Annotated in this window: 42 protein-coding genes (2 of these 42 cut by a window edge); 19 read left to right on the top strand and 23 right to left on the bottom strand. The window is 41.4% G+C overall.

Annotated elements, in window-relative coordinates; genetic code table 11:
- The 4 genes from H8S90_RS04180 to H8S90_RS04165 form a co-directional block, all read right to left on the bottom strand.
- On the bottom strand, positions 1-468 hold the 5' end (the start) of the coding sequence (locus tag H8S90_RS04180) for a hypothetical protein (RefSeq protein WP_187341336.1). The gene continues 522 nt to the left of window position 1, outside the view; the window shows 468 of its 990 coding nt (coding positions 1-468); the start codon lies at positions 466-468; its stop codon lies off the left edge, out of view.
- Positions 468-1,523: a dTDP-glucose 4,6-dehydratase gene (gene rfbB / locus H8S90_RS04175; protein WP_187341335.1), complete on the bottom strand. Its 1,056-nt coding sequence runs from the start codon at positions 1,521-1,523 to the stop codon at positions 468-470. Before rfbB ends, H8S90_RS04180 begins: the two co-directional genes overlap by 1 nt.
- Positions 1,524-1,789: 266 nt before the next feature.
- Positions 1,790-2,821 (bottom strand): UDP-glucose 4-epimerase GalE, encoded by a 1,032-nt coding sequence (galE, locus tag H8S90_RS04170; RefSeq protein WP_187341334.1) that lies wholly within the window; start codon positions 2,819-2,821, stop codon positions 1,790-1,792.
- A 5-nt stretch (positions 2,822-2,826) separates the two neighbouring features.
- Positions 2,827-3,810, bottom strand: a complete 984-nt coding sequence (locus tag H8S90_RS04165) for a UDP-glucuronic acid decarboxylase family protein (protein ID WP_187341333.1) — start codon at positions 3,808-3,810, stop codon at positions 2,827-2,829.
- A gap of 130 nt (positions 3,811-3,940) precedes the next feature.
- Here H8S90_RS04165 and H8S90_RS04160 point away from each other — a divergent pair, with 130 nt between their 5' ends.
- A complete protein-coding gene (locus H8S90_RS04160) occupies positions 3,941-5,170 on the top strand; it encodes a 3-deoxy-D-manno-octulosonic acid transferase (protein WP_187341332.1) in 1,230 nt (409 codons plus the stop codon).
- 94 nt (positions 5,171-5,264) lie between these two features.
- Here the strand turns inward: H8S90_RS04160 and H8S90_RS04155 are convergent, their stop codons facing one another.
- The 4 genes from H8S90_RS04155 to H8S90_RS04140 all read right to left on the bottom strand — a co-directional run bounded on the left by H8S90_RS04155 (position 5,265) and on the right by H8S90_RS04140 (position 9,359).
- Positions 5,265-6,092 (bottom strand): SDR family NAD(P)-dependent oxidoreductase, encoded by an 828-nt coding sequence (locus H8S90_RS04155; protein WP_187341331.1) that lies wholly within the window; start codon positions 6,090-6,092, stop codon positions 5,265-5,267.
- 35 nt (positions 6,093-6,127) lie between these two features.
- On the bottom strand, positions 6,128-7,258 hold the full coding sequence (gene hemW, locus H8S90_RS04150; protein WP_187341330.1) for a radical SAM family heme chaperone HemW: 1,131 nt from the start codon (positions 7,256-7,258) through the stop codon (positions 6,128-6,130).
- Positions 7,259-7,312: 54 nt separating this feature from the next.
- Positions 7,313-7,891, bottom strand: coding sequence for a cyclopropane-fatty-acyl-phospholipid synthase family protein (locus tag H8S90_RS04145; RefSeq protein WP_187341329.1), 579 nt, complete (start codon positions 7,889-7,891; stop codon positions 7,313-7,315).
- An 82-nt stretch (positions 7,892-7,973) separates the two neighbouring features.
- Positions 7,974-9,359, bottom strand: a complete 1,386-nt coding sequence (locus H8S90_RS04140) for an APC family permease (RefSeq protein WP_187341328.1) — start codon at positions 9,357-9,359, stop codon at positions 7,974-7,976.
- Positions 9,360-9,722: 363 nt separating this feature from the next.
- Here H8S90_RS04140 and pyrH point away from each other — a divergent pair, with 363 nt between their 5' ends.
- Positions 9,723-10,430 carry a UMP kinase gene (gene pyrH / locus H8S90_RS04135; protein ID WP_222852235.1) on the top strand — a complete coding sequence of 236 codons (708 nt, stop codon included), beginning with the start codon at positions 9,723-9,725 and terminating at the stop codon, positions 10,428-10,430.
- Between the two features lie 83 nt (positions 10,431-10,513).
- Here pyrH and argH read toward each other — a convergent pair whose 3' ends face one another.
- The 14 genes from argH to H8S90_RS04065 all read right to left on the bottom strand — a co-directional run bounded on the left by argH (position 10,514) and on the right by H8S90_RS04065 (position 27,043).
- Entirely contained in the window at positions 10,514-11,845 is a 1,332-nt protein-coding gene (gene argH / locus H8S90_RS04130) for an argininosuccinate lyase (RefSeq protein ID WP_187341327.1), read from the bottom strand.
- A 57-nt stretch (positions 11,846-11,902) separates the two neighbouring features.
- A complete protein-coding gene (locus tag H8S90_RS04125) occupies positions 11,903-12,961 on the bottom strand; it encodes a M20 family metallo-hydrolase (RefSeq protein WP_187341326.1) in 1,059 nt (352 codons plus the stop codon).
- 3 nt (positions 12,962-12,964) lie between these two features.
- Positions 12,965-13,771, bottom strand: coding sequence for a pyrroline-5-carboxylate reductase (gene proC / locus H8S90_RS04120; protein WP_187341325.1), 807 nt, complete (start codon positions 13,769-13,771; stop codon positions 12,965-12,967).
- A gap of 34 nt (positions 13,772-13,805) precedes the next feature.
- Positions 13,806-14,591: an acetylglutamate kinase gene (gene argB, locus H8S90_RS04115; protein WP_187341324.1), complete on the bottom strand. Its 786-nt coding sequence runs from the start codon at positions 14,589-14,591 to the stop codon at positions 13,806-13,808.
- A gap of 70 nt (positions 14,592-14,661) precedes the next feature.
- Positions 14,662-15,627, bottom strand: coding sequence for an acetylornithine carbamoyltransferase (locus H8S90_RS04110; RefSeq protein ID WP_187341323.1), 966 nt, complete (start codon positions 15,625-15,627; stop codon positions 14,662-14,664).
- Between the two features lie 17 nt (positions 15,628-15,644).
- Positions 15,645-16,781 (bottom strand): aspartate aminotransferase family protein, encoded by a 1,137-nt coding sequence (locus tag H8S90_RS04105; protein ID WP_187341322.1) that lies wholly within the window; start codon positions 16,779-16,781, stop codon positions 15,645-15,647.
- 193 nt (positions 16,782-16,974) lie between these two features.
- Positions 16,975-17,946, bottom strand: coding sequence for an N-acetyl-gamma-glutamyl-phosphate reductase (argC, locus tag H8S90_RS04100; RefSeq protein ID WP_187341321.1), 972 nt, complete (start codon positions 17,944-17,946; stop codon positions 16,975-16,977).
- Positions 17,947-18,066: 120 nt separating this feature from the next.
- On the bottom strand, positions 18,067-19,254 hold the full coding sequence (gene argG, locus H8S90_RS04095; RefSeq protein ID WP_187341320.1) for an argininosuccinate synthase: 1,188 nt from the start codon (positions 19,252-19,254) through the stop codon (positions 18,067-18,069).
- A 58-nt stretch (positions 19,255-19,312) separates the two neighbouring features.
- On the bottom strand, positions 19,313-20,008 hold the full coding sequence (locus H8S90_RS04090) for a GNAT family N-acetyltransferase (protein ID WP_187341319.1): 696 nt from the start codon (positions 20,006-20,008) through the stop codon (positions 19,313-19,315).
- A 424-nt stretch (positions 20,009-20,432) separates the two neighbouring features.
- Entirely contained in the window at positions 20,433-22,130 is a 1,698-nt protein-coding gene (locus tag H8S90_RS04085) for a sodium/solute symporter (RefSeq protein ID WP_187341318.1), read from the bottom strand.
- Between the two features lie 69 nt (positions 22,131-22,199).
- Complete coding sequence (gene araA, locus H8S90_RS04080) at positions 22,200-23,699, bottom strand: L-arabinose isomerase (RefSeq protein ID WP_187341317.1); 1,500 nt, start codon at positions 23,697-23,699, stop codon at positions 22,200-22,202.
- Between the two features lie 80 nt (positions 23,700-23,779).
- The gene (locus tag H8S90_RS04075; protein ID WP_187341316.1) at positions 23,780-24,478 is read right to left on the bottom strand and encodes an L-ribulose-5-phosphate 4-epimerase; all 699 of its coding nucleotides are present in this window, start codon (positions 24,476-24,478) and stop codon (positions 23,780-23,782) included.
- A gap of 12 nt (positions 24,479-24,490) precedes the next feature.
- Positions 24,491-26,200 carry a ribulokinase gene (locus H8S90_RS04070; RefSeq protein ID WP_187341315.1) on the bottom strand — a complete coding sequence of 570 codons (1,710 nt, stop codon included), beginning with the start codon at positions 26,198-26,200 and terminating at the stop codon, positions 24,491-24,493.
- A 150-nt stretch (positions 26,201-26,350) separates the two neighbouring features.
- Positions 26,351-27,043 carry an NUDIX hydrolase gene (locus tag H8S90_RS04065; RefSeq protein ID WP_187341314.1) on the bottom strand — a complete coding sequence of 231 codons (693 nt, stop codon included), beginning with the start codon at positions 27,041-27,043 and terminating at the stop codon, positions 26,351-26,353.
- Between the two features lie 378 nt (positions 27,044-27,421).
- Between H8S90_RS04065 and H8S90_RS25910 the strand changes: the two genes are divergently transcribed.
- The 12 genes from H8S90_RS25910 (at position 27,422) to H8S90_RS04010 (ending at position 47,980) form a co-directional block, all read left to right on the top strand.
- Positions 27,422-28,468 (top strand): TonB-dependent receptor plug domain-containing protein, encoded by a 1,047-nt coding sequence (locus H8S90_RS25910; protein WP_222852234.1) that lies wholly within the window; start codon positions 27,422-27,424, stop codon positions 28,466-28,468.
- Positions 28,452-30,440 (top strand): SusC/RagA family TonB-linked outer membrane protein, encoded by a 1,989-nt coding sequence (locus H8S90_RS04060; protein WP_222852233.1) that lies wholly within the window; start codon positions 28,452-28,454, stop codon positions 30,438-30,440. The genes H8S90_RS25910 and H8S90_RS04060 overlap by 17 nt, the downstream gene beginning before the upstream one ends.
- Positions 30,441-30,473: 33 nt before the next feature.
- Positions 30,474-32,039, top strand: a complete 1,566-nt coding sequence (locus H8S90_RS04055; RefSeq protein WP_187341313.1) for a RagB/SusD family nutrient uptake outer membrane protein — start codon at positions 30,474-30,476, stop codon at positions 32,037-32,039.
- 101 nt (positions 32,040-32,140) lie between these two features.
- Entirely contained in the window at positions 32,141-33,682 is a 1,542-nt protein-coding gene (locus H8S90_RS04050; RefSeq protein WP_187341312.1) for an alpha-N-arabinofuranosidase, read from the top strand.
- A gap of 41 nt (positions 33,683-33,723) precedes the next feature.
- Positions 33,724-35,700, top strand: coding sequence for an alpha-L-arabinofuranosidase C-terminal domain-containing protein (locus H8S90_RS04045; protein WP_187341311.1), 1,977 nt, complete (start codon positions 33,724-33,726; stop codon positions 35,698-35,700).
- Positions 35,701-35,705: 5 nt separating this feature from the next.
- Positions 35,706-36,719 carry an arabinan endo-1,5-alpha-L-arabinosidase gene (locus H8S90_RS04040; RefSeq protein ID WP_187341310.1) on the top strand — a complete coding sequence of 338 codons (1,014 nt, stop codon included), beginning with the start codon at positions 35,706-35,708 and terminating at the stop codon, positions 36,717-36,719.
- Between the two features lie 35 nt (positions 36,720-36,754).
- A complete protein-coding gene (locus H8S90_RS04035) occupies positions 36,755-37,900 on the top strand; it encodes an aldose epimerase family protein (protein ID WP_187341309.1) in 1,146 nt (381 codons plus the stop codon).
- Between the two features lie 20 nt (positions 37,901-37,920).
- Positions 37,921-38,895 (top strand): glycoside hydrolase family 43 protein, encoded by a 975-nt coding sequence (locus H8S90_RS04030; protein WP_187341308.1) that lies wholly within the window; start codon positions 37,921-37,923, stop codon positions 38,893-38,895.
- Between the two features lie 293 nt (positions 38,896-39,188).
- Complete coding sequence (locus H8S90_RS04025; RefSeq protein WP_187341307.1) at positions 39,189-40,979, top strand: DUF885 family protein; 1,791 nt, start codon at positions 39,189-39,191, stop codon at positions 40,977-40,979.
- A gap of 16 nt (positions 40,980-40,995) precedes the next feature.
- On the top strand, positions 40,996-42,441 hold the full coding sequence (locus H8S90_RS04020) for an APC family permease (protein ID WP_222852232.1): 1,446 nt from the start codon (positions 40,996-40,998) through the stop codon (positions 42,439-42,441).
- Positions 42,434-44,689 (top strand): S9 family peptidase, encoded by a 2,256-nt coding sequence (locus tag H8S90_RS04015; protein WP_187341306.1) that lies wholly within the window; start codon positions 42,434-42,436, stop codon positions 44,687-44,689. Before H8S90_RS04020 ends, H8S90_RS04015 begins: the two co-directional genes overlap by 8 nt.
- 117 nt (positions 44,690-44,806) lie before the next feature.
- Positions 44,807-47,980, top strand: a complete 3,174-nt coding sequence (locus tag H8S90_RS04010) for a TonB-dependent receptor (RefSeq protein ID WP_187341305.1) — start codon at positions 44,807-44,809, stop codon at positions 47,978-47,980.
- Between the two features lie 94 nt (positions 47,981-48,074).
- Here the strand turns inward: H8S90_RS04010 and H8S90_RS04005 are convergent, their stop codons facing one another.
- Positions 48,075-48,308, bottom strand: coding sequence for a hypothetical protein (locus tag H8S90_RS04005; RefSeq protein ID WP_187341304.1), 234 nt, complete (start codon positions 48,306-48,308; stop codon positions 48,075-48,077).
- Positions 48,309-48,509: 201 nt separating this feature from the next.
- Here H8S90_RS04005 and H8S90_RS04000 point away from each other — a divergent pair, with 201 nt between their 5' ends.
- The 5 genes from H8S90_RS04000 to H8S90_RS03980 form a co-directional block, all read left to right on the top strand.
- A complete protein-coding gene (locus H8S90_RS04000; RefSeq protein ID WP_187341303.1) occupies positions 48,510-51,227 on the top strand; it encodes a DUF5695 domain-containing protein in 2,718 nt (905 codons plus the stop codon).
- A gap of 211 nt (positions 51,228-51,438) precedes the next feature.
- A complete protein-coding gene (locus H8S90_RS03995; RefSeq protein WP_187341302.1) occupies positions 51,439-51,720 on the top strand; it encodes a hypothetical protein in 282 nt (93 codons plus the stop codon).
- Positions 51,721-51,749: 29 nt separating this feature from the next.
- On the top strand, positions 51,750-54,725 hold the full coding sequence (locus tag H8S90_RS03990; RefSeq protein ID WP_187341301.1) for a SusC/RagA family TonB-linked outer membrane protein: 2,976 nt from the start codon (positions 51,750-51,752) through the stop codon (positions 54,723-54,725).
- 30 nt (positions 54,726-54,755) lie between these two features.
- Positions 54,756-56,360, top strand: a complete 1,605-nt coding sequence (locus H8S90_RS03985; RefSeq protein WP_187341300.1) for a RagB/SusD family nutrient uptake outer membrane protein — start codon at positions 54,756-54,758, stop codon at positions 56,358-56,360.
- 143 nt (positions 56,361-56,503) lie between these two features.
- Positions 56,504-57,671 carry the 5' portion of a peptide MFS transporter gene (locus tag H8S90_RS03980; protein WP_370525683.1) on the top strand. 305 nt of this gene lie beyond the right edge of the window, so 1,168 of the gene's 1,473 nt are visible here — the first part of the coding sequence; its start codon is at positions 56,504-56,506; its stop codon lies off the right edge, out of view.

The following is a 57,671-nucleotide window of genomic DNA, read 5'->3' as shown; positions in this document are numbered from 1 at the left end:
AACGGCGTAAATGAGCGACTGTAACATGTAGTGGAGATTGGTGAACTTTTTGGCTAAAACCTGCGAAAAGTTCATGGATTCTCCACTTATCATCTGCTGGCGAATACCTATTTGTATTTCATTGAATACAATACCGTAAATAAGCTTCCCGATCCATTGAAAGAGTAAGAGCCTATCCAGTTTCTTGACTTCCTCATAACCCACTAGGAATGCCTTTTTTATTTGTTCCTCAAGCCTGTCTATATGCTGTGCAGTATCGATAGCGCAAGGCAGTTGTAGCTTTTTATAGGTGCTTATACTTTCATCCAGCAATTTAAAGGGTTTGTCTTCTAAACCAAAGCTACGCATTAACCAAGTAGGAAAAACTTGAATAGACTCTTCGCTAGATGATAAACGGTTTCCGCTGAGAAAACAGGCTTTGTTGTCGAAAGTAAAGTTCTGGAAAGGGTTATACAGCTTGTAAGACATTATTTTTCGGTTTTTCCATATTGTTTGTAATAATAATCTTGATAAGCACCGGAGGTTACGGTCGTTAACCACTCTTCGTTGGCGAGGTACCAGTCAACGGTTTTTTCAAGTCCTTCTTCAAACTGCAGGCTTGGGACCCATCCTAACTCCTTTTGTAGTTTGCTGGAATCGATCGCATAACGTAAATCATGGCCAGCACGATCTTTGACAAAAGTGATAAGTTTGGCAGAAGAACCTTTCTGACGGTTAAGTTTTCTATCCATAATAGCGCACAAAAGCTTGATCAAGTCTATGTTTTTCCATTCATTGTGCCCACCTATGTTGTAGGTGTCACCAGCTTTGGCCTGGTGGAAGATCATATCAATTGCTCTTGCGTGGTCTTCTACCCATAGCCAGTCGCGTACATTCTCCCCTTTACCATACACTGGTACTGGTTTATTGTTCTGGATATTATGTATAGCTAATGGTATCAACTTTTCAGGGAAGTGATGCGATCCGTAATTGTTCGAACAGTTGGAGATGACCGTGTTCAGTCCGTAGGTGTCATGGTAAGCACGGACAAAATGGTCCGAACCTGCTTTTGACGCTGAATAGGGAGAATGCGGGTCATATTTTGTTTCCTCTGTAAACACTCCCGTCTCTTCCAGTGCACCGTATACTTCGTCTGTACTAACGTGGTAAAAGCGGTTATGCCGCTGCTCTCCCGTCCAATACTTCTTTGCCGCATTCAGCAGATTTACCGTACCCACTATATTGGTCATCACAAACTCCAGCGGACTGCTGATGGAACGGTCAACATGCGATTCGGCGGCAAGATGTATAACAGCATCAGGCCTTTCTTCTGTAAAAAGCGCGTCAATAAAGAGCGCATCAGTAATATCGCCTTTGATAAAGCGGTAGTTAGCTTCGTTTTCTATGTCTTTTAAATTGGCGAGGTTACCGGCATAGGTCAGTTTATCCAGATTGATGATCTGGTACGAGGCATAGTTTCTTACAAAGCGCCGAACAACATGGGAACCTATAAAGCCGGCGCCACCGGTAATAATTATTTTCATCTGTTTATTTTTATTCGTTGTTTTCTGTCGTATCAATGAGCTCGCAAGCTCGGTTCATTAGAAATGAAATTGGTAAGAAGATAAATAAATTGTCATCCTTGAATTTTTAATTTCTCTCATGCCATTAATGTCTAAAAACAGACAGAAAAGTATATATTATACAATTCAAAAATTTAAACGAAAATAAAGCTTGTCTATTGCAATGATTAAGATAAGACTTTACAACCAACCCTAGGTCTCACTCGTGCACGCTAATTTTTGCCACTTTAGATAAAAGGATTCTTTTCTTTGAGATATACCTCCCAAGCCCAAGCGGAGCGCATCATTTCTTCTAGATCTAAGGTTGCTTTCCAGCCAAGTTCACTGGCAGATTTGGAGACATCCCCCCATACTTTCTCTATATCTCCAGCACGACGTGGACCTATCTCATAGTTTAATTTAACTCCCGTAGATGTTTCGAAAGCTTTGATAATTTCCAGTACTGAAAAACCGTTACCTGTTCCGATATTGAATACTTCATAATTGGCTTTGGATTTTTTCTCCTCCATCCTTTTAATCGCTGCCACATGTGCTTTCGCCAAATCTACCACATGTATATAATCTCTAACGGCGGAACCATCGGGCGTATCGTAGTCGTCTCCGAAAACGGTGATTTTTGCTCGCTTTCCAATAGCTGTCTGTGTGATGAATGGAACGAGGTTTTGTGGTACTCCAATGGGGAGTTCGCCTATCATGGCACTTTTGTGTGCGCCTACAGGGTTGAAGTAACGCAATGCAATTATCTGGTAATTTTTAAAAGCGTTGGCGGTATCGCTTAATATCTCTTCTGCTACCTGCTTTGTGTTTCCATATGGCGATTCAGCTTTCTGCACGGGAGCACTTTCCGTTACCGGCAGTTTAGTAGGCTGACCATAAACGGTGCAGCTGGAAGAAAATACAAAATTAATGTTCCTATTCTTAAATGCATTTAATAGGTTGATCAACGAGAAAAAATTATTTCTATAATATTTTAACGGCTCTTCTACCGATTCGCCCACAGCTTTACTGGCTGCAAAATGTATTAGACCGGTAATATCCGGATTGTTTTCGACAAAAGAAACTACTTTTTGTTCATCGCAAAGGTCAAATTCATAAAACTCAGGTATGGTGCCGGTAATTGCTTCAATCTGTGTAAGTACTCCTTTGTTTGAATTGGAAAGATCATCGATAATTACTGGTGTATAACCTGCCTCCTGAAGTTCAACTACAGTGTGGGACCCAATATATCCCGTACCTCCTGTAACAAGTATTTTGCTCATCTTATTTAATGCTTATTGTAATATTTAAAGTCTTTGTGTTTTATTTCTTGCTCCGGTAGTGATTTGAAGTATTCGTAAGTTATTTTAAGGCCTTCAACCCGGTCTACCTGAGGTTGCCAGCCCAGTATTTCCCTGGCTCTGGTGATGTCTGGTCTGCGTTGCTTAGGGTCATCTACTGGAAGCGCCTTATAAACAAGTTTCTGTCTTGTTCCTGTCAGTTTTATAATCTCTTCACCAAATTGTTTAATGGTAATTTCGTCTGGATTTCCTATGTTTACAGGCTGCGTATAGTCACTCATCAATAAACGATAAATACCTTCTACTTGATCATCTACATAGCAGAATGAACGTGTCTGACTACCATCGCCAAAAACAGTTAAGTCTTCCCCTCTTAAAGCTTGACCTATAAACGCAGGAAGTACTCTCCCATCATTTAATCGCATTCTAGGGCCATAAGTATTAAAAATACGTACAATCCTTGTATCCAATCCATGAAAGGTGTGATAGGCCATGGTAATAGCTTCCTGAAAGCGTTTTGCTTCATCATAAACACCTCTAGGGCCAACAGGGTTTACATTTCCCCAATATTCCTCGGATTGCGGACTAACAGAAGGATCGCCGTAGACTTCCGATGTGGAAGCAACTAAGATGCGAGATTTTTTAGCCCTTGCTAACCCTAATAGATTGTGTGTTCCCAATGAACCGACCTTTAAGGTTTGAATCGGAATTCTTAAGTAATCAATTGGACTTGCGGGAGAAGCAAAATGTAAGATGAAATCCAGTTCTCCCGGCACGTGAACGAACGTTGAAACGTCATGGTTATAAAATTCGAAATTTTTAAGTTTAAAGAGATGTTCTATATTTCGCAAATCCCCTGTGATGAGATTATCCATGCCAATAACGTGGAAATCTTCTCTAATAAACCTATCAGACAGATGTGAACCTAAGAAACCTGCTGCACCGGTAATGAGTATACGCTTTCTAGACATAGGCGCTATGTAAATTGTTTAGAATTATCTTTGGCGAAGATAAACAAATTGAATATAATTGCCGTTTCTAATCATAAACAATTACTTCACAAAGAAGTAATACTTTTGCAAACATTATTAATCCTACCTTATGTGGATCCTTTATAATCTTGGAATTTTTTTAGGGCAAATTTTTGTTATCGCTGTTGCCCCCTTTAATCGTAGAATACGCAAATGGAGGAAAGGCCGCAAAGGACTTTTGCAGCTGATTGAACAACAAGTTGATCGCTCGAAACCACATACTTGGTTTCATTTTGCTTCTTTGGGCGAATTTGAGCAGGGACGTACGGTTTTGGAAGCCTATAGGGTACGATATCCGAAGAAGTTAATTTTGGTCACTTTTTTTTCACCTTCTGGTTATGAGGTCAGGGCTAACTATGCGAAGGCAGATCATGTTTTTTATCTGCCCAATGATACGCCGGGAAACGCCAAAAAGTTCATTGATCTGATTAACCCTGAGATGGTTTTTTTTGTTAAATATGAATTTTGGCATAATTATTTCAAGGTGCTGCATAAACGTCATATCCCTTTGTATCTAGTCTCAGGAATTTTTAGAAAAAATCAGGTGTTCTTTAGATGGTATGGTGGTTTCTTTAGGTCTACCTTAAAATTTGTAACGCATTTTTTTGTGCAAAATCAGGAAAGCGCCTCTTTGTTACAAAGTATAGGAATTAGATCGATTTCACTTTCTGGAGATACACGTTTTGATAGGGTGTCTAACCTCTCTAAACAAAATAGAAATATCGAGGTAGTGTCTAAATTTGTGGGAGATCATCGTGTGCTCGTGGCAGGAAGCACCTGGCTTCCTGATGAAGAGTTAATTATGTCCCTTAGACAGGTTTATCCAGAGTGGAAACTAATCATCGCTCCCCATTTGGTTACGCCAACACACCTGCGTGAAATTGATAACCGATTTAAGGATAGCGTACTTTTCTCCGTGCTTAACGGTAATGTTAATCAAAATGAAAAGAACCCTTCAGTTTTAATCATAGATAATATCGGTATGTTGTCCTATTTATATAGCTACGCAGATATTGCATATGTAGGGGGAGGGTTCGGTGTAGGCATACATAATGTTCTTGAAGCTGCTACCTACGGCATTCCAATAATATTTGGCCCTGAATATCATAAATTTCAAGAAGCAAAGGATCTTATAAAAGCAAAAGCAGCTTTCAGCGTACATCATCTTCAGGAGTTAGTGGCTATATTTGAAAATCTACAATCAGATGAAGTACGCAAAGAAACTGGCGATCGAGCATATGGCTACGTGCAACAACAAGCAGGAGCAACGCAACGAATTATGGATTATCTGGAAACTTAGATAACATGTATTTTACCGGCCCCTGATCTACTGTTGCCAGCTTGCCTTATAGATGAAAAGCAGCAAATACAAAGTAGTGCAATGGGGTGAACAGTTAAATAACTTTTGATTCCCTGATTTTTTTTCTAAAGAATTTTCCAGGGAGAAATTTGCTAGCCCATATTACTTTGATTTCAGGTCCAGCAATAAATATCTCTTCTTTTTGTTTGGCTAAATGCGGGCTTAACTTTTTTACAAATTCTTCTACACTCATGGCGTTGCGATGTACATCGTCCTTTTTTAGGTAGAGCTCTCCATTCCCCTTTAGCGCTTTTTCTCCGAGTGAGGTATTAACAAATCCCGGGCAAACCATACTGATATGGATGTTACTTGCATATATCTCAGGTCTTAAGGATTCAAAATAACCATGTAGGGCATGTTTCGATGCTGCATACGATGATCTGAGTTGCGTGCCGATTTTTCCCATTAAACTGCTGATAACGATAATATGACCACGGCCTTGTGAGAGCATGCTAGGTAATAACGCTTGTGTAATTGTCACAGGTCCCCAGTAATTTACAGTCATAATTTTTTTTGCAACGGTGATATCCGTTTCCACAGCTAATGCCCTTTGGGTGATACCGGCAGTATGTATGACGGTATCAATCCGACCAAAAATGCGCAAAGCTTCCTGTGTTTTTTCTACTAATGTATCGTTTTTTTCGAGGTCTAAGGGCAGAACATGGATATTCATTGGATTAGCCTTACATGTTGTCTTTACATGGTATAAGCCGTCTCTCGAACGGGCAGATAAAATAAGTCTTGCCCCCAATGAACTATAATGTTTAGCTAGTGCCGCCCCAATGCCGGAAGAAGCACCAACTATCCATATCACTTGGGTATTGATAGGTGGAGTTATTTTTCTTTCTTTTTTTCGTTTCATGGATACCGTTTTGTTTTAATATACGCTTGAGAGATTTAATGGTCTATGAAAAGTTCCGAAGCAATTAAATCTGCTATAAGTTTACCTGTTACGGTAAGCGTTAAATGGTTTTCCCTTTTTATGAGTTGTCCACGTCTCTCAAATGGCTGTGCGGTATATATAATTTTTTCTACATACTCCTTGCCAAAAGTACTTTCCAGAAATAAGAGGTCAACTCCCCAAATTGTTCGTAAGGAGGTCATCAAATATTCGTTTATTCTATTCACTGTTGTTAATACTTCGATCTCTGCTGGGACCTCGTTGGTAGACAATGATGCCATATAACGGGCGTTATTATTAATATTCCACTGTCGTGTAGATCCATTAAAAGAATGAGCAGATGGCCCAATACCTAAATAGGGAATCGATTGCCAATAGTTTGTATTGTGCTGCGAATATTGATTAGGGAACGAAAAGTTTGAAATTTCATAATGCTCGTATCCCGCAAATTCTAAGGTTTTAATAAGCTGCATAAACTGCTGGGCACTTTGATCTTCATCCATTGGCCGTTGCTTACCTACTTTCACGAAGTGATCGAGCGCCGTGCGAGGCTCTACCGTCATACTATAAGCAGAAATATGTGGAATGCCTTGTTCAACTAAACAGTGAATATTAGCCAACCATTTCGTGTCGTCTAACAAGGGATAACCATAAATAAGATCAGCAGTTATATTGTCGAAACCTGCATCTTGTGTTTTTTTGATAGCTCTTTTGGCTTCAAAAGCATTATGAGCACGATTCATCCATTTTAAATCTTCATCAAAAAAGGATTGTATCCCAATACTTAACCTATTAACCGGTGTATTTCTTAATGAAGCTAACTTTTTGGTGCTTAAATCGTCTGGATTAGCCTCCACCGTGATTTCTGCATGCACGTCAATCGTATAATATTTAGCAACAGTATCAATAAGAAGGTTAATTTCATTTTCGCTTAGTAAAGAAGGGGTCCCGCCTCCAAAATATAACGTTTCAATCTTTTGCCTTCCTAGGTAAGTCGACTGTAACGATATTTCACGAAGCATAGCTTTTAGCAGGTCACTTTTATATTTGAGAGCCGTGCTAAAGTGGAAATCACAGTAGTGACATGCCTGTTTACAAAATGGGATATGAAAATATACACCGGCCATAACGCAAATTTAGTGTTATGGTACCAGTGTATGTCAATTAAAGATATTTAAATTTTATTTTTTCTCTGGAACAGTCCAGAAATATATAGTAGAACCCTCTACGTTAATCTGTTTCTCAGGTTTCCAGTCTCCCATGTCAAATGCATGTGAAACGATTCGCGTGCCGGGTTTTAGAGTTTCCAGTAATTTTGAACGTAATCGTAGGTTTACATCTGGAAGAAGGTAGAGCGTTACAACAGAAGCATTACTAAAATCTACTTTGAATAAATCACTTTCAATAAATTTCACTTTATCGGTTAGCCCTTCTTTTTTAAGATTGGCATTTGCTTCTTCGATTCGTTGTGGATCTATATCTACACCAACGCCAGTAGCGCCATATTTCTTTGCTGCCGTAATGACGATACGCCCATCACCACATCCTAAATCGTAAATGACGTCGTTTTTATTAACTTTTGCCATATTCAACATGGCTTCAACCACTGCCGGCTTTGTTGGAACATAGGGCACATCCAGGGTTTCGTAAGAGCTTTGAGCAAAAGCGCCAAAGCTTCCCAATAACATTAAAATACTACTCAATAAAAATCGAGGCATGCTCAATTTTATCCGTCTATTTGTTGAATATGTTTGATTCATAGTAATTAATTTTAATAAATAATTTGTGGTTAGTTTTTCTTGTTAAACAATGCGTATATCTTATTATTTGAATACTAGGTTATTACACAATATTGTTACCTTTTTTTATCAAGGGCATCGTTAGTAAAAGTATCCCTCCTATAATTAACACGATCACACCTACAAATGCCCCGATGCCCGTATAGGCTAAACTGGAATATAAGAGATAGGTACTTGTCGTACAAAAGATGATAGGTGTTATGGGATATAATGGAACACGGAAAGGTCTTTTAACATGAGGTTCTTTTATTCGGAGAATAAAAAGGGCTATCCCAACCAAGAGGAAGAAAAACCAAAACACAGGAGCCGTATAGTCTATGATCGTTTCAAAGCCACTTCTTGTAAATAAGCCTAAGCCGATCAAAGCCAGCGATATGAGTGCTTGGATCAATAATGCATTAATGGGCGACGAAGTTTTTTGATTCCATCGACCTAGCGCTTTGAAAAAGTTAAAGTCGCGTCCTAACGCATAATTGGTGCGCGCTCCGGTAAATATGGTGGCGTTCGCTGAAGTAAGAGCCGCTATAACGACCAGTATACTGATCAGCACGGCACCGTATTCACCGTAAATACTACGCATCAACTGTGCGCCAACGGCATCTGTTGACGCGATGCCCTCCAATCCCAGAATTTTTAGATAAGCCAGATTAATGAGAAGGTAAATTATAGTAATGCTAACAATACTCCAAATAAGTATTCCTGCCATTTTTTTTCTGCCAGATTGTAATTCTGCAGAGATATAAGCGGCCTCATTCCATCCACCGAAGGTTAGAAGCACAAAAACCAATGCAAGCCCAAACGATGGGGTAGAAGCGCTGGCTGTCGTTTCTTGTATCGATGAGGGAGTGGCTGGAGATGAAAAGAATAACCCAGAAAAAACAATCATCAGGATGCCTACAACTTCTATTAATGTCAGCAATTTTTGTGTGGAGGTCCCAAAATTAATGCCGATAATGTTTATAGCAGTTAACGAAATTACTACAATCGATGCATATATTGCTGAGGAATATGGACCTATATCGTAAATTTGAGCTGTATAATCGCCTACAATATAGGCTAATAAAGCGATTGAACCTGTTTGAATAATACTCATTCTTGCCCAAGCAAATAGAAATGATAAACGCTGACCAAAGGCCCTTCGAAGAAAATAATAATCCCCGCCAGCATTTGGAAACGTGGTGGTAAGTTCTGCGTAACATAGAGCGCCTATTAATGATATAATCCCACCGAGAAGCCATGATCCTAAAAAAAAATAGGTGTCTTGGGTGTTTGCAGCAATAATGGATGGTGTTCTAAAAATACCTGCGCCTACTACGATACCTATGATGACAGCAACAGCATCAATCATTTTTAGTTTTGGGGCGGGGGCATTCTTTTCGGGAGCTTGATGGGGGTTGAAGGAATTTGAGGCTTCGCTTTTTAGTGTCATCTATAATGTCGTTTGATCAGTAATAATAAGACGTTCATTATCAAATTGTTTTATTTTTTTGTGGTTTATTCAAAATAAAAGTAATTTTTTTGAGTGAATTTATATTTGGAGGTTAAAATAGCCGTTTATGCCGGTGTGAATTTTTTGTTACAAAGGCGATTGGATGAAGGGTGAAAGTTTTTTATGAAATTTTAATATCTTTGGCGCGCAGATACTGCTTATTACTAGATAACAAATTCTAACGGAAGTATAATCTTTGAAGTCCGCAATTCAATAAAGGACACGACATGAGTCTACCTGCCTGCAGTAGACAAGCCTGCCTACCGCAGGCAGCTGATAATTGAAAGAAAAAAAAATAAACAGATGAAATACAAACGTATCCTACTCAAACTTAGCGGAGAAGCCTTAATGGGTAACAAACAATACGGTATCGATATTGATCGTGTGGCCCAATATGCACAAGACGTAAAAACAGTGTATGATCAGGGAGTCGAAATTGCTATAGTAATAGGCGGGGGGAACATTTACAGAGGGTTAAGTGCTGAAAAGGCTGGCATGGATCGTGTGCAGGCTGATTACATGGGGATGTTGGCTACGGTTATCAATAGCATGGCTCTGCAAGATGCACTTGAAAAAGCTGGTATGAAAACACGCTTGCTGACAGCCATAAAAATGGAACAAATCTGCGAACCATTTATTCGTAGAAGGGCGGTAAGACATCTAGAAAAGGGAAGAATCGTTATATTTGGTGCAGGCACCGGTAATCCTTATTTTACAACTGATACAGCAGCTTCGTTAAGAGCTATTGAGATCAATGCAGATGTCGTATTAAAAGGTACCAGAGTTGATGGAATATACACTGCTGATCCGGAAAAAGATCCCAATGCCACAAAGTTCGATCAAATTACTTTTCAGGATGTTTACAATAGAGGCTTGAACGTAATGGATATGACAGCCTTTACGCTTTGTCAAGAAAATAAATTGCCAATTATTGTTTTTGATATGAACAAAACAGGGAACTTGACCCGTTTAGCTAAGGGCGAAACTATAGGTACCTTGGTGAAAGATTAATCAATCAATAACAAAAGAGCATCAGGGCTTAAGGTAAGGCGGTTATACCACTTTTCTTTCAAACCTTAAGCCCCCATAAACTTTTAACTTAAAAGATCTTTCAGTGCTTTATCCACTTTTGTGAAGCCAAATGCATTGAATATTTTTGAAAATTGATTGGTAATTTCCCCGTTCTGCAAATTACCTATACTGCCTTCATGTGTATGATTTACTTCTTTTAGGGGTTTGAAGGTGCCGGCTTCAATATTTAGTCCAATGGCTTTGTAAGCCTCCCGGAAAGGCACACCTTTTAATACTTCGTTGTTCACCACTTCTACACTGAATAGGTAATCGTACTTTGGATCATTCAGTATATTTTTATTTATTCGGACATTACTTAACATAAGCTGCATCATCTGCAAACAGTCGTTTAAAGAAGTGAAGGCTGGGAATAAATTTTCCTTGAGAAGCTGTAAGTCTCTATGATAGCCCATAGGCAAATTGGTCGTTATTAGCGTAATCTCATTTGGTAAAGCCTGTATCTTATTACAACGTGAACGGATGAGTTCAAATACATCTGGATTTTTTTTGTGAGGCATAATACTCGATCCTGTAGTTAACTTATCAGGAAAACTAATGAACCCGAAATTCTGATTCATATAAAGACAAGCATCCATGGCCAATTTTGCAAGAGTTGCAGCAAGCACGCTCATTGCCTGTGCTAATATACGTTCTGTTTTTCCCCGGCCCATTTGCGCATATACAACATTATAATTTAACGTTTCAAATCCCAACAACTCCGTGGTCAACGTACGGTTCAACGGAAAGGAAGAGCCGTAACCCGCTGCAGAACCTAAAGGGTTCTTATTGCAAACTTTCCACGCAGATAATATTACTTCCAGGTCGTCCACTAGGCTTTCGGCATAAGCACCAAACCACAAACCAAAAGATGATGGCATGGCAATCTGGAGGTGTGTGTAACCGGGCATTAATACCTCTTTATGTTGATTGCTGAGATTAATGAGGAGCTCAAAAAGACGCTTCGTTTCATGAACCAATTGACTTATTTCACTTCTAAAAAAAAGCTTAAGATCAACCAATACTTGATCGTTTCTGGATCTCCCACTGTGGATTTTCTTACCAGCATCACCAATACGCTTGGTAAGCAGAAGTTCGATCTGAGAGTGTATGTCTTCTACATGCTCTTCGATTAAGAAATCTCCCGCTTCAATTTCATGGTATATATTTTTAAGTTCATCTTGGATTAGACCGAGCTCTTTTTTTGAGAGTAGTCCGATGCTCTCCAACATCTTCGTATGGGCCAATGAACCTAATACATCAAATGGGGCCAGATCTAAATCTAAATCCCTATCGTTACCAACTGTGAATTTTTCTACTGACTGCTCTACCGCTGTTTCCTTTTGCCAAAGTTTCATCTGCGTATAATTATTTTGTTATGAGAACTTAAATGTCCGAAGCTGAGGTGCTACATTTTACACTACAACCTGTGTTAGCATGTCTATATATATGCTAATGCCTTCTTCAATTTCGCGAATATAAATAAATTCATCAGCACTGTGGGATCTTGCAGAGTCTCCAGGACCCAATTTCAGCGAAGGTATGTTCAATAGTGCCTGGTCACTCATCGTCGGAGAACCATATGTTGCTCTTCCAAGCGCAAGCCCAGCCTTTACAATAGGATGGTCCACCGGTATGGAGGAAGGGGAGAGCCGTGTTGAACGTGGCTGCACATCAGCTTCTACGTGTTCGCGAATAATATCTAGTACTTCATGATTTTGATAGGCATCTGTTACCCTGACGTCTACTACATATGAGCAAGTGGCCGGGATGACATTGTGTTGGGATCCAGCATTGATCATCGTTACGTTCATCGAAATCGGGCCAAAAATATTAGACTCTTTTAGAAATCGATAAGATCGGAACCATGCAATATCTTTCATAGCCTTGTAAATGGCATTTTCTCCCTCATTTCTCGCAGCATGACCAGACCTCCCTTTAACAGTGCAGTCGAGTACCATTAACCCTCTTTCGGCAATGGCTAATTGCATCAAGGTAGGCTCTCCCACGATAGCAAAGTTAAGCTTACCTAATGCTGGAAGAATGAGTTCTATACCTCCACGTCCCGAAATTTCTTCCTCTGCAGTTGCTGCAATGCATATATTGTACTTTAATTGTTTCAGCGTATAAAAGTGTAAAAAAGTAGCGATTAAGGAAACCAAAGCTCCCCCAGCATCATTACTACCTAAGCCAAAGAGCTTACCGTCTATAATTTCGGCAAGAAAAGGGTCTCTGCCATATCCCGTATTGGGTTTAACCGTGTCATGATGTGAATTTAGTAAAATTGTAGGTTTTTCAGGATCATAAAATTTGTTATAGGCCCATATGTTATTTCCCTTTCTATGTGTAGAAATGTTTCTAGCATTAAAAAAATGCGCAATTAAATCACCTGTTTCTTTTTCTTCCTTACTGAAAGAAGGTGTTTTAATGAGCTGTTTTAATAACGATATGCTATCTTCCAATAAGTGTTGCATAAGCTAATCTTTATATAGCCCTCCGGCCCGTTCGGCAGATAGTTTGATCCCCTTAATGAAGGCAGAGCTAAAGCCGTAATGCTCCATTTCATTTAAACCCGCAATGGTGCAACCTTTTGGGGAAGTCACCTTATCAATTTCACTTTCTGGATGGCTTTGCATCTGTAATAATAGATCGGCTGCACCTTTGGCCGTTTGAATAGCCATTTTTAACGCATCATGAGCATGAAACCCAATCTCTACACCTCCTTGCGAAGCAGCTCTTATACTGCGCAAGAAAAAAGCAATACCACAAGCACAAAGGGCTGTGGCAGAAGTCATCAGGTCTTCGTTGATGGTGACTACAGAGCCAACCGTTTCAAATAGTCGGGTTACTTCTTCCATATGATGCTCGCTGGCCTTATCAGATGCAATACAGGTCATGGATTGTCCAATGGCAATAGCAGTGTTAGGCATTGCACGGATCACTTGGGAAGTATCACCAAGTTTGTTACGGATATCCATACAACTTACGCCAGAGATAACTGAAACGATCAACTGTCTTTCTGCTACTACTACGGGGGCTATTTGATCTAGTACTTGATCAAGTTGTTGTGGTAATACAGCTAAGACAACGATCTCAGCGCCAGCAATTGCTGAAATATTGTCTTCGGAAACGTCGAAGCCCATAGAAACCACCTCTGATGGTATATTTTTAAGGCTTCTACGAGTTAAGGTGATGTCAGTAGGACTGCTGTAGTGTTTGTTAACCAAACCCCTAGCTAAGGATAAACCGATATTTCCACTCCCAATAATTGTTATTTTAGGCATAATATGTTTGTTAGGTATTCTATATCCCTGTTTGTTACACTTGCTGATTGATCGTTGTTCCAGCATCGGTGTTTTGCAGATCATCCGCATGTTTAATGATGACTTCGCTCACTCCTGCAGACAGCGCGTCAAAAGCATTGTCTAATTTAGGAATCATGCCATCAGCAATAATGCCAGATCGTTTAAGATCGTTATAGTTCAAATTATTGATATGCTGAATCACTGACGAGTCGTCGTTTATATCACGGAGCACTCCCTTCTTTTCAAAACAATAGATGAGCGCCGTTTTATAATGAGACGCTAAACCTACAGCAAGGGCAGAGGCAATCGTGTCTGCATTAGTATTTAATAATTGCCCGGAGCCATCATGACTTATCGCACAAAAAACGGGATAAAGACCAATTTCTATTAAATTTTTGATTTGTTCAGTATTAATCGAAGAGGTGGTCATATCACCGGCAAAGCCATAGTCGATTTCTCTCACGGGTCTTTTTACCGTTTTGATGGTGTTTGCATCGGCTCCGCTGAGACCGATAGCATTACATCCAACAGCTTGTAAAAGAGATACAATAGTCTTATTGGCGAGTCCAGCATATACCATCGTTACCACCTTTAACGTCTCTTCATCGGTAATTCTCCTTCCCATTACCATTTTAGCTTCAATTCCCAATTTGTTGGCGAGCAGACTGGCAATTTTACCGCCTCCGTGTACTAAAATTTTCTTTCCGGGCAATTTAGCAAAAGCTTTTACAAACCTTACCAAGGTGCTCTCATCCTCTACAATGTTGCCCCCAATCTTTATGATATTTAGTTTTTCCATGCGCTATTTGTAAGCGTTAAATGATATCCTGCTTATCATCGCTTTTTTTCACAAACTTTAAGAATATTCACTAAACCATGTTGATAAGCATTCTTTTCAATACAACCTGTGCAGCCCAAACCCTGTTGCCTGCTTCTTTAATTACCAAGGAGTTAGGTCCATCAAGTAATTCAGAAGCTAACTCTAAATCCCTTCTAACAGGGAGGCAGTGCATGACTTTTGCGCTATTTGTAACGCTTAACTTTTTAGCATCTGGCATCCACTCGGTTCCGGTTTCCAAGACTTTACCATAGGCTTTGTAACTCGACCAATTTTTCACGTACACAAAATCTGCGTTCCTGAGGGCTTCTTCCTGATTCAAAGTGATCGTCGCCCCTGAAGTAAAAACTTCATCAAGTTCATATCCATCAGGGTGAGTAATAGTAAAGTCAATGAGGCCTTCCGCTTTAGCTCTGCTCATCCATTCGGCAAAGGAGTTTGGCACAGCCTGGGGCAGTGCTTTTACATGAGGAGCCCACGTAAGTACTACTTTAGGTTTTCGTCCCGAAGGTGTGTGTTCGATAATGGTGATTAAGTCGGCTAAGCTTTGAAGTGGATGGCGGGTTGCACTTTCTAAACTTACAACCGGTTTATTACAATAGGTGACAAACTTGTTGAATAAATCCTCACTATAATCTTCCTCTCTGTCTTTTAATCCTGGAAAAGAACGTATACCTAAGATGTCGCAATATTCTCCCATTACAGCAGCGGCTTCCCGTATATGTTCTACCGTTGTGCCGTCCATTACTACACCGTCGCGTGTTTCTAAGGCCCAGCCATCTTTATCCATGTTCATTACCATGACATCCATACCCAGATTGATGGCAGCCTTTTGAGTACTTAAACGTGTGCGTAGGCTAGGGTTTAAGAAAACGAGGCCTAACATCTTGTTTTGGCCTAAATTTCTCAGAGCATATGGGTTTTTTTTCTGCTCCAGCGCTTCTTTCACGATAGCTGATAAGTTGTCTACATTAGAGACCGAAAAAAATTGCTTCATCTTTATTCAATTAGAATTTATGCTAAATTTAACCTTTTCTGAAAAGCTTCCAGAAACCTGTCGGCTTCTTTTTTTTGCAAGTTAAGCGCCGGTAGGAGCCTGATAACATTTGGTTTCGCTTCTCCTGTAAAAATATGATCTTTAAACAGTAAGTCTTTTTTTAGTTGGTTTAACTCCTCTGGTAGATCTATTCCGATCATTAGTCCTTTACCACGAACTTCTTTCACCTTCTCAAATCTTTTTAACTCTTTGCTAAGATAGTCGCCTATCTGCGCGGCATTGTTTATCAACTGGTTGTTTTCAATTGTTTCTAATACGGCTAAAGCCGCCGTACAGGCCAGGTGGTTTCCGCCAAAAGTAGTGCCTAATTCTCCAAACCATGGTTTTATTTTAGGAGAAATAGCTATAGCTCCAATTGGAAATCCGTTGCCCATCCCTTTGGCCATACTATAGATGTCAGCATCTACATCCGCGTAATCGTGCGAATAAAATTTGCCGGAACGCCCGTAACCACATTGCACAGCATCTGCGACAAATATCGCGTCGTATTCGGTGCATAATTTTCTGATTTTCTGAAGAAAAGAAACGCTGGCTTCCTTAATACCACCAACTCCTTGTATACCTTCGATAATAACTGACGAAATTTCAGATCCGTATTTCTCAAAAAACGCCTCCAGTGCAACCTCGTCATTCCAAGGAAGAAACGTAATATGGTCGGTCTCGTTTACAGGCGCAATAATTTTGGGATTATCGGTTGCCGATACGGCCAATGATGTTCTTCCATGGAAAGCACCTTTAAAGGCAATTACCCTCTTTCGATTATTATAGAATGAAGCGAGCTTAAGGGCATTTTCATTTGCTTCAGCGCCTGAGTTACAGATGAATAATTGAAAATCATCTTTGCGAGATACCTTGCCAAGTAATTCTGCCAATTGTGCCTGGGGAGGAATTTCAACAGAATTGGAATAAAAGCCTAACTTATTTAGCTGATCGGTTATTCTTTGGATATAGTGCGGGTGGCTGTGACCAATAGATATAACCGCATGCCCCCCATATAAATCTAAATATTCGGTTCCTTGTTTGTCGTATACATAGGAGCCTTTTCCTTGTACAATTTCAATAGGATTTATGGGGTATACGTCGAATAGTTTCATTTTTATTGATTTTGAGCTAAAAACCGGATGATAACAACAGTTGTCTTACTCTTTTATTTATTGCAATCATGGCTAATCATCCGACCCTTCCTACAGTTAAGTTAAAAAACACAAAACGGTGTTCGACCGTTTTATTTTATAGCGTCGGGGTGAAATGCCCTTAGGCTATTTACGGACTGACTGTTTCCATAGCTTAAAAGGCTGTTCCTTTTAAACGTAGGCCTAAAGTTTCATCTAAACCAAACAGCAAATTCATATTCTGCACCGCTTGTCCGCTGGCACCTTTTAAAAGATTATCGATGATAGAGATAATCAATAATTTATCACCATGCTTTTCTAAATGAATAAGTGCCTTATTTGTATTCACCACTTGCTTCAAATCAATGTTGTTCTCGCTTACATGAGTAAAAGCATGTGGTTGATAATAGGTGTTATAGATTTCATAGGCGTCTACCAATTGTAGCTCGGAAGAAATATAAGCGGAGGCCAGTATCCCTCGGGTAAAATTACCTCGTTGTGGGAGAAAATTGATGTTATCCTTGAAGTCGGGTTGCAGTTTTAATAGACTCTCACCTATCTCATGCAGATGCTGATGTTCAAAAGCTTTATAGATTGACAAGTTATTGTTTCGCCAACTAAAATGGGAAGTAGGTGAAAGGCCTTGACCCGCTCCTGTTGAACCTGTAGTGGCATTAATATGTATTTCGTTTTTTAACAGACCTTTGGCTGCCAAAGGTAACAGTGCCAGCTGGATGGCGGTTGCAAAACAACCAGGGTTGGCAATATGCTGGGCATTTTGTATCCTATCTTTTTGCAGTTCAGGTAACCCGTATACAAAAGCACCTGCATTCTCAGCTAGTCTGAAATCCTGGCTGAGGTCTATGATTTTTATAGAAGTGTCTATTTTGTTATTGTCTAAGAATTTTTTAGCGGCGCCATGCCCCACACAAAGAAATAGCACGTCAATTGCCTGACTTAATTGATCTGTGAATATTAAGTCAGTGTCTCCAAACAAATCGGCATGAACGGTATAAACAGGTTTACCTGCTTGGCTGTTACTGTTTACGAAAATCAGCTCTACCTTTGGATGATTGATCAGTATTCTGATCAACTCTCCTCCTGTATATCCTGCCCCACCTATAACTCCTACTTTAATTTTATCCATTTTGCTAGTGTTTAGAAATTCAGTGTCAGCTGCTGATCGTCGGTGAGAGGGGAATAGTTTTTAAGTCTTTTCACCTGTTAAGCGACTGATGCAGTGGCTAACAACATAAGTGTGTTGATTTTATTTCTGATTGACTTTATGCCAGATCATCACTTGGTTACCAAAAATTTTCGAAAAACCTTTTACATCCTCTCCTGTCCAAGCATTATTCATCTCACCATAGCTACCAAATTTGTTAGACATCAGGTCATGGGCAGAGGTGATGCCTATAATATTAAACCGGTACGGATGAAGTTCTAGCTGCACGTCACCGCTAACGGTTTCCTGCGACTGTTGCAAAAAGGCTTCAATGTCACGCATCACAGGGTCATGAAACTGTCCCTCATGCATCCAATTACCGTAAAAAGAAGCTAGTTGATCTTTCCAGCTCAGTTGCCACTTTGTTAAGGTATGTTTTTCTAACGTATGGTGTGCCTTGATAATGATTACTGGTGCTGCCGCCTCAAATCCCACACGTCCTTTTATCCCTATTATAGTGTCTCCTATATGTATATCTCGACCGATGCCGTAAGGTTGAGCGATTGCCTGTAGTTGCTGAATTACTTTTACCGGGCCAAGATGATCCCCATCTATGGCTACAGGTTCGCCGTTCTTAAATGTTAAGGTTATACGTTTGCTCTCAGTAGTTGTAACAGGTGTAGGCCATGCTTCCTCAGGAAGCGTTTCATGGGACGTTAATGTTTCCTTTCCGCCAACGGAGGTTCCCCAAATGCCCTTGTTGATTGAGTATTTTGCTTTTTCAGCATTATAGCTCACACCATGGTTGTGTAAGTAATCAATCTCTGATTCACGGCTCAGCTTTAGATCACGAATAGGAGTGATGATTTCAACATCTGGGATGAGGATATTAAATATCATGTCAAATCTAACTTGATCATTCCCTGCACCAGTGCTTCCATGTGCTACATATGAGGCTCCTATCTTTTTAACGTAGTTGGCTATGGCCGTAGCCTGGCAAACTCTCTCAGCGCTTACAGAAAGCGGATAGGTCGCATTTTTTAATACATTCCCAAAAATGAGGTACTTAATACTATCGTTATAATAATTTTGTGTTTCGTCTACCGTCGCGTGAGAGGCAACACCTAACTCGTATGCGCGAACCTCTATCTGTTTCAGCTCCTCATCAGAAAAACCGCCGGTATTAACGATAACCGAATGCACTTCAAGTCCCATATCTTTTGCAAGATAAATCGTGCAGAAAGAGGTGTCTAATCCTCCACTAAATGCTAATACTACTTTTTTATTCATTTTGTCTATTTTTTGGTGAGCCAGCTGGTAGCACCTGTCTAGCATAATGTGACGATTGTTAGTCGAATGCGAGAAGTAAAGATCCTATAATTTTACTGCGTCTCCGTAAACTTAATTCTATGCGTTTTAATAGTGAATGCTTCTTTTGCATTTGTTTTAGCCGTTCCTTTGCTTTTGCCTTTTGCTCAATTTTTTGGCGTAATTCTCTTTCTTTTTCCGCCGGGTCCCACAGCATGGCAGTGCACATACAGTTTTTACGTTCTTTACTCATCAAAATGTCGTAATTTACGCAACTTTGGCAACCCTTCCAAAACTCCTCGTCCTGTGTTAATTCGGAATAGGGAACGGGTTCATAACCTAGATCAGAATTTATTTTCATAACGGCAAAACCGGTGGTCAGCCCGAATATTTTGGCTTTAGGATACTTTTCCCTTGACAATTCGAATATGCGCTTTTTAATAGCTTTCGCTAGCCCTTCTTTTCTGAAGGTAGCATTTACTATGAGCCCCGAGTTAGCCACGTATTCCCCGTGACTCCAAGTTTCAATGTAGCAAAAGCCGGCCCAGGTGCCATCCTTATGAAGTGCTATGACGGCTTTACCCTCAAGCATTTTATTGACAATATATTCAGGTTTTCTACGTGCAATACCTGTCCCTCGCGCTTTGGCAGACTCTGCCATTTCGTTACAAATCTGCTCAGCATATCCTATATGCGATTCATTGGCAGGAATAACAACAAAATTTGAAGTATTCATTGAATGAAAATGACCCAAGAGAACAAAACAAAATAACGCATTTTGCTCTAACGTTTGATTTAAATTATCTGTTTGTTAATTCTTTGTTGATGTAGTACAATAACCGGACTCGCTACTGTATTTGTAGGTAAATGGGTATGCCCTCGAAATCATGCCCGGGGCATAATGGGTCGTCGGACTCTTAGTACCAGTTTACTGGTAAGAACCTTTTCACAAATCATTACCTGAGCATACCCAACTTGGGCCTGCTTAGCATTATTCGCAATATAAAGGTTTAATATATTCATCTAAAACACCCATTTTTATGGATAGTAGATGCAAATGTATAAAATAAAATTTTGTTAATGCAATTTTTGTTCTATAAAATTATGTTTTTTACATAAATATTAGCAGAGCCTTTACAAAATGGTAATCGGAGGAGCCTTTACCAAAACCTGACATAAAGCGCGCTCACCAATAAAATAGTAATGACAATCATGATCAATACAGAAGGTTCTACCTTGAACATTTTAGAATCTATAGCAAACGCTTTTGGATTTACTTTAGGACCTGCAAAACTTATAACGATCATGGCGATAACAGTAAATAAAAAAGATAAACCCATACAAATCTGGAAAGGTATCTCAAAGCCACCTCGTCCAGTAGGGTAAGCGGTGTAAAGCCACGTTTCCCTGCCAAACCAGGAAGGGGCGTAATTATTAAATAATACGGATAGTACGAAGCCAAGAATAAGCCCAACGATGGCTGCACTGCCTGTTGTTCGCTTCCAGAACATACCAAGCAAAAACATGGCTAATACGCCTGGACTGATAAAACCGGTATATTTTTGAATGAAGGTAAATCCACCTTCTCCACCGATGCCCAACATGTCATCCCAAGTAAATAAAATGGAAGCCGCAATAGCTATTATAACGGTTATTTTACCCACCGAGACTAGGTTTTCTTCTGAGGCATCTTTTTTCATATATTTCTTGTAGATATCCATCGTAAATATAGTGGCAATGCTATTGGCTTTACCAGCAAGAGATGCGACAATGGCAGCGGTGAGCGCCGCCAGTGAAAGCCCTTTCATTCCGTCGGGCAGGAATCCCAAAATGGCCGAATAGGCATTATCTGGATTGAAATTTCCTGCCGGGGCCATCTCTTCTTGTAGCGCACCGTTTTTATACAGTACATAAGCGGCAATACCAGGTAACATCACAATGACGGGCATAAATAACTTAAGGAAACCAGCAAATAAAATTCCGGTACGAGCGGTCTTTAGGTCTGCCCCTAAAGCACGTTGGGTGATATACTGATTACATCCCCAATAATTCAAATTCACAATCCAGATACCTGCTAAATACATTCCTAAACCAGGTAACATTAGGTATTTATTAATCTCTTCTTGCGTAGAATTTTCGGTGGGTTTATCAATAATCATCTTGAAATGTTCCGGAGAATCTTTCATGAGTTGGGTAAAACCTGCCAATACATTCTTCCCTAACCCAAAGTGCTCACTTACTAAGGTGAGCGCGATATAGGTGGTAGCTACACCTCCAATAATTAAAACGAGTACTTGTATAACATCAGTGAAACCAATTACACGCATCCCACCTAAGGTAATCACAATGGCAAATATAGCCAAGGCTATTACGATAAGATGGAAACTCCCCCCGCCAGCAAGGTTGTTGATAGCTAGTGCGCCTAGAAAAAGAATGGAAGTAAGGTTTACAAAAATATATAAGAATAACCAGAATACGGCCATGATTAAACTGGTGGTTTCGTTATAGCGATTATTTAAGAATTGTGGCATGGTAAATATCTTGTTCTTCAAATAAACAGGAATAAACCACACGGCGACAATAATTAATGCCAGTGCTGCGACCCATTCATAGGCAGCTACTGCTATACCGACAGTAAAGCCGTTGCCGCTCATGCCTATAAATTGTTCGGCGGAGATGTTGGAAGCTATGAGCGACGCCCCAATTGCCCACCAAGTTAAAGATCCTTCAGCAAGGAAATAGTCTTTACTATCGGCTACTGTTGAGCGTTTTTTTTGATAAATCCAGTAGCCATATCCGGCAACAACGACAAAGTAGATGAAAAATATGATGTAGTCAACAGGTGCAAATTTTTCCATTGGTTAACGCTAAAGGGTTGTTTATGTAAATGCAGAAAAGAAGTATGCTCTTAAAGCACACTTCTTGATTTATTGATGTAGCTGATAATATACTTCACTCCATTTTAATTCGTTTTCAAATCGGTCGAGCTGTGTATGGTGGTCAATTTTTACGAATTCTATATCGGCTATGCGAGCGAAGTCTTCTAGGTATTCCGAAGTAAGGTTTTGGCTATAGACCGTATGATGTGCTCCTCCGGCATATATCCATGCTGTACAGGCTGTTTTCATATCAGGTAGCGGCTTCCAGAATACACGTGCTACAGGAAGTTTCGGGAGCTGTTGCTCTACATCGATACCTTCTACTGTATTTACAATCAGCCTGAATCGGTTACCCATATCAATTAAAGAGGCGTTCAATGCTGGTCCACCAGAAGAGTTGAACACCAATCTCGCGGGGTCTGCTTTGCCCCCAATCCCCAGTGGATGGACTTCCAAACGTGGTTTTTCTTTAGCTAAAGAAGCGTCTACTTCTAACATATGCGAACCTAAAACCATCATGTTTGCCGGATCAAAATGATAGGTATAGTCTTCCATGAAAGCATTGGCCCCTTTCAGGCCAGAGGCCATTACTTTACAGGCCCTAACCAGTGCCGGCGTTTTCCAATCACCTTCACCTGCAAAGCCATAGCCTTGTTCCATTAACCGTTGAACAGCAATTCCAGGAAGCTGAACCATACCATGTAAATCTTCAAACGAATCTGTAAACCCTTTGAAGCCACCCTTTTCTAAAAATGTTTTTAATCCCAGTTCAATTCTGGCCGCATCGATTACATGTTGCCGAAGCGCTCCGCCCTTCTGTACATTTTCTGCCAAAAGATAACACTGCTCATACTGTGTGACCAAGCTGTTGACCTGATCGTCTGTCACCTTATTAATCGCAGCTACTAGATCACCGATCGCATAGGTATTAACAGAAAAGCCAAATTTCATTTCCGCTGCTACTTTATCGCCGTCTGTAACAGCGACATTACGCATATTATCTCCGAAACGCACAAATTTGGCTCCTTGCCAGTCGTTCCAGGCTGCTGCCGCACGCGTCCAAATATTTATTTTGTTTATAACTTCTTCGTCTTGCCAAAAACCGGTAACCACTTTTCGATTGATGCGCATACGGGAAACAATGAAACCAAACTCCCGATCACCATGTGCGCTCTGGTTCAGGTTCATGAAGTCCATATCAATGGCATCCCAGGGAATATCTCGGTTAAATTGCGTGTGAAGATGAAGTAGAGGCTTCTTTAACACGTCTAGCCCCCTTATCCACATTTTCGCAGGAGAAAATGTATGCATCCAAGTAATGAGGCCGATACATTCCCGCGACGTATTGGCCTGTGAGATCGTGTCAAAAATTTCTTCCGAATTCTTTACAATGGGCTTGTAAACAACCTTTACAGGAATTGTGGAGTGATCACTTAAATATTGTGCAATCTCCTGCGCATGGGTTGCTGCTTGGGCAAGCGTTTCCGGGCCGTAGAGATCCTGACTGCCGGTGATGAACCAAACTTCAAAATTTTTTAATGTAAGCATGTTTATTAATGGTAATTTTCGTAATCGTTTACGCCTTGTGCATTATGTTTATTAATCAACATTTTTAGAATAACTGTTCCTTATTGGCCGTAATACGAATCTGGCCCGTGTTTTCTTTCGTAATGTTTTTTTATCAGCGCATTTTTCAATCGAGGAACTTGCTGATTGATCTGTTCTGTCAATAAAGCCATCTGCGCTACGGATTCTAATACAGCGCTATTGTACACTGCTTTTTTTCCCGTTGTTCCCCAGGTAAAAGGAGCATGATTACCCACTAAAATCATTTCTACCTCCTTATAGTCTAACCGTTTTTCGTTAAAATGATTTAGAATCTGAAAACCGGTTTCATATTCATAATTGCCAGCAATCATTTCGTCTGCCATAGGGGGAGCGCAGGGGATGTCTGTGGTAAGATGGTCAGCGTGGGTAGTGCCATAAATCGGTATATCACGCTGACTTTGAGCCCATGCGGTGGCATAAGTGGAATGTGTGTGTACAATACCCCCAATGTCTTTCCAATGTTTGTATAAAACGGCATGTGTTTTTGTATCTGATGATGGCCGTAAATCTCCTTCAACAATATTGCCGTTGAAATCTACGACAACCATATCTTCTGGCTGAAGATCTTCGTAGGGAACACCACTAGGTTTAATAGCAAAAACTTTTGCCGTTCGATTGGCAACACTTACATTCCCAAAGGTAAAGAGTACCAATCCTAGTTTAGGTAACTGCATATTGCTTTCATATGCTTCCTGTTTTAGATCTTTATAATTGTTCATGTTTCAATCAGTTTATAAATCTATGGCTGCTTCCGGAATAAAGCTGTTTTTCGACGTCATAGTGCTTTCAATGAAAGCCCCGGTCTGCAAGTATCTTTTGTAACGGTTTTCATAGATAGCATTTCGTTTTTGATCAGGGAGATAAGTGACGTCAAATCCTTGTCCCATCGCTCGCATAGCCTTCTCAACTGTTGGGTAGACACCGGCTACCGTAGCGGCGAACATGGCCGCCCCTATGGCACAAGTTTGTTCTGATCGATGTATCTTTATAGGCATATTCATCACATCTGCCATCATTTGCATAATAAATGGGGACTTTCTGGCTACACCTCCCAAACCGATGAGCCCCTTTACCTGAACACCTTGCTCATTAAATCTGTTCACAATATTTTTTGCGCCAAAACAAGTAGCTTCTGCTATTGCCCGGAATAGTTGTACAGCATCAGTACCTAGATCTAATCCAAGGAGTGCTCCTTTGAGCGATTGATTGGCGTCTGGTGTACGCCTACCGTTTAACCAGTCGATTGCAAATTCCTGTTTTTCATCTGGTGGGATTTGTGCTGCCTTATTGCTGAGTGCAGGTATGAGCTGAGCTTCTATCTCGTCCATAACGGCTTGATCTAAAACAGCCCGCGTATTATCGTCTAGATCGTTGAAGTGTTTGAGGGGCCATAGAAGAAGGTTTTTATACCACGCATAAGCATCGCCAAATGCAGATTGTCCAGCCTCCATCCCGATCATTCCAGGAATGACTGAACCATTCACTTGTCCACATATGCCCCGTACCAGGTTACCACTAACTTCTTCTGCAGGCGCAACCAGCATATCGCAAGTTGATGTCCCCATTACCTTGCTGAGATAATAAGGTTCGATTTGTCCGCCAACTGCGCCCATATGAGCATCAAAAGCACCTATTCCCACGATTACGTCTGTTGATAGTCCGAACCGGTCGGCCCATTCTGTAGAAAGGTGCCCCGCAGATTTGTCTGCGGTGTAGGTTTCCCGGGAAAGCGTATCAGTAAACCCTTCTAATAAAGGATCTAAGCTGCTAAAGAAATCGTTTGGAGGATAGCCTTCAAAAGCTTCAGACCATAAAGACTTATGTCCGGCAGAACACACACCCCGTTTGATATGGCCGGCATCATTTCCTCCCGTTAAAAGAAAAGGTATCCAATCACAGTGCTCCACCCAGGTATATATCGCCGAACGCACCTTTTCATCTGATCGTAGAATATGAAGAAGTTTTGCCCAAAACCATTCAGATGAGTAAACGCCACCCACGTATTGCAGATAGTTGATGTCAAATTTAGTGGCATGTTGATTAATTGTTGCCGCCTCTAACACTGCTGTATGGTCTTTCCACAATATAAACATGGCGTTGGGATTCTCCCGAAAATCGGATAGCATAGCTAGCGGTGTACCTTTTTTATCCACTGCTACGGGCGTAGATCCAGTCGTATCAACAGATATGGCTTTTACTGAAGCACGTTGGGCTGCTGGTAGAGCAAGTAAACATTCCTTAATGGTTTGTTCCAGCCCTTCAATATAATCCAATGGATGTTGCCTAAACCGATTTTCGGATGGGTTGCAATATAAGCCTTTCTTCCATCGCGAATAACGGTGAATAGCGGACGATAACTCCTTACCGTTACTGGTATCTACTAGCACTGAGCGCACTGAATCAGTTCCGTAATCTACTCCTATAACATATGAATGCTTCATTGTGACACTTTTGATTATACATAATTTTGACAACAGCCTGCTTTTTTATTAATGGCTTATAAATGGTCAGTCTATATTATTAGTGTCAAAGTAACATTTAATTTTTTAGATAAAAAAATATTATTGAAAAAATATCGTTATAAATTTTTTCTATGGTCTGGGGATGAAGTTCAGGAAAGAGCCAATCTTGTCTTTATACGTTTCCTTGTTCAACTTGTAATAGAATGCGCCTTTCTTCGAATTTTCCTTGTCTTTATCCTTTTGCCTAATTAACAGTCCAGTTGAAAGTAATTTTCTGCTGAAATTTCTCTTATCCAGGATGATATCGTATACTCCTTCATATAAGATTAATATTTGCGGAATGGTAAATTTTTCAGGTAAAAGCTCAAATAATATAGGGTGTAGCGCAGCCTTGTACCTTAACTTTTTCTTTGCATGTTCCACCATATTATTATGGTCAAAAATTAGTTTTGGAATCTCTTTAAGTGGTACCCACTCTGCACGGTACTCTTTGCTCAATTGATCTTTGTACTTGCGTATATCAATCAACGCAAAATAGGTGATGCTTAAGGTTCTTTCGATTGGATCGCGGTTTGGTTCACCAAAAACTTCCATTTGCTCCATGTATACATTTTCCAATCCCGTCAATTGCTTTAGAACTCGGGCCGCTGAATCTTCTGGGCGTTCGTTTGGTTGTACAAATCCACCCATTAAACTCCATTTGTCTTTTTCAGGTTCAAACCCTCTTTGTATAAGTAATAGTTTCAGACTTTCTCCATCAAAGCCAAATATGATACAATCTACCGCTGCTAGAATTCGGGTCTGTTTTGAATATTTTGTCATAATTTAGTGGTAATGTCTTAATAAATTTTGCAATTAAAATACTTTTCTAAAGTATAGACAATTATAAAATAAAATCAAGCCAATATATAAGCAATTTTTTAAAAAAATGCCTTTTAGTTCTAAAACTGCACCTATTATTGGCATAATTAAGATAATATGCAATAATTATCGTCAAAAACCTGTCCAAATGCTTCAGCGGAAAACGGTTCATAATCATTAAAAAATAAAGAATGTAACAAAGAAATGCAGATCGTTTAAACGATTAAGTGATAAATAAGCGTATTTTTGACGCTTTTTATTAAATGTTTTATTGACATTTAATAAAAAGCTTGTATCTTAGCCTAACCAATTTAAGCTATTAACCAATAATAACCAATTATGCAAAACAAAAGATATTTTCTGTTTAGACGAATATGGAGTGCGTGTTTCCTCTTTTTTCTTAGTATGCATCTTATTCAGGCCCAGGAGAAAAGCATTGATATAAAAGGAATAATTAAAGATGAGCTGGGGGAATCCATATCTGGCGTAAACGTTCAGGTAAAAGGAACGACATTGGGAACGAGCACGGATGAAAAGGGAGTGTTTTTATTAAATTTAACTGATTTAAATGCTATATTGGTGTTTACCTCTATAGGATATGAGACAACAGAAATTCCGCTGGATGGCCGTACCTCTTTCGATGTTGTATTAAAGGCGGATAATAGGGCCTTGGAAGAGGTGGTGGTGGTCGGTTATGGCGCACAGCGAAAGTCAGATATCACGGGTTCTGTATCGGTAGTAGATGTTGGAGAAAGTAAGAAATTCTCTACGAATGATATGTCTCAATTGCTGCAAGGGCGATCTGCGGGTGTGTCTGTAACAAGCGATGGGCATCCTGGAGCTGCTCCGAATGTACGCATTAGAGGCTTAAGTACATTTGGTGATGCGCAACCGCTTTATGTCATAGACGGCGTACCTGTGGGAACAAGTCCTCGTGATTTCAATCCTAATGATATTGAATCTATGCAGGTGCTAAAAGATGCGTCGGCAGGTGCGATTTACGGATCACGAGCGGCTAATGGTGTTATTATTATTACAACAAAACAAGGTCAACTCAATACGCCTTTACGTATTGAATACAATGGCTATTATGGTATAGATAAGGTTTGGCAACGCATCCCGGTATTGGATCGGGAGCGGTATCAAATGATAGTGAATGAGGTGCGATCTAATGCCGGCCAGTCACTCATACCCGGAAATGACCCAAACTCCTCTTCATTCATCGACAACGTAGATACTGATTGGCAAAAAGAAGGAATAAAAACAGGTAACCGTCAAAATCATAACCTTAACTTTTCGGGCGGCGGAAACAATACAACCTATAATATGTCTTTTGATTATTTTGGGAATAACGGAACTTTTGTTGGAAATGGTCCCAATTTTTAAAGTCGGGCAATCATTTTACTATACACATTCTAAAGAAAATACACTGACCTACCGACCAGATGTATTGACAGGGAACCGTCCTCCTTTGGTGATTGATTTAGTAGAAGCGGTACCTACCCAGCAGATATATGATCCCAGCAATGAAGGTGGTTTTGGCGGGACGGAAGCCGAAATCCATAATGTGATTTCCCTGAACGCGATTGGTGTGAACAGTATGATGAAAAACTATATTGACGTCGATCGCATATTTGCGAATGCTTATGGTGAGCTGGAGTTAATTAATAGAAATGGACACAATCTGTCGTATAAGCTAAATTTAAGTTGGGATCGTACAACTACACGCGATTATTCTTTTCAACCTGCATTTAGGTTGGGGTATTTTTTCCAGCAGGCGATTTCCAGATTAGATGATGGCGGAAGAATTCTAAGCACTGGATTGGTTGAAAATACATTAACTTATAAAAAGGTGTTTGGCAAACATGACGTCAATCTACTGGTAGGTCAAATGTATCAGGAGGGTGGGATTGTAGAAAGGAATGGCCATTCGGAGAGTTTTCCTCAACCGTATTTCCCGGTATTGGATAACGGGTCTAATAAAACCGCTTCCGGTAATGAATTTAGAAATGCCTTGTCCTCGTATTTAGGTAGGCTGAATTATGGGTATGATGATAGGTATTTATTGACAGCAACCTTAAGAAGAGATGGTTCCTCTAGGTTTGCTCCACAGAACAGATATGGTTATTTCCCTTCCGTAGCACTGGCTTGGCGATTAAGTAATGAAGATTTTTTGAAATTACCGGAGCATGTATTCTCCGATGTAAAGCTTCGGGCAAGTTATGGAACCTTGGGTAATCAAAATATAGATGACTACTTATACGCAGCTTATATCAATAACAATATATTATATAGTTTCAATGGACAGCCTATAATTGGTGGAATACAGACAAATTTAGTGTCTAGTGATATAAAATGGGAGACGAAGGCTACAACCAATATTGGTATAGACGTTTCACTTCTAAATGGAAAATTTGATTTATCTGCGGAATATTATAATAGCAAAACAACAGATTTATTGGTAGGCGTTCCTATACCTGCTTCCACCGGATCTATAAATACTAGTCCACTGGTTAATGCAGGTAGTTTGAGAAATAGCGGGTTGGAAGTGACCACTACCTATCACAAAAGTCAAGGGGAATTTACATTTGATGTCTCAGCAAATATCACCACCGTGAAAAACAAGGTATTGTCCTTAGGAGGAAGCAACGAACCTATCTATGGTACTGGATCTAGAACTGAGGTGGGTGGAGAAATCGGACAGCATTTTGGCTGGGCATATGATGGTATCTTCCAATCACAAGAAGAGGTTGATCAACATGCTTTTCAGAGCTCCGGTACAGCTCCGGGAGACATTCGTTTTAAGGACCTAAATGGGGATGGTGTGATTAATGCGGATGACCGGACTTATCTTGGAAGTGCTATTCCGAGTTTAAACTATGGTTTAAATTTTAGCGCCAGCTATAAACAGTTTGATTTCACCGTTTTCACTTCTGGAAGTTCAGGGTTTCTGATTAATAGCAGGATGTACCGGGACCTGATGCTGAGTACCGATTATATCAATCGCCATGAAGATATCCTGAATAGATGGACACCTGAAAATACCAATACGAATATTCCACGTTTAATCGCGAACGATCCTAATATCAATTCGCGCGATTCGGATAGGGAAGGATGGTTGCAAGATGGTTCTTTTTTGAGAATCAATACCTTAGCGCTTGGCTATACTTTTAAAGAGGCTTTTATTAAAGGAATCAGTAGGGCTAGACTATACATCACTGCACAGAACTTATATACTTTCCAGTCTTATAAAAGCTTCAATCCTGACTTTACTTCCGGGGTATTTAATCCAGGTTTTGATTTCGGCTCATTCCCTAAGCCAAGGACACTTATGCTAGGTGTTCAGGTAGGTTTTTAATTTATTCGATGTTTTAAATAATAATTTATAATCATGGATACTAGAAAATATTATATGTTGTTAATGGGATTATTTTGTGTACTTGGATGCGAAAGAAAATTAGATCTCGAAAATCCTAATACACCTACAAATGAAAATTACTGGCAGACCGAAGCAGATGCGGCGGCAGGTGTCATTAGCATTTATAACAGCCTGATCATTGATGGGACCTTTATGCGTATGACCCCAGCACTTACCGATGGTCGTGGAGACGATTTTCGGGGAGACAGTCCTTGGCCGGATCTGGTTCAAGTGGCAAATTTTACTGTTCCTTCTACTTCAGGCCCTGTGCAATGGTTATGGTCTGCGTGGCATCAATTAATTTGGCGAGCAAATCAAGTGTTGGACCATGTGCCGGCTATCGAAATGGATGAGGCGCATAAAAGTCGTTTGCTAGGTCAAGCGTATTTTTTGAGAGGCTTAGCTTATTTTACATTGGCTAATAATTTTAAAATAGTACCAGTAATAATAACCTCGCCGGAAAGTGAAGAAGATTATTATCCCGGTACAGCAACAGAAGAAGCGTTATGGGAACAAATATTTGCGGATTTTCGGCAGGCTAAAGAACTGTTGCCGGTGAATTATTCGCAGGTTAGTGGTCCTGATGCCGGACAGGTAGGACGTGCAACGAAAGGTGCAGCCGTCGGTATGTTGGGCCGGGCACTCCTATATAGACAGCAATGGCAGGCGGCGGCAGATGAATTTAGCCTATTGGTGAATGGCCCGGAATTGAATGTCTATAGCTTGGTAGATAACTATCGGGATAACTTCAAACCCACTAATGAAAATAATGTAGAATCTTTATTTGAAGTACAGTTCGCCGATCCCGAACAAGTGGGTGGTGCGGAAATGAACTACGGTGGCGAACCCAATGCGAATTGGAAACAGGTCTCTTCGATCGGACATACCTATGCAATGGAAGGGTTTGGCTATTCGGATTTTTTACCTTCCAGGGGCTTGTACAATAAATTTAAAGAAGAAACCACTATAGACGACGCCTTGGATCCGAGGCTTTTAGAAACGATTGCTTCTTATGAGGAGGGAATATCTGAAACGGCCTATGGACAGCCGTGGCGTAACCCAAGGGACAACATCTACCCCAGAAAATATACGCATGACGGTATCCCAGGATACACTAACGAAAATAATGGGATTGAAAATTCGGGCATTAATTATCGTATATTAAGATATGCGGATGTTTTATTGATGTATGCCGAAGCCTTGAATGAGCTGGCAGGGCCAACACCCGAAGTTTATCGTTGTATACAAGAGGTGCGAGATAGGGCCGATTTACCCGATTTAGCTACTACCAGACCTAATCTAACACAAGCGGAGATGCGTGATCAGCTTGCAGATGAACGTTATCTTGAATTAGCCGTTGAAGGTGTACGTATACATGATATTGTCCGATGGGGATGGTTGTATAATCCGGAGAAGTTAGCTTTATTACGGGAAAGAGATAATGAATTTGATTCTTGGACACCAGGCAAAGAATACTTGCCCATACCACAAACAGAACTGGACGTGAACCGGAATCTATTGCCTAACCCCGCGAATTAGTCAACGGATTTTTAAATGTTGTTTATACATTTATTAATTATTTTGATATCTTTAGCCTTGAATTGTAACCAATTTACGAATAAACACCAACGATTATTTTAATGAAAACCAGATCAATTATTGCAGCTTTTCTATTATTAATAGGGACTTATTATTGTGTAAAAGCACAAAACGAAATCAAATTGATGGCCGACACAGGCCAAGTTAAAATTAATAAACATATATATGGCCATTTCGCAGAACACCTCGGCAGATGTATTTATGATGGGTTTTATGTAGGAGAAGATAATACTACTGTACCACATACTGGTGGTGTGCGGAATGACGTTATCGAAGCACTCAAAAAATTGAATATACCTAATCTTCGATGGCCAGGAGGTTGTTTTGCCGACACCTACCACTGGAAAGACGGTATAGGTCCAAAAGGTAACAGACCAAGCATCGTCAACACTTGGTGGGGTGGAGTTACGGAAAATAATAGCTTTGGGACACATGACTTTCTAAATATGTGCGAGTTGTTGGAAACTGAACCTTATTTGGCAGGTAATGTGGGCAGTGGAGAAGTACAGGAACTTGCAGACTGGGTACAATATGTTAATTTTGAGGGTAAAAGCCCGATGTCTGATCTTCGTCGTGAGAACGGAAGAGAAGACCCGTGGAAAGTGAAGTTTTGGGGAGTAGGAAATGAAGCATGGGGTTGTGGCGGCAATATGACACCAGATTATTATGCAGATATTTATCGTAAATATGCCACCTTTATGGCGGATAATGGTGTGGGAATTTATCGCATTGCATCTGGGGCGAACAGCGCCGATTATAATTGGACGGAAACCCTGATGAAGAAAATTCCAGCGAATCTGATGAAAGGAGTTGCTTTGCATCACTATGCCGTTATTAACTGGGAAAAGAAAGGGCCTTCTACTATGTATACCGATGAGCAGTATTTCAAAACGATGAAATCTGCTTGGTTTATGAATGAATTAGTGGAGAAACACGCCGCAATTATGGACAAACATGATCCAGAGAAAAAAATAGACTTGGTGGTGGATGAATGGGGCGGTTGGTATGAAGTTGAACCGGGCACAAACCCAGGTTTTCTCTATCAGCAAAATACCATGCGTGATGCGATGATTGCAGGGATGACATTGAATATTTTCAATAATCATGCGGAACGCGTGAAGATGGCCAATCTGGCGCAGACCGTAAATGTACTGCAAGCTGTGATTCTCACTGAGGGCGATAAAATGCTTGTTACCCCTACTTATCATGTGATGGAGATGTACAAGGTACATCAGGAAGCAATACGTATTCCATTGCAGTTGAAGAGCAATGACTTTACGTTCAATGGCGAAACGATACCGGCAGTCTCTGCTTCGGCATCTGTTGCGCAAAATGGAAAAACGCATATTTCTCTTGTCAACATAGATCCTAAAAATGACCAGGAAGTAGCGATAAATATAGGCGATAAGAAATATGAAAATGTGCAGGGTCGTCTACTAACATCAGATGAATTAAGAGATTTTAACTCCTTTGATAATCCCAATCATATTCAGCCTGTAGCATTCAATGGAACAAAGTTGCAGCGAGATAACATCAGCTTAAAACTACCTCCCTTTTCAGTAGTGGTTTTGGAGTTGAACTAGTAGATGGACACCTAATAATTCTTTCACAAAGTTTAGAACGTATGATACGCAAGTGTATAATAGCTGTAGGTTTAGTTACATGGTTGTTAAACCTAGAGGCACAAACAAAAAAAACATTCACGGTTGATGTCGATCAACCCATGGCAAAAGTTTCCCCGAACATGTGGGGTGTTTTTTTTGAAGATATTAATCTTGGAGCAGATGGTGGTATTTATGCTGAGCTGATTAAAAATAGATCATTTGAATTTGCGCAGCCTCTTATGGGATGGGAGAAACTCGGCAAAGATATTCCCGAAGGGTCCCTACTGGTACTTAACCGGCCAGGGAATGAGCAGAACCCCCGTTTTCTCCGAATAAAAAAACATGAAGAAGGAAAAGAAAACCTAGGTCTCCGTAACGAAGGATTCAGAGGGATGGGGATTAAGCAAAACCTCCGCTACGACTTCAGTGTACTTTACAGGCAGGAGCAACAAGGCATACGGCTTCATGTACAGCTGATTGATAGCCTAGGTCAGGTTATCGGAGAAGGACAAATGGAACCGGAACAAGCCGATGGTCAATGGCATAAACAGCAGATTAGTTTTCAGGCGACGGAAACTGAACCGAAAGCGAAGCTTAACGTGTGGTTTGATGGCGAAGGCCAGCTTGATCTCGATATGATCTCCCTTTTTCCGGAAGATACGTGGAAAAAAAGATCTGGCGGACTTCGTGCCGATATGGTACAGCTCTTGGCCGATATGAAACCGGGTTTTATCCGCTTTCCAGGCGGATGTATTGTTGAAGGTCATGAGCTTTCTACTAGGTATCAATGGAAAAAAACGGTAGGCCCGATCGAAGATCGCCAGCTCATTATCAACCGATGGAATACCGAGTTTCAACATCGTTTAACCCCAGATTACTACCAAACCTTTGGTTTGGGATTCTTTGAATACTTCCAACTGTCGGAAGATATTGGCGCGGAACCCTTGCCCATCCTTAACTGTGGAATGGCTTGTCAGTTCAACACAGCAGAACTCGTTCCTTTAGACGATCTGGACGAATATGTGCAAGATGCCTTAGATCTCATTGAATTTGCCAATGGAGATGTACAAACAAAATGGGGTAAATTGCGGGCGGAAATGGGGCATCCCGAACCTTTCGAGCTCAAAATGATTGGTATCGGAAACGAAAATTGGGGACCGCAATATGTCGAACGTTTGGAGGCCTTCAAGAAAACCCTGAACGATCGATACCCGGAAATCAACATTGTAGCAAGCTCTGGAACCGGGCCTGATGGTGAACGCTTTGAATACTTGGATACAGCTCTTCGTAAAATGGGCATAGATATCATTGACGAACATTACTACCAGAGCCCGGAATGGTTCCTTGAAAACGCTGCCCGATATGATGACTACGATCGCCAAGGGCCAAAAATATTTGCTGGAGAATACGCCGCGCATACCGATAGAACGGCTGGAGAAGGTAACAAGAATAGTTGGCGGGCAGCCATTGCAGAAGCTGCTTTTCTCACCGGTTTGGAGCGCAATGCGGATGTGGTCAGTATGGCCTCATATGCGCCCCTTTTCGCACATGTGGATGGATGGCAATGGACACCCGACCTGATTTGGGTGGATAATCTAAAAGCGTATGGAACACCAAACTATCATGTTCAAAAATTATATGCGACAAATAAAGGTACAGATGTGGTGCCGATAAAGGTGGATGGCGAAATTCCAACGGGCCAAAACGGCATATACGCCTCGGCTGTAGTCGACCAGTCGGCAAAACAGCTGATCATAAAAGTTGTTAATCATAGTGATCAGGCTATGAATGCCGAACTTAATATAAAGTTGAAGGGTAAACTGGCCAAACAGGTGGATCAAATACTTTTAAAAGCAGACCTGTTGGATGATGTCAATACTATTGATCAACCCGATAAGGTAGCCCCTAAAGAATCGAGTATTGCGATTAAAGGGAAAAAATTGTTTGCCAACATCGACCCCTATGCTTTCTATATCTACAAAGTGGCTATCAATTAGGGGATATGGGAAAGTACGTCCTGTGGATTTTCTTAAGTGTTTGTTGCAGATTTTCAGGATATGCACAGGTTTTACCGAGGGTGCATGATCCGGTAATGATTCGGCAGGGTGGTCGCTATTACCTCTTCTCGACAGGCAATGGGATATCGGTTAAATCTTCCACAGATAGGAAGCATTGGAAAGAGGAAAAACCTGTTTTTGAGCAAGTGCCGCTATGGGCAAAAAAAGAAGTGCCTACCTTTAAAGGGCATATCTGGGCTCCCGATATTAGCTACTTCGATGGTCGTTACTACCTGTATTATTCCATCTCCGCCTTCGGCAAAAATACCTCTTGCATAGGAGTGGCTACCAATCCAACTCTTAACGTATCAGACCCACATTTTAAGTGGACCGACCATGGAAAAGTCATTCAATCTATTCCGGGGAAAACCAATTGGAATGCCATTGACCCAAATATTATCTTGGATGAAAATGGAACGCCTTACATGGCCTTTGGATCCTTTTGGGATGGTATTAAGTTAGTGAGACTCGCGAAAGATGGCTTAACAGTCGACGAAGACCTAGAACATATCCCAACTATCGCTAGTCGCAAAACGAATCCAATGGATCCCAATCCTCCTGCTGTCGATAACAATCCAGCAGATGCCGGTGGAAATGCTATCGAAGCGCCTTTTATATTTAAGAAAGGTAACTACTATTATCTTTTCGCTTCTATCGACTATTGTTGCAAAGGAAGCGAAAGTACCTATAAAATGATTATAGGCCGTTCAAAACAATTAAAAGGGCCTTATTTCGATCGCGATAGCTTGTCACTTGAGAAGGGCGGAGGTACCGTATTGTTGGAGGGAGATCAGCACTGGCACGGAGTAGGTCACAATGCAGTGGCTACTTTTGATGGAATAGATTACCTGATTTTTCATGCTTACGATGCGGAAGATGACGGCCGATCAAAGTTAAGAATTGAAACAATCGAATGGGATGAGCAGCAATGGCCGATAATCACAAAACAAATCAATTAATTCTTGTACTTTAGAAAAAATATAAACGTATTCCAATGAAAAAAACATTTATTATAGGCGTTGCAGCAACCATTTTGCATATGGGTTGTAATCCAAGAAACCAAGAGAGTCAAAGGGAAGAAACAGCCGCTGAGACGGAAGAGAACGCTTTTAACACCACTATAGATGGTAAGGATGTTCAATTATATACATTGACAAATGGTAAAAATACAACAGTAAAGATCACCAATTACGGTGCAAGTCTTGTGAGTATCCACGTACCAGATAAGGACGGCAATCCAACTGACGTGATTTTGGGTTACGATAGCGGACAGGCATATAAAGAAAATAAAGGATCGTTTTACGGCTCCATTGTAGGGCGCTATGGAAACCGCATAGCCAAAGGCAAGTTCACCTTAGATGGAGAAACTTATCAACTGGAACAGAACGATGGCGAAAACTCCCTTCATGGAGGCGAAAATGGTATTTATGATAAGGTTTGGGAAGCGGAACAAGTAGACAATAGAAACTTAAAATTAACTTATCAATCGCCTGATGGAGAAGCAGGCTATCCAGGAAACCTGAATATTACAGTCACCTATACCTTGGATGACGATAATGCACTTACCATAGCTTACGAAGCCACCACAGATAAAAAAACCGTTATCAATTTGACAAATCACGCTTATTTTAATTTAAGTGGTGAAGGCGATAGTACTATACTCGACCATGAATTGGCTATTTACGCCGATAAAATAACACCGGTAGATGAAACATTAATTCCTACCGGAGACTTAATGGGAGTAGCTAACACGCCCTTTGATTTTAGAAAACCTACACCAATAGGTGTTCGTATCGATGCCAATGACGTTCAGCTAAAAAGAGGTAAGGGGTATGATCACAATTTTGTGTTGTCTAAACAAGAGGGGCTACAGAAAATAGCAGAAGTGTACAGCCCAAAAACAGGTATCCAGATGGAGGTATTTACCGAAGAGCCTGGAGTGCAATTTTACAGTGGTAATTTTATGGAAGGGGGTAAACATAATGGTAAAAATGGCAACGACTATGGACATCGCGCCGCGTTTTGCTTGGAAACACAACATTTTCCTGATGCTCCAAATCAGCCCAATTTTCCTTCAACAGTGTTAAAACCAGGAGATACTTATAAAACAAAAACCGTTTATAAATTCGCTTCAAAGTAACTTCAAAAAAATACAACCTGATGAAAAAACAGCTATTAATGGCTTCGACTCTGACGATGGTGCTACTGCATAGTAATCGGAGCGGGGCGACTTTGCTGGATACGGTATTTACCAGCGCCGGCAATCCTGTTATTACGCATAAATATACTGCTGATCCCGCGGCTTTGGTACATAATAACACCGTTTATCTGTATGCCGGACATGACGAAGCGCCAAAAGAAAAACACTTTTATGAAATGCATGAATGGCTCGTGTTCTCATCTACAGACATGAAAACATGGACGGAACATCCCGTGCCGCTGAGCATAAAAAATTTTAGCTGGTCTAAAGGAGATGCGTGGGCTTCGCAGGTTATTGAACGAGATGGTAAGTTTTATTGGTATGTTTCTACAGAACACCATGCTGGTGGTAAGGCGATAGGAGTAGCTGTAGCCGATAGTCCAATCGGCCCATTTAAAGACGCAAAGGGAACAGCATTGATCACTAATGCGATGACCAAAGCAACCGAAATATCCTGGGATGATATAGACCCTACCGTTTGGATCGACGATGATGGGCAGGCTTATCTCTTTTGGGGGAATACTGCATGCTATTATGTAAAACTAAAAGAAAATATGATAGAACTGGATGGCCCTATTAACACTGTTGATGTGCCCAAGTTCACAGAGGCCCCATGGATCCATAAGCGAAACGATTGGTATTATCTTTCTTACGCAAGTGAATTTCCTGAAAAAATAGTTTATGCCATGAGTAAAAGCATCCATGGTCCCTGGGAATTCAGAGGAATATTGAATGAAGTAGCCGGAAACTCCAATACCAACCATCAATCTATTATCCATTTTAAAGGGAAAGATTATTTCATTTATCACAATGGTGCGATTAATACAGAAGGAGGAAGTTTTCGGCGATCGGTGTGCATCGATCGTTTGCACTATAATGATGACGGAACCATCAAAAGGATAATCATGAGCTCTGAGGGTATTAGTCAAGAATAACTTCCCCGGTTTTCCAATACTTTACCCTCTCTTTTGAAGGTTTTTATGCTCAAACTTTAAAAAGCTTCAAAAGGGGGCTTAGCTTGAATTTGCCCGTCCTTCCTTGGGTGCTCGATAAGACAAAAAGTTTTTAAAATAAGGTAATAACTGGTTAATATCTGATTGACTTTCTATTTCCGCAGCCCTTATATTTGTTATTAGCTAATAACAAATTAAACCTCCTTTAAGCTTAAGATAGGGCTGTCGTGCTATGCAGCACAACTATACAATAAGTGAAAAATTAACATAAAGAAATGATCAGTTCGAGTTTTATGTCCTTACCATCCGTATTCAAAGCATTTTTTATTCTTTTCATTTTTATTGGCATATCCCCTCTTTGTGCACAACAGCAGAGCCAAGAGTTATATCAGCACAGCAGTGAAATGACGGAACACGTTATTCGTTATTATCAAGATGTCCGGACATTAAAAGATTTCTATTCGCCACGAGCTGCCAATAGATTTTCTTACCAAACGATTTTAAACAGCCCTTTTCAGCGTCAACGTTTAGAGGAGGTAAACCAAGCCTATCTGAAAGAAATAGATCAGTTCTCATTTGACCAATTGCGTGTCAACGGACAAGTTGATTATATTTTGTTGAAAAATCAGGTGGAAAAGTCATTGGAACAGCTCGCAGAAGAAGAAACCAACTATCAGGAAATCGTTTCTTACATACCCTTTTCGGATGCCATTTATGGGCTGGAAGCCCGTAGGTTGCGCGGAAGCACCTTGGATGGTGAGCAAGTGGCTACTCAGCTTAATAAGGTCGCCACGGTGATAAAACAGCAGCTGGAAGCAATAAATGAAGGACCGAAAATCGATATGAAGCAGGCCTCTTTTGCGCAGGAATCGATATTGGCTTTACAGGCGAGGCTGAAAAACGTATACGATTTCTACAATGAATATGACCCGCTATTTTCCTGGTGGGTGCCGATAACTTACCATAAGGTCGACTCCTTGCTAGGGCAGTACGCTAAAAAGATCGTTGAAAAAGGAGAAATCAGAACTGGTCAGAAGGCTGATGATAGCGGAATCAAAGGAAACCCTATAGGTGGGGACGAGTTGAATAAGCAGTTGCGAAGGGAATTTATCCCCTATACACCTCAGGAACTTATAGCCTTGGCTAATCAAGAGTTCGCCTGGTGTGATAATGAACTTTTAAAGGCTTCAGCGGAAATGGGGTTTGGTAAGGATTGGAAACAGGCGCAGGAACAGGTGAAAAACAGTTATGTGGAGCCGGGGAAACAACCGGAGTTGATCATCAAACTCTACAACGATGCCAAATCATTTATTACCGAGCGCGATTGGATTACTTGGCCGGAATTAGCTGATGAAACTTGGGGAATGATCATGATGACTCCCGAAAGGCAGTTGGTCAATCCCTTTTTCACCGGAGGTAGGGAAATCAGCATTTCTTACCCTACACAGGATATGACCTATGAAGATAAAATGATGAGCATGCGCGGGAACAATCCCTATTTTTCCCGTGGAACGGTACAGCATGAATTGATTCCAGGGCATCATTTGCAATACTTCATGAACAGTCGTTATAAACCGTACAGGAGCGAATTCAGAACACCTTTTTATACCGAAGGATGGTCACTTTATTGGGAGTTACTGTTGTATGAGCATGGGTTTGCTAAAACACCTGAAGAGCGTATCGGTATGTTATTTTGGCGGATGCACCGCTGCGCGAGAATTATTTTTTCGCTTAACTATCACCTGGGAAAATGGAGCCCTCAGGAATGTATCGATTTTTTGGTTGATCGGGTAGGTTTTGAAAGGGCAAATGCCGAAGGAGAAGTGAGAAGGTCTTTTCAAGGAAATTATCCGCCGCTCTATCAAGCAGCTTATCTATTAGGCGGCATACAGATTATGGGATTGAAACGCGAATTGGTGGATAATGGCAAGATGTCAATAAAAGAGTTCCATGATGCTTTTATGCGAGAAAATCAACTGCCTATTGAACTGATGCGAGCGATATTGGCCAATCAAGAATTAAGCAAAGACTTCAAAACCAGCTGGAAGTTCTATGATTTTAAATGATAAAGAGACTGTAAATATGACACCAAAACCTATCCGGCAGTCATCAGTAAAAACAGAGGTGTCGTTTAAACCTTCACTCCGTTTAATTGATGCTACCATGTTGGTGGCCGGCAGTATGATTGGATCGGGTATTTTTATTGTCAGTGCAGATATTACCCGGCAAACAGGTAGTGCCGGTTGGTTACTGTTCGTATGGTTCATTACAGGCTTTATGACCTTAACAGCGGCTCTCAGCTATGGTGAATTGAGCGCTATGTTTCCAAAAGCCGGTGGACAGTATATCTATTTAAAAGAAGCTTATAACCCACTGATCAGCTTTCTTTATGGCTGGAGTTTTTTTACGGTAATCCAAACGGCTACGATTGCTGCGGTGGGAGTGGCCTTCGCAAAATTTACCGCTTACCTCATACCTATGTTCAGTGAAGATCTGGTTCTGCTTGATCTGGGTGTGCTCGGTATCTCTCCCGCTCAATTGTTAAGTATAAGCGTGATCTGTTTGCTAACTTATATTAATACACGGGGAATTAACAGCGGTAAATGGGTACAAACCACTATTACATTAGCAAAAATCTTATCACTCACCTTATTGATCGTTTTTGGCTTATGGGCGCTGCAAGCAGATGTTTGGAATACCAACTGGTTGAGCGGTAATACATGGAGTCTGCAACGCTTAAATGCAGATGGTAGTATCGAAGCTTACACTACGATGGCCGCTTTTGGGGCGATCGCTGCCGCTATGGTAGGGTCGATCTTTAGTAGCGACTCCTGGCATAACGTGGCTTTCATTGCAGGAGAAGTCAAAAACCCACAACGCAATGTCGGACTGAGTTTGGCCTTAGGTACGCTCTTGGTAACGCTGTTATACATGATAACCAATATCATGTATACAGGGGTGCTTACTCTGCCCGAAATAGCCGCGTCCGACAAGGATCGTGTGGCCGTTACTGCTTCCCAGGTTATTTTTGGCAGTGCAGGTACTGTAATCATTGCTTCAACGATCATGGTATCTACTTTCGGTTGTAATAATGGTTTAATCATGGCTGGAGCACGGGTGTATTATTCCATGGCTAAGGAGGGCGTTTTCTTTCAGAAAGTAGGAACGCTCAACAAACATGCCGTGCCAGAAGTAGCGCTCTGGCTACAGGCTGTTTTGGCGGCCTTATGGTGCCTGAGTGGACGTTACGGGGATCTGTTGGATATGATATCCTTTGTCGTGGTGCTCTTTTATATGCTTACGATTGCAGGAATTTTTATACTTAGGAGAACAAAACCTAACCATCCACGGCCCTATAAAGCTTTAGGCTATCCAGTATTACCCATTATCTACATCCTTATGGGTATTAGCTTTTGTATCCTGTTGATTATTTATAAGCCACAATATACATGGCCAGGGCTCATCATTACATTGATGGGTATTCCGGTCTATTATTTTATCGCGAAAAAGAAAACAAAAGATGCGTAAATTATTCATCTGGGAAGGATTCATTTTTCTTTTGGTCATACTTTTCTGTGGAAAATCTAGCTTATGGGCACAGGGGACACAGGCCGATTACGATCGGGCCAATAGTATGCAAAAAACGCTTAAAGGGAAAGCCTTGCACGTAACCGGTAATACTGGTTGGTTAAAACATAAGCAACAACTTTTTTATAGCGTCACCACCGCTGAAGGTAAGAATTTCATGTTGGCTGATATACTGAAGAAAGAAAAAAGACCTGCTTTTGATCAACGGCTCCTTGCTCGGCAATTGATGGATATTACGGGTAATACCCTAGACGCAGCAGATTTGCCATTGACGGAGATTAGTATTACTGACCAAGGAGACCTTACATTTGCCGCATGCAATAAAGGATGGACTTACAACCTGACAAATGGGAATTTAGCCGAAAATATAAAATTAACCGAGCGTTTGGCAAGGCGTAATAGTTATTGGGGAAGAAGAGATGAGAACGACCAAGGTAAAAAAACATGTTCGCCCGATAGCCAGTGGGTAGCCTATATTAAAAACTACAACGTTTATGTCCAGCGGATAGACCAAAAGGAAAAAGAGATACAGCTCAGCTTTGACGGTTCTGAAGGAGAATACTATGATAGCTCGGTGAGCTGGTCGCCTGATGGTAAAAAACTGGTGGCGGCCAAGGTTCGCGATAATAAAGGTCATAAACTCTATTTGATTGAATCATCACCCGAAGATCAGCTACAGCCGAAACTACAGACACGGGATTATCTGAAGCCAGGTGATGCCTTGCCGCAACGTAGTCCTGTGCTCTTTTTGATAGATGAAGAAAAGTCTTTTACCATACCTGCTGAATGGATTGCTAATCAGTATAATTTGACATTCCCTGCTTGGCGCGAAGATAGCCGCGCATTTACCATCGAGTATAACCAAAGGGGGCATCAGATTTACAGGATCATCGAGATGAATGCTGTAACAGGTAGCGCTAAGGTGCTGATCGAGGAACAAAATGATACATTTATCGATTATAGTGGGAAGAAGTATCGATATGATGTCACCGATGGCCAGGAAATCATCTGGGCATCTGAACGCGATGGATGGAACCATTTATACCTTTACGATGGTATGACCGGAAGAGTGAAAAATCAGATCACGAACGGGCCATGGGTAGTCAGGAAAGTCGTTCATGTGGACGAACAGCGAAGGCAACTGATTTTTGCGGCAAGCGGTCGTGAAGCTGAACAGGATCCTTACCTTATACACTATTATCGGATCAATTTTGATGGAAGTGATCTAAAACCTTTAACCACTGAAAATGCACATCATGAGGCAAATTTTTCAGACGATTACCATTTGTTTGTCGATCAATATTCACGGGTAGATCAGGCGCCAGTGACGGTGGTGAGAAATACCGAAAATGGCGAAGTCCTGATGGAATTGGAAAAGGCAGATATACAACCTCTGCGGGCCGCCGGATGGAAGATGCCAGAAGTGTTTACTGCAAAGGGAAGGGATGGCAAAACCGATATTTGGGGCATTATTATAAGACCTTCCAACTTTGACGCCAACAAGCGATACCCGATCATTGAATATATTTATGCCGGCCCACACAGTTCTTTCGTGCCCAAATCTTTTCAGACACTTGTGCCTTCTGGTGCGCAGGAACTGGCCGAACTGGGTTTCATAGTGGTACAAATGGATGGTATGGGTACCTCCAACCGTTCCAAAGCATTCCATGATGTTTGTTGGAAAAATTTGAAAGATGCCGGTTTTCCGGACCGTATCGCTTGGATGAAGGCTGCTGCTCAACGATATCCTTACATGGATATAGATCGTGTTGGTATTTTTGGCACTTCTGCGGGCGGACAAAGTGCTGCTGGCGCAGTATTATTTCATCCGGAATTTTATAAGGTAGCGGTGTCTTCCTGCGGATGCCATGATAACCGTATGGATAAGATGTGGTGGAACGAGCAATGGATGGGATACCCCATCGGTCCACATTACGCGGAATCGTCCAATGTGGTCAACGCCCATAAGCTGAAAGGAAAACTGATGTTGATTGTCGGTGAACTGGATGATAATGTAGATCCTTCTTCTACATTACAGGTGGTGGACGCCCTGATCAAAGCGGATAAGAATTTTGATTTTTTGATGGTGCCAGGGATGGGGCATTCTTCCGGAGGAGATTTCGGTGAGCATAAACGACGGGATTACTTTGTCAAGCATTTATTGGGAGTAGAACCTCCGGGCTGGTAGTATGCCCGTAACGGTGAAGATTGAGGCCTAATCAATAATATTTTTTATTCTTAACACTAATTAAAGGTACGCTTAATCAAGGCTGTTTATTTTTATCGCCATTAAAAGCGATTTTAAATGAAACATTCCTTACTATTATTAGCCCTTATTTTTATATCGGTTTTACCTGCCTACACCCAAACAACAGAGGCATCCATTACTGGAAAAATCACAGATGACCAGAAGAACGCTATCGCTGGCGCGTCAATCGAAATCCGCAACGAATCTACCGGATTTACTACTCGAACAACAACAAATACGAACGGTGATTTCACCTTTCGTGAGCTTCCCTTAGGTGGTCCATACACCGTAAAAAGTGCATTTATTGGATATGGCGAACAGACGCAAAACGGCTATATGTTAAATCAAGGAGACGTGGTGCGCGTTAACATTCAAATGACTACCACCTCGCAAGACTTGGAAGCAGTAGAAATCAACGCGAATACGTTAATAAACCGGCGGGAAAATATTGGTGCAGCAACAGCTGTTAATTCAAGGGATATGGTTAGACTTCCCGTAAATGGGCGAAACTTTACCTCTCTAATGGAACTTTCTCCGCTTACCGTCGGAGGGAACTTAGCAGGTCAGCTGGGGTCATCCACGAATTTCACCATCGATGGTATGACCGCAAAAAATCCTACTTCAGCAGGACCAACGACCAGTAGAAGTGGTGCACCCTACTCCATATCGATAGAAGCGGTAAGAGAGTTTAAGGTGGTCACCAATCAATACGACGTCACTTTTGGTCGTGCAGGGGGAGGTACCGTTAGTGCGGTAACAAAATCCGGAACAAATACGCTGACTGGGAGCGCCTGGAATTACGCAAGAGCGGATTGGTTGTCAAGCCCGTATGATATCCGGGGAAATAGAAGAGAAAATGATTTCTCAACGTATCAATACGGATTTACCTTGGGCGGACCAATTGTAAAAGACAAATTGCATTTTTTTGTAGCGTGGGATCATCAACGGGATGCCCGCCCACTAATTATCGCTGACGTGCAGTCTCCTTTAGATGAAAGCAGGTTTAATATTACGCGGGCAACTCTGGATGAATTTGTCGACATCGGACGTCGACAGTACGGATTGGGGAGTGGGGCACAATACGGCTCGTTCGATAAAAGGCGCGGCTCCGACGCGGTCTTTGGCCGGATCGATTGGCAGATAAACGATAAAAATCTCCTCACCGTACGTAACAACTTTACCAGCGATCGCAATAAACTGGGTTTGGCCGACAATACATCCATTAATCTATATGAATCCTATGGAAATGACTACAATGTAGATAACAGCTTTTTGGCAACACTTCGGACAACAGTCAGTCCACGTATAACGAACGAACTGAAACTACAGCATCTCTATACTTATCAGGAAAGTAGCCCGGGGGATGAGCTGCCTGACGCAAATATTCCACGGGCGATTGTGGAAAATGTCATTTCCAATATAGATGAAACCAATCGTTCGACAAATATTCAACTGGGTGGACATCGCTTTGCTCAAGAGGGCTTTACGAACAACGTTATTCAGCTGATTAACAATCTTTATTACAATACAGATAAGGTCAATTATTTATTCGGTACCGATCTGATGTATACACACGCCAACTCCATCTACGGGAGTGAAGTTAACGGACGCTTCCATTTTACAAATAGTACCGACGTTTCTTCCCTCGAAAACTTCAATAACTTAAGACCTTATCGTTACTATCGCGAGGTTCCCTTAATGGATGATCCTAGCGTACTTTCTAATATATTTAACGTCGGCCTATATGGACAGATGCGTACGCAAGTGGCAAAAGGAATGGAGGTAATTGGTGGTCTTCGTTTAGATTATGGCCATTACCCAAGATCACCACTTAATCAAGAATTATTTGATGCGCTCGGTGTCAGGACAGATCATCGCATCAGCAATTTTGTGGTTCAACCAAGGTTTCAACTGAATTGGGACGTAAATGAAAGGCATAGAGACTACATCCGTATCGGCGGAGGAATCTTTGCTTCCGATATTAATAATTATGTCGTGATCAATAACCTTACTTTTGATGGTAGACATCTGGCAACAGTAGATGTTCAGGGAAATGACGTTCCTACACCTGACTTTAGTGCTTATCGTGATAACCCATCCACCATCCCGGCCATGGAGCAATTTCAATTAGCAACAATTAATACCAATGGTCCGGACGCCAAGGTGCCCATTATCTATAAGGCGAATATTTCTTATAACCGATATATTAATGAGAACCTGCGACTGGGGATAACAGGTTACGCAACATTGGGACGAAACAACTATATGTATGTTGATCGAAATATGGCTGTAGATCCATTCTTTACGCTCCCGGAAGAAGGTAGCCGTGGGGTGTTTGTACCCCTGAATACGATGCCTGAAAATGGTGCTGCCGATTGGACAAGAGGGCGTATCACCGAACAGTTTGGGCGTGTGCTTGAACTGAATAGTGAAGGACGGGTCAATCAGTTTGCTGTCGTCATTGATGGCACCTACCGATACTTCAGAGACGGAGAAATCTCGTTGAGTTATACCTGGAACGACACGAAAGACAATACTTCCTTTAACGGTAATGTGGCCAATTCAGCAACGCTTTCCCTACCCGTTAGGGATGATCCGCGGGACCTTAGCACCATGAGTTATTCCAACGGTCACTTTAGAAGTAAAGTTGTTTTCTATGGTTCCCTACCAACCTTTTATGGTATAAGTATCGGTGTCCGGTACTCAGGAATTGGAGGTACCCGCTATAGCTTGCTTTCCGGTGGGAATACGAATGGCGACTTTGTCTCCGGTACGAATGATTTAGCATTCATCTTTGATCGAAATAGTCCAGCAACCCCAGATCGCATCCGCACCGGACTGGAAGCTATTCTGGATAATGCCGAAGCTAGCCAAAGTTTAAAAGAGTATATATTGAAGTATGAAGGACAAATAGCTGAGCGTAATGGTGGCGTGAATGGTTTCTTCGGTGTTTGGGATATACGTGTTACAAAGAAATTTACCTTATATAAAACCCATGCATTGGAATTATCTGCCGATATATTTAATGTGGCCAATTTATTGAATAGAAGCTGGGGTGTGAATGAGACCTTAGGGAACCAGGCATTATATGCGATTGGCGTCCCCGCGGAAGGCTTGCCGCAGTTCGACCGAGAAAACCGGCGTTTTAATTACCGTGTCAATAACTCGGGAGTCGTTGTTCCTTCCGGTAACCCTTACCAATTCCAATTAGGGGTCCGATATGGATTTTGATCGTTAGCAATCAATACATAGGTGAAACGGACGTTTTTTACGTCCGTTTTTCTTTTTGGCAAATGTTGACTGCGTGCGGTCCACCAGTAAAATTTTACGGGTCGGTAGTGAGGTCGTCACGATCGGCATAACCCCATTCTTGGTTTTCGCTGAGTTCAGGATAATTTTTCCTTTTGTCCTTCAGTATAATAAGAACGGTCCAAATAATTAAAAACGGAGACGTAAAGAATACAAAATAAATTAGTATCGGCGAAGTACCTATTTGGCCTAGGATCACGTGGATTAACAAATATATGGTTAATAAAATCAGTGCTGTCGTCGCTTTCATAGCTTATCATTAATAAATATATAACAACTGATCTTGATAGCTGTTTTTATCTGACACCATTAGCCAGCGCTTTTTGCTAAAATTTAGGTAGAATAAAGCAAAATGTAATTGTAATATCATAAGTGTCTTAAGTACATTTGTGATTTCGGTCACCGATTTATAAACGTAATCGATATGCTAAGGGTTATAAACAATATATGGATGAAGATCATTAGAAAAATAGCACTTCTATTAAGTCTGCTGTGCTCACTATACCCATCTTTTGCACAAAATAACCCCTGGGAGCTGTTGGCGAAGAGACCGAAAACTCTGGGCATATCTCAAGGAGTGGAATCTTTCCTGACAACTGCTTTCGAGTTGAAACTGGTAAAGGAATCGCAGACGGTAGCTGCCCTGCATCTGCGGCAGGATCATGGATTTGATTTTACACCGGGAGACCGTTTAGCTATCAGAGAAGGCGATAGCCTGTATCACCTGGGCGATATCAATTTGAGGTTACGGCCCGTTGGAAATGCCGAATGGCAAAAATTCTCCACTGCCAGTCAACGAAAACCGATAAAAATCTTGTCAGCAAGCGGTAATACACTTGCAGCGGCTGACCTATCCAATACCCTAAATGCAACGATGCCACTCCAAATAACACGTTATTGGGAGAATATTGACGGAAAGTTAGTTCTTCGTTTCGAACTGCAAAACCGATCCGAAGAAATAATAGAAATTGGCGCACTGGGAATCCCAATGATATTTAATAATATTTTACAGGAGCGGACACTTGATGAGGCGCATGCGCAAAATGTTTTTTTCGATCCTTATATTGGCAAGGATGCCGGTTATCTGCAGGTAGCAAAATTAAGTGGTACCGGACAGGCATTATTGGTATTGCCTTATGGTAAAACACCTTTTGAAGCTTATCGGCCATTATTGGATGATCCCACACCACGTGGAATTACTTTTGAAGGTTTTCACGAGTGGATGGTACATAGTAAAGCGTATGCGGAGCAGGAATGGAAAGGCGTAGAACAATGGAACGAACCTACGTCATTGTTGCTAAAACCTCATGAACAGGTAAGTTACGGTATAAGGTTTGTATTGGCCGATGATATCAAGCAGATTGAACAAAGCTTAGAGGCTAATTATCGCCCGGTTGCGACGGGGTTCCCGGGTTATGTGTTGCCGGAGGATGTTGAGGCTAAACTTTTTTTGAAATATCAGCGACTGGTTCAATCCATTGAGGTTCATCCCAAAGATGCGCTAAAGCTGGAAGAGATCAGTGGAAACACACAGCAGGCATATCAAGTTACGGGCAAAAAATGGGGTAGGGCTCGATTAACTATAACTTATGAGGACGGATTGGTGCAGACCATCCATTATAAGATCATCAAATCGGAAAGTGAGCTTGTAGCCGATATGGGGCGCTTCTATACGAATGAACAGTGGTTTGATGAGCCCAGTGATGTATTTAAGCGAAGCCCATCAGTGATCAGCTATGATCATGAAACCAAACAGCAGGTAACACAGGATAACCGAGCTTGGGTGGCAGGTCTAAGTGATGAAGGAGGTGCCGGAAGCTGGCTGGCCGCCATTATGAAACAACTTGTGCAGCCAGACAAGGAGGAACTCGAGAAATTACAAAAATTTGTACATCAAACCCTGTGGGGCAACATACAGCATAAGGAAGGTCCGCAAAAATACGGGGTAAAGAAAAGCGTTTTCTATTATGAACCGGACTCCATGCCGGCAGGGACTTATGACACAGAAATTAACTGGGAGATATGGTCTGCCTGGAATAAAAAGGGAGCTGATGACGTCGGTAGGTCCTATAATTACCCCCATGTTACCGCGGCGCACTGGGTGCTATATCGTCTGGCACGTAACTACCAAGGTTTAGTGACACAGGAGAACTGGCGTTGGTATCTGGAGAAAGCGTTCCACACCGGTATGGCGATGGTCAAACAGGCGCCGCATTATGCACAGTTCGGGCAAATGGAAGGTACGATTTTTCTAATGGTTTTGATGGATCTTAAAGCTGAGGGTTTTCATCAAATGGCGGAGGAATTGGAAAGGTCGATGAAAGCCCGTGCAGATCATTGGCGAAGCTTAAACTATCCCTTTGGTAGTGAGATGCCTTGGGATTCAACCGGCCAGGAGGAGGTGTATATGTGGTCGGATTATTTCGGTTATGACGATAAGGCGAAAGTTACATTAAATGCGATATTGGCTTATATGCCCACCGTACCCCATTGGGCATATAACGGCAATGCCCATCGCTATTGGGACTTCCTTTACGGCGGGAAAATCTCACGCGTAGAACGGCAGATTCATCACTACGGTTCGGCACTTAACGCCATTCCGGTACTAAAAAACTATCGCGACCATCTAGACGACCTTTATTTACTACGTGTAGGCTACGGAGGTTTACTGGGTGGTATTGCTAATGTTACACAAGATGGGTTCGGCCCTTGTGCCTTTCACTCCTTCCCAAGTACCTTAGCGAATGATGCGCTGTCGGGCGACTACGGTAGCGGTTTTTTTGGCTATGCAGTTAATACCTCCAGTTATTTGGTACAAGATACTACCTTCGGATGGCTAGGCTTTGGCGCTAATCTAAAAGAAACAGAGGAATGGATAACCTTGACGCCCACAACCGCCGCTAAGTCGCGCGTATTCATAGCTCCTGCTAAATTATGGTTAACACTCGATGCTGGACAATTTACGGCGATCGCTTATCATAAGCAAAGCAAAAATGTCCGCATTAAGCTGGCTGAAAAAAGTGATTTTTTACCTCGGGCATTTCTTCGGATAGACCATGAAAATAATGCGTATACACTGCCCGATCAACAGCAAACAGACCGAGGGGCTTATGCTATAGCACTCGCCGACGATGACACTGTCGTCGAATTAAACCATTTTTCCCATTAAAATTGTATAGCGATTGCCATGGTAAGCAGTCACCCTGTAAGGATAGCTTTTTTATGGTTCATATCCGATGATTAATCGTTAAAATCTGCGAAAAACATAATAATTGTCATGCATACATTTGTGTAAAGAGGGGACTGACCCCTATAAACCAATTGTAGCTTTTATTAACAGCTTTTTAGGGGACGAGTTTCATCGAATAAAACGAATGTATATGAATATCCATGGTAGTCATAGACCGGTTTGCTTATTGCTTTTGATAGTATTCGAGTATTGGGGAGGTTATACTTGTAGCAAGAAATTTGACCTATTGATAGATAATCAGAAAGTTGCTACACAGCATGTCGGCGGTTTAAAAGACGGTTCCTTCGTTACTGTTGAATATGATTTACCAGAAGCCATCGTAACCGGAAAAAAGACGGTGCGGGTAAAGATTGTCCCCCACAAAAGAAGTAGGGGTAGGCCGCTCTTTGTTACGAGAACTATCACAGAATAGCGATTACTATCAGACCTAATCTTTTTTGTATGAGAAAAATTATCAGTTATTATGGGATTATCTTGTGTTTGTTGTTACCAATTTGGGTACATGCACAACGAAGTATTACCCTCAGGGGTAAGGTAGTTGATGAAACTGGAGTTCCGCTACCAGGGGTTAGTTTGAAGATAAAGGATATGGACGGCGGAACCTCTTCAGATGAGTCTGGAAATTTTATATTGTCGTACATTTCTCCCGCTGTGCTTACCGTTAGCGCAGTGGGTTACTTAGCACAGGAGTTTAGTCTAAGTGATCAAACAACCTTGGATATCCAACTGAAACCCAGTGACGAGACCTTAGACGAAGTGGTCGTGGTAGGTTATGGTACCCAACGGAAAGGAGATGTAACCAGCGCTATAGCAAGTGTGAAGGCAGAAGATTTTATTCAGGGAACCGTACGGGATGCCGCACAGTTAGTGCAAGGTAAAGTGGCTGGCTTACGTATCACCACGCCGAATGGAGACCCCAATGCTACTACCCAAATCAACCTACGCGGACTTAATTCTATCAATGGCTCTCAAAACCCACTGGTTTTAGTCGACGGTATCCCCGGAGATATCAATACCGTGGCTCCCGAAGACATTGAATCTATTGATGTACTGAAAGATGGCTCGGCAGCAGCTATATATGGTACTAGAGCAACTAGCGGAGTGGTTTTGATCACTACCAAGAAAAATAAGAGTAGTGAGTCGAAGTCAACTATAGAATACAATGCCTACGCTAACGTACAAACCCTTTTTCGACGACCGGATATGATGAATGCGGACGATTACCGGCGGTTAATAGCAGAAGGACATGCTTATGAAGATCTCGGAAATAGTACCAATTGGCTCGATGAAATTATACAGAATCCAGTGAGTCATAATCATAATCTCACCTATTTTGGAGGAAATTCCCGGACGAATTTTACCGGTTCGGTAAATTACCGTAATTGGGAAGGGATTTTATTGAAAACCGGGCAGGAAAGGTTAACCGTTCGTGCCGATCTGAACCATGATATGTTTGATGGTAAATTGCGTACAAATATTCAGGTGATTAGTCTGACGTCGAATTCCAGACAGGGTGGCGCTGGTTCAAATGATATCGATGTCCCCAGTGGTTTGGTATGGCGACAAGCAATGATTCGAAACCCAACTGATCGCATTCGAAATAATGAAGGAAGCTGGCAGGAACAGAATGCTTATATGTACGACAATCCTTTGGGAATCATTCATGAAACGGTAAATGATCGTCTTCTGCGTGAAACCCGTTTAAGCGGGTCACTGGAATATCGACCAATAGGCGATCTGAGCTTAAAAATGCTAGTTTCTCGCGTACAAAACAACGAGTTACGTGGTAATTCGACAAGTTTTCAACACGTTAATACAACCAAAAACAACCTAAATGGTACCGCTAGCCAATGGACTGCTTCCAATACAGAGAATTTAATGGAGCTGACCGCTAACTATACCAAAGCTTTTGACGATCACCGGTTTAACCTTTTGGGTGGTTATAGCTGGCAGGATAATACATACGAGCGGTTTCAGGCCTATAACTTTAATTTTCCAACAGATGAGTATTCCTATAACCGTTTGCAATCAGGTTTGGCGCTACAAGAAGGTTTGGCAACTATGGAAAGCGAGAAAAATAAATGGCAGCTGGTAGGTTTTTTTGGACGCCTAAATTATACCTGGAAAGATCGCTATATGGCTACGGCTAGTATAAGACGGGAAGGCTCTTCAACTTTCGGTGAAAACTATCAATGGGGTACTTTTCCGGCCTTTTCGCTGGGGTGGAACCTCGCCAACGAAGATTTTATGCAGGGAACTACTTTCATGTCAGATTTTAAGCTCCGAGCTGGTTTTGGTATAACAGGAACTATTGCTTCTTTGCCTTACATGTCACAAACCAGCTATAACTTTGATATGGCGCAAGGGGCATTTATCGATGGTGAGTGGGTGCCCGGCTTTGTGCCAGTACGCAATTTTAATCCCGATTTACGATGGGAGAAGAAAGAAGAATGGAATGTAGGGCTGGATTTTGGATTTTTTAATAATAGATTAACAGGCTCACTGGATTATTATACACGTCGGGTGAAAGATCTACTATATGATTTTAATGTTCCCACGCCCCCTTATCTCTACGGGAGCATGATGCTTAACGCTGGAGAGATGCAAAACGCTGGTTTTGAGGCGTTGATCAATATAGCGGTCATCGATAAAAAGACGTTAACCTGGAATACTAATCTCACTTTTTCTGCTAACAAGAATAAATTGGTGAACCTTTCCAATGATCAATTTGACGTAACGCAAGAGTTTTTTGATGCAGGTCATACCGGTGAACCTATTCAGGTATCCACACACCGAGTAGCCGTGGGAGAGCCTATCGGACAGTTTTTTGTACTCAAAAGTGTTGGTGTAGGAGATGATGGTAGGTGGTTGGTTGAAAATAGGAATGGAGAAGTAATTTCTATCGCAGATGCTACACCCGAAGATCGTCAATATTACGGCAATGGTATACCAAAACATTTGATAGGATGGAACAATAGTGTGCAGCTACAACGCTTCGATATGGCTATTAACTTTCGCGGGGCCTTTGGGCATCAAATCCTGAATATGCAGCGCTTGTATTATGAAAATCCGGTTAATAAAGCCTACAACGTATTGAAAACCGCATATGACCCGGTTTATGGAAAACAGCTGAATAACGACTTGGTCTATGTTTCACATTATATCGAGAACGGCGATTTTCTTAAAATCGATAATGTGACTTTCGGGTATACTTTTAAGCCAAATAGCATCAAAGGGATGAGTCGTCTCCGGGTTTATGTTTCTGCATTGAACCTCCATACATTCACTAATTATAAAGGTATTGACCCTGAGGGAGTAAGCTATACAGGAGATTTTACCTTTGCGCCGGGAATGGACCATCGGGACAAATACCCAACTACCCGAACCTTTACTGCGGGACTGAATGTCACTTTTTAATAACATTAACGGTTAATTGAATTTAAGAAGATGAAAACGAAAATAATGATATACAACCTGATAGTGTTCTCAATATTCACAACAGCTATACTATCATGCACAAAAATTGATGAAGAGGTATATTCAGAGGTGCTCGCTAGTTCTTTTCAACCTACAGAGCGAGATTTGCCTAAAATAATAGCTCCGGTTTACGCGTCTTTCAGAACCCTCATGTTTGGCTGGCAAGGCTACTTTGATTTACAGGAGGAGCCCGGAGATATCATCATTACGCCGGTTCGTCCCAATGGTTGGGATGATGGTGGAACATATAGAAGAATGCATCAACATACCTGGACCTCAGAACAATGGCAACCACAAAATACCTGGAATGAAGCATATTCCAGTATCACCCGTGCCAATATGGTCATTATGCAAATTGAAGACGGTACGCTACCCTTGGAAGAAGAGCTGGCGCAGCGGGCTATCGCTGAACTGAAAGCAACACGTGCTTTAGCATATTACCTGTTACTAGATAATCATGGCAATGTGCCCATCGTCACGGACTATCGTGACGCTTCACTGCCTGAACAGAATACGCGTCAGGAGGTGTATGATTTTGTCGTGGCTGAATTAACAGAAAATTTACCATTGCTTTCCGAAGACGTTTCCTCGATGTATGGAAGGATGAACAAATGGGCGGCAAAAGCTTTATTGGCAAAGATCTACCTAAATGCAGAAGTATATACAGGTGTCTCTCAATGGGAGAAAGTAATCGAAGAAACGAATGAGATCATCGCGGCTAACGCGTATACATTGGATATTAATTATGTCGATGTCTTTACTTGGACTAACGAAAATTCCGGTGAGATTATATTTGCGGTACCCTATGATGAAATTTACGGGCAAGGGAGTCAAATCCATATGAAAACGCTTGATCCCCTGAGTAGGTTAGTTTACAATATGGCCGCGGGACCCTGGGGAGGCAATTGCGCTGTACCACAATTTATTGATACATACGATCCGGAAGACAGTCGATTACAGGAGACTTGGATACAGGGGCCGCAGTATCACGCTACAACTGGAGACGAGGTTATAAATTACGTCAATTTCGTACCCGGCATAGGCGGCGATGGAACAGTTGCTGCCACCAATCATGGTTTCCGCATAGGTAAATATGCCATTAAACAAGGGGCTACTGCCAATTTGGATAATGATTATCCCATGTTTCGTTATGGCGATGTGTTGATGATGAAAGCAGAAGCCCTTTTAAGAACGGGAAATGCAGATGAAGCAGCGGCGTTGGTTACACAAGTGCGCCAAAGAGCTTTTAAGGATAATCCGGAAAGAGCCACGGTTACCGGGAGCCAACTGAGGACGGGTAGCCGATATCAATATGGGTGGCAGGCGACCGACGGAACAGTTGCTGAAACAAATGGTGGCGCAGATATTCCATACGGAAGATTCCTGGATGAGCTTGGATGGGAATTTGCAGCAGAAGCACACCGTCGGCAAGACCTCATCCGTTTTGGCGTTTTTCAGACCAAAACATGGTTTAACCATCGCCCACACGCTCAGGCGCAGAGCCGCACGATATTTCCGATTCCTTTTGCGGAGTTGAATACCAATCCCAATTTGACTCAAAACCCTGGATATTAAATGTTAATAATCGCTGTTTTTATGTGTTTAGGCCTTCTGTTGTGAAGCAAATGGCCTACTTTTATTGTTGATTGGTGCATCCATGTAAGAAAAGTCCCAAGATTGTATTAATTTGGAAAAAATCGGCTAATTTACTCCCCACGATGATGTCTCAAAAAACTTTGGAGCAAATTCAACAGTTTGAGGGTAAATACCCAAAGCAGTTATGGTACCTGTTCGCAGTGGAGATGTGGGAGCGCTTTTGCTTTTACGGTATGCGGGCGATATTGGCGCTCTTTATGGTGAGCCAACTCGAGCTAAATGATCATGCGGCTAATTTGAAATATGGTGCTATCCAGGCCTTTGTATATGCTTTTACATTTATTGGCGGGATTGCTGCCGATAAAGTGCTGGGCTTTAGAAAATCCCTATTCTTCGGAGGAACTATCATGATTGCTGGAAATATCCTCATTGCAGCTTCGCCGACCGCTTTTTTCTATATTGGGATATCCTTGTCAATTATTGGTACGGGCTTTTTTAAGCCCAATATCTCTTCGATGGTTGGACAGTTATATGCGCCTGGCGACGCTAGAAGGGATGCCGGATTTAGCCTATTTTATGCCGGTATCAACGTAGGTGCGTTCTTGGGAGGAATAATATGCGTATATCTAGGTAAATATGTCAGCTGGAGCGCTGCTTTCGCAGCTGCAGGTGTAGTGATGGCCTTCGGTTTGTTTACTTTTCAGCTCACCAAGCATACCCTGGGGCCTATAGGAAAAACACCAGCCCAACCTGGCGGAAGAAAACAACGTTATTTTAGGGAAATCCTGGTATATGTCGCGGCAATAGCAGCCATTCCATTTATCTTGATCATGATTCAAAACACCCAGTATACCGACTATTTTATGTATACCATAGGGCCCCTTGCTTTGATTTATTTTTGTTATCAGTGGATACAAATGCCTGAAAAACAATTTAAACGTTCCTTGTTAGTTGCATTAGTGTTTATCTTTGCCTACATTTTCTATATTGCCTTTTTCGAGCAAATGGGTGGTTCGCTAAATCTTTTCGCTGCCAATAATCTCAAGCACCATGTATTATTCTTTCGTATTGACCCAAATATGGTAAATAATTCTTCCGGTGCCTTATTTATTATACTATTGAGCTCTCCTCTAGGCTTATTGTGGATATGGATGGCTAAGCGAAAAATTGAACCTAATACCACCGTAAAATTTGGTCTTGGATTCCTATTATTGGCGGTTGGTTTTTATTTTTTTTATAGCACCCGTTTTTTTGCCGATGAACATGGTATAACGTCCTTAAATGTATTCA

It is taken from the genome of Olivibacter sp. SDN3 (genome assembly GCF_014334135.1).
Lineage (GTDB): Bacteria > Bacteroidota > Bacteroidia > Sphingobacteriales > Sphingobacteriaceae > Olivibacter.
This window is presented reverse-complemented; position numbering and strand designations above follow the sequence as displayed.

Bases quoted from the DNA above. Each gene is read 5' to 3' on its own strand.
- argC (WP_187341321.1), bottom strand. From the start codon at position 17,946: ATGGATAAAATTAAAGTAGGAGTTATAGGTGGGGCAGGATATACAGGA.
- H8S90_RS04015 (WP_187341306.1), top strand. From the start codon at position 42,434: ATGCGTAAATTATTCATCTGGGAAGGATTCATTTTTCTTTTGGTCATA.
- H8S90_RS04155 (WP_187341331.1), bottom strand. From the start codon at position 6,092: ATGAAACGAAAAAAAGAAAGAAAAATAACTCCACCTATCAATACCCAA.
- H8S90_RS04140 (WP_187341328.1), bottom strand. From the start codon at position 9,359: ATGACACTAAAAAGCGAAGCCTCAAATTCCTTCAACCCCCATCAAGCT.
- H8S90_RS04075 (WP_187341316.1), bottom strand. From the start codon at position 24,478: ATGAACAATTATAAAGATCTAAAACAGGAAGCATATGAAAGCAATATG.
- argG (WP_187341320.1), bottom strand. From the start codon at position 19,254: ATGAATAAAAAAGTAGTATTAGCATTTAGTGGAGGATTAGACACCTCT.
- H8S90_RS04020 (WP_222852232.1), top strand. From the start codon at position 40,996: ATGACACCAAAACCTATCCGGCAGTCATCAGTAAAAACAGAGGTGTCG.
- galE (WP_187341334.1), bottom strand. From the start codon at position 2,821: ATGAGCAAAATACTTGTTACAGGAGGTACGGGATATATTGGGTCCCAC.
- H8S90_RS03985 (WP_187341300.1), top strand. From the start codon at position 54,756: ATGAAAACGAAAATAATGATATACAACCTGATAGTGTTCTCAATATTC.
- proC (WP_187341325.1), bottom strand. From the start codon at position 13,771: ATGCCTAAAATAACAATTATTGGGAGTGGAAATATCGGTTTATCCTTA.
- H8S90_RS04105 (WP_187341322.1), bottom strand. From the start codon at position 16,781: ATGAAACTATTCGACGTATACCCCATAAATCCTATTGAAATTGTACAA.
- H8S90_RS04055 (WP_187341313.1), top strand. From the start codon at position 30,474: ATGGATACTAGAAAATATTATATGTTGTTAATGGGATTATTTTGTGTA.
- pyrH (WP_222852235.1), top strand. From the start codon at position 9,723: ATGAAATACAAACGTATCCTACTCAAACTTAGCGGAGAAGCCTTAATG.
- H8S90_RS04070 (WP_187341315.1), bottom strand. From the start codon at position 26,200: ATGAAGCATTCATATGTTATAGGAGTAGATTACGGAACTGATTCAGTG.
- H8S90_RS25910 (WP_222852234.1), top strand. From the start codon at position 27,422: ATGCAAAACAAAAGATATTTTCTGTTTAGACGAATATGGAGTGCGTGT.
- H8S90_RS04035 (WP_187341309.1), top strand. From the start codon at position 36,755: ATGAAAAAAACATTTATTATAGGCGTTGCAGCAACCATTTTGCATATG.
- hemW (WP_187341330.1), bottom strand. From the start codon at position 7,258: ATGGCCGGTGTATATTTTCATATCCCATTTTGTAAACAGGCATGTCAC.
- H8S90_RS04050 (WP_187341312.1), top strand. From the start codon at position 32,141: ATGAAAACCAGATCAATTATTGCAGCTTTTCTATTATTAATAGGGACT.
- H8S90_RS04090 (WP_187341319.1), bottom strand. From the start codon at position 20,008: ATGAATACTTCAAATTTTGTTGTTATTCCTGCCAATGAATCGCATATA.
- H8S90_RS04165 (WP_187341333.1), bottom strand. From the start codon at position 3,810: ATGTCTAGAAAGCGTATACTCATTACCGGTGCAGCAGGTTTCTTAGGT.
- H8S90_RS03995 (WP_187341302.1), top strand. From the start codon at position 51,439: ATGAATATCCATGGTAGTCATAGACCGGTTTGCTTATTGCTTTTGATA.
- H8S90_RS04085 (WP_187341318.1), bottom strand. From the start codon at position 22,130: ATGGAAAAATTTGCACCTGTTGACTACATCATATTTTTCATCTACTTT.
- H8S90_RS04005 (WP_187341304.1), bottom strand. From the start codon at position 48,308: ATGAAAGCGACGACAGCACTGATTTTATTAACCATATATTTGTTAATC.
- H8S90_RS03990 (WP_187341301.1), top strand. From the start codon at position 51,750: ATGAGAAAAATTATCAGTTATTATGGGATTATCTTGTGTTTGTTGTTA.
- H8S90_RS04000 (WP_187341303.1), top strand. From the start codon at position 48,510: ATGAAGATCATTAGAAAAATAGCACTTCTATTAAGTCTGCTGTGCTCA.
- rfbB (WP_187341335.1), bottom strand. From the start codon at position 1,523: ATGAAAATAATTATTACCGGTGGCGCCGGCTTTATAGGTTCCCATGTT.
- H8S90_RS04010 (WP_187341305.1), top strand. From the start codon at position 44,807: ATGAAACATTCCTTACTATTATTAGCCCTTATTTTTATATCGGTTTTA.
- H8S90_RS04125 (WP_187341326.1), bottom strand. From the start codon at position 12,961: ATGCAACACTTATTGGAAGATAGCATATCGTTATTAAAACAGCTCATT.
- H8S90_RS04045 (WP_187341311.1), top strand. From the start codon at position 33,724: ATGATACGCAAGTGTATAATAGCTGTAGGTTTAGTTACATGGTTGTTA.
- H8S90_RS04160 (WP_187341332.1), top strand. From the start codon at position 3,941: ATGTGGATCCTTTATAATCTTGGAATTTTTTTAGGGCAAATTTTTGTT.
- H8S90_RS04060 (WP_222852233.1), top strand. From the start codon at position 28,452: ATGGTCCCAATTTTTAAAGTCGGGCAATCATTTTACTATACACATTCT.
- H8S90_RS04110 (WP_187341323.1), bottom strand. From the start codon at position 15,627: ATGAAGCAATTTTTTTCGGTCTCTAATGTAGACAACTTATCAGCTATC.
- argH (WP_187341327.1), bottom strand. From the start codon at position 11,845: ATGAAACTTTGGCAAAAGGAAACAGCGGTAGAGCAGTCAGTAGAAAAA.
- H8S90_RS04145 (WP_187341329.1), bottom strand. From the start codon at position 7,891: ATGAATCAAACATATTCAACAAATAGACGGATAAAATTGAGCATGCCT.
- araA (WP_187341317.1), bottom strand. From the start codon at position 23,699: ATGCTTACATTAAAAAATTTTGAAGTTTGGTTCATCACCGGCAGTCAG.
- H8S90_RS04030 (WP_187341308.1), top strand. From the start codon at position 37,921: ATGAAAAAACAGCTATTAATGGCTTCGACTCTGACGATGGTGCTACTG.
- H8S90_RS04025 (WP_187341307.1), top strand. From the start codon at position 39,189: ATGATCAGTTCGAGTTTTATGTCCTTACCATCCGTATTCAAAGCATTT.
- argB (WP_187341324.1), bottom strand. From the start codon at position 14,591: ATGGAAAAACTAAATATCATAAAGATTGGGGGCAACATTGTAGAGGAT.
- H8S90_RS04065 (WP_187341314.1), bottom strand. From the start codon at position 27,043: ATGACAAAATATTCAAAACAGACCCGAATTCTAGCAGCGGTAGATTGT.
- H8S90_RS04040 (WP_187341310.1), top strand. From the start codon at position 35,706: ATGGGAAAGTACGTCCTGTGGATTTTCTTAAGTGTTTGTTGCAGATTT.